This is a genomic window from Salinisphaera sp., from assembly GCF_002729955.1.
In the GTDB taxonomy this organism is placed as follows: Bacteria; Pseudomonadota; Gammaproteobacteria; order Nevskiales; family Salinisphaeraceae; genus Salinisphaera.
In genome coordinates this window covers 1-57,671 of the sequence record NZ_PBYA01000049.1, presented here as the reverse complement: position 1 = coordinate 57,671, position 57,671 = coordinate 1, and the positions used below count along the sequence as shown (strand labels likewise).

At 64.5% G+C, this 57,671-nt stretch carries 50 protein-coding genes, 1 tRNA gene and 2 pseudogenes (1 of these 53 running past the window's edge); 14 read left to right on the top strand and 39 right to left on the bottom strand.

What is annotated here, in order from left to right; genetic code table 11:
• On the bottom strand, positions 1-280 hold the 5' portion of the coding sequence (locus CMN27_RS13260) for a glutathione S-transferase family protein (protein WP_293627151.1). It extends 695 nt beyond the left edge of the window; the window shows 280 of its 975 coding nt (coding positions 1-280); it begins with the start codon at positions 278-280; its stop codon lies off the left edge, out of view.
• Between the two features lie 3 nt (positions 281-283).
• Entirely contained in the window at positions 284-2,161 is a 1,878-nt protein-coding gene (sppA, locus tag CMN27_RS13255; protein WP_293627149.1) for a signal peptide peptidase SppA, read from the bottom strand.
• A gap of 184 nt (positions 2,162-2,345) precedes the next feature.
• Here sppA and trxB point away from each other — a divergent pair, with 184 nt between their 5' ends.
• Both trxB and CMN27_RS13245 read left to right on the top strand, forming a co-directional pair.
• On the top strand, positions 2,346-3,371 hold the full coding sequence (gene trxB / locus CMN27_RS13250; protein ID WP_293627148.1) for a thioredoxin-disulfide reductase: 1,026 nt from the start codon (positions 2,346-2,348) through the stop codon (positions 3,369-3,371).
• Positions 3,372-3,435: 64 nt separating this feature from the next.
• The gene (locus CMN27_RS13245; RefSeq protein ID WP_293627146.1) at positions 3,436-3,954 is read left to right on the top strand and encodes an NlpC/P60 family protein; all 519 of its coding nucleotides are present in this window, start codon (positions 3,436-3,438) and stop codon (positions 3,952-3,954) included.
• Positions 3,955-4,690: 736 nt separating this feature from the next.
• On the opposite strand, the gene rplS is transcribed toward CMN27_RS13245, so the two are convergent.
• The 5 genes and pseudogenes from rplS to ffh form a co-directional block, all read right to left on the bottom strand.
• Entirely contained in the window at positions 4,691-5,038 is a 348-nt protein-coding gene (gene rplS / locus CMN27_RS13240) for a 50S ribosomal protein L19 (RefSeq protein WP_293627144.1), read from the bottom strand.
• A 110-nt stretch (positions 5,039-5,148) separates the two neighbouring features.
• Entirely contained in the window at positions 5,149-5,919 is a 771-nt protein-coding gene (gene trmD / locus CMN27_RS13235; protein WP_293627142.1) for a tRNA (guanosine(37)-N1)-methyltransferase TrmD, read from the bottom strand.
• 17 nt (positions 5,920-5,936) lie between these two features.
• On the bottom strand, positions 5,937-6,455 hold the full coding sequence (rimM, locus tag CMN27_RS13230) for a ribosome maturation factor RimM (protein ID WP_293627141.1): 519 nt from the start codon (positions 6,453-6,455) through the stop codon (positions 5,937-5,939).
• A gap of 174 nt (positions 6,456-6,629) precedes the next feature.
• Positions 6,630-6,866 (bottom strand): annotated as a pseudogene (rpsP, locus tag CMN27_RS13225) (30S ribosomal protein S16); the annotation flags it as partial.
• Positions 6,867-7,028: 162 nt separating this feature from the next.
• Complete coding sequence (ffh, locus tag CMN27_RS13220) at positions 7,029-8,435, bottom strand: signal recognition particle protein (protein WP_293627140.1); 1,407 nt, start codon at positions 8,433-8,435, stop codon at positions 7,029-7,031.
• Positions 8,436-8,604: 169 nt separating this feature from the next.
• Between ffh and ccsA the strand changes: the two genes are divergently transcribed.
• A complete protein-coding gene (ccsA, locus tag CMN27_RS13215) occupies positions 8,605-9,408 on the top strand; it encodes a cytochrome c biogenesis protein CcsA (protein ID WP_293627139.1) in 804 nt (267 codons plus the stop codon).
• Between the two features lie 67 nt (positions 9,409-9,475).
• Positions 9,476-10,813 carry an HlyC/CorC family transporter gene (locus CMN27_RS13210; RefSeq protein WP_293627137.1) on the top strand — a complete coding sequence of 446 codons (1,338 nt, stop codon included), beginning with the start codon at positions 9,476-9,478 and terminating at the stop codon, positions 10,811-10,813.
• 21 nt (positions 10,814-10,834) lie between these two features.
• Here CMN27_RS13210 and radA read toward each other — a convergent pair whose 3' ends face one another.
• A complete protein-coding gene (gene radA, locus CMN27_RS13205) occupies positions 10,835-12,202 on the bottom strand; it encodes a DNA repair protein RadA (protein WP_293627318.1) in 1,368 nt (455 codons plus the stop codon).
• A 212-nt stretch (positions 12,203-12,414) separates the two neighbouring features.
• On the opposite strand from radA, the gene CMN27_RS13200 reads away from it, so the two are divergent.
• Positions 12,415-13,404 carry an alpha/beta hydrolase gene (locus CMN27_RS13200; RefSeq protein WP_293627135.1) on the top strand — a complete coding sequence of 330 codons (990 nt, stop codon included), beginning with the start codon at positions 12,415-12,417 and terminating at the stop codon, positions 13,402-13,404.
• Positions 13,405-14,890: 1,486 nt separating this feature from the next.
• Here CMN27_RS13200 and alr read toward each other — a convergent pair.
• The 8 genes and pseudogenes from alr to rnr all read right to left on the bottom strand — a co-directional run bounded on the left by alr (position 14,891) and on the right by rnr (position 22,733).
• On the bottom strand, positions 14,891-15,958 hold the full coding sequence (alr, locus tag CMN27_RS13195; protein ID WP_293627133.1) for an alanine racemase: 1,068 nt from the start codon (positions 15,956-15,958) through the stop codon (positions 14,891-14,893).
• Between the two features lie 31 nt (positions 15,959-15,989).
• Entirely contained in the window at positions 15,990-17,345 is a 1,356-nt protein-coding gene (dnaB, locus tag CMN27_RS13190) for a replicative DNA helicase (RefSeq protein WP_293627131.1), read from the bottom strand.
• Between the two features lie 314 nt (positions 17,346-17,659).
• Positions 17,660-18,103: pseudogene (rplI, locus tag CMN27_RS13185) on the bottom strand (50S ribosomal protein L9); the annotation flags it as partial.
• 9 nt (positions 18,104-18,112) lie between these two features.
• Positions 18,113-18,343 carry a 30S ribosomal protein S18 gene (gene rpsR / locus CMN27_RS13180; protein WP_006914321.1) on the bottom strand — a complete coding sequence of 77 codons (231 nt, stop codon included), beginning with the start codon at positions 18,341-18,343 and terminating at the stop codon, positions 18,113-18,115.
• A gap of 12 nt (positions 18,344-18,355) precedes the next feature.
• Entirely contained in the window at positions 18,356-18,715 is a 360-nt protein-coding gene (rpsF, locus tag CMN27_RS13175) for a 30S ribosomal protein S6 (RefSeq protein ID WP_293627128.1), read from the bottom strand.
• A gap of 137 nt (positions 18,716-18,852) precedes the next feature.
• On the bottom strand, positions 18,853-19,611 hold the full coding sequence (rlmB, locus tag CMN27_RS13170; protein ID WP_293627126.1) for a 23S rRNA (guanosine(2251)-2'-O)-methyltransferase RlmB: 759 nt from the start codon (positions 19,609-19,611) through the stop codon (positions 18,853-18,855).
• Positions 19,612-19,713: 102 nt separating this feature from the next.
• Entirely contained in the window at positions 19,714-20,421 is a 708-nt protein-coding gene (locus CMN27_RS13165) for an OmpA family protein (RefSeq protein WP_293627124.1), read from the bottom strand.
• A gap of 11 nt (positions 20,422-20,432) precedes the next feature.
• Complete coding sequence (gene rnr / locus CMN27_RS13160; protein ID WP_293627122.1) at positions 20,433-22,733, bottom strand: ribonuclease R; 2,301 nt, start codon at positions 22,731-22,733, stop codon at positions 20,433-20,435.
• 111 nt (positions 22,734-22,844) lie between these two features.
• Here rnr and CMN27_RS13155 point away from each other — a divergent pair.
• Positions 22,845-22,931 (top strand) — tRNA-Leu (locus CMN27_RS13155).
• A gap of 176 nt (positions 22,932-23,107) precedes the next feature.
• On the opposite strand, the gene CMN27_RS13150 is transcribed toward CMN27_RS13155, so the two are convergent.
• From CMN27_RS13150 to mutL, 9 genes are all read right to left on the bottom strand, one after another.
• On the bottom strand, positions 23,108-24,403 hold the full coding sequence (locus CMN27_RS13150; RefSeq protein WP_293627120.1) for an adenylosuccinate synthase: 1,296 nt from the start codon (positions 24,401-24,403) through the stop codon (positions 23,108-23,110).
• A 2-nt stretch (positions 24,404-24,405) separates the two neighbouring features.
• The gene (locus tag CMN27_RS13145; protein WP_293627118.1) at positions 24,406-25,611 is read right to left on the bottom strand and encodes an ATP phosphoribosyltransferase regulatory subunit; all 1,206 of its coding nucleotides are present in this window, start codon (positions 25,609-25,611) and stop codon (positions 24,406-24,408) included.
• A 20-nt stretch (positions 25,612-25,631) separates the two neighbouring features.
• A complete protein-coding gene (locus CMN27_RS13140) occupies positions 25,632-25,817 on the bottom strand; it encodes a DUF2065 domain-containing protein (protein WP_293627116.1) in 186 nt (61 codons plus the stop codon).
• Positions 25,818-25,824: 7 nt separating this feature from the next.
• Complete coding sequence (gene hflC, locus CMN27_RS13135; RefSeq protein WP_293627114.1) at positions 25,825-26,706, bottom strand: protease modulator HflC; 882 nt, start codon at positions 26,704-26,706, stop codon at positions 25,825-25,827.
• Positions 26,703-28,064 (bottom strand): protease modulator HflK, encoded by a 1,362-nt coding sequence (locus CMN27_RS13130; RefSeq protein ID WP_293627112.1) that lies wholly within the window; start codon positions 28,062-28,064, stop codon positions 26,703-26,705. The genes hflC and CMN27_RS13130 overlap by 4 nt, the downstream gene beginning before the upstream one ends.
• A gap of 302 nt (positions 28,065-28,366) precedes the next feature.
• Positions 28,367-29,719, bottom strand: a complete 1,353-nt coding sequence (hflX, locus tag CMN27_RS13125) for a ribosome rescue GTPase HflX (protein WP_293627110.1) — start codon at positions 29,717-29,719, stop codon at positions 28,367-28,369.
• Positions 29,720-29,742: 23 nt separating this feature from the next.
• A complete protein-coding gene (gene hfq / locus CMN27_RS13120) occupies positions 29,743-30,003 on the bottom strand; it encodes an RNA chaperone Hfq (RefSeq protein WP_293627108.1) in 261 nt (86 codons plus the stop codon).
• Between the two features lie 49 nt (positions 30,004-30,052).
• Positions 30,053-31,021: a tRNA (adenosine(37)-N6)-dimethylallyltransferase MiaA gene (gene miaA, locus CMN27_RS13115; RefSeq protein WP_366515457.1), complete on the bottom strand. Its 969-nt coding sequence runs from the start codon at positions 31,019-31,021 to the stop codon at positions 30,053-30,055.
• A gap of 2 nt (positions 31,022-31,023) precedes the next feature.
• Entirely contained in the window at positions 31,024-32,871 is a 1,848-nt protein-coding gene (gene mutL, locus CMN27_RS13110) for a DNA mismatch repair endonuclease MutL (RefSeq protein ID WP_293627104.1), read from the bottom strand.
• A 193-nt stretch (positions 32,872-33,064) separates the two neighbouring features.
• On the opposite strand from mutL, the gene CMN27_RS13105 reads away from it, so the two are divergent.
• Positions 33,065-33,526, top strand: a complete 462-nt coding sequence (locus tag CMN27_RS13105; protein WP_293627102.1) for a Fur family transcriptional regulator — start codon at positions 33,065-33,067, stop codon at positions 33,524-33,526.
• 48 nt (positions 33,527-33,574) lie between these two features.
• Positions 33,575-35,041 carry a catalase gene (locus CMN27_RS13100; protein WP_293627100.1) on the top strand — a complete coding sequence of 489 codons (1,467 nt, stop codon included), beginning with the start codon at positions 33,575-33,577 and terminating at the stop codon, positions 35,039-35,041.
• 103 nt (positions 35,042-35,144) lie between these two features.
• Here the strand turns inward: CMN27_RS13100 and CMN27_RS13095 are convergent, their stop codons facing one another.
• The 12 genes from CMN27_RS13095 to pcnB all read right to left on the bottom strand — a co-directional run bounded on the left by CMN27_RS13095 (position 35,145) and on the right by pcnB (position 47,429).
• Positions 35,145-36,251, bottom strand: coding sequence for an FAD-dependent oxidoreductase (locus CMN27_RS13095; RefSeq protein ID WP_293627098.1), 1,107 nt, complete (start codon positions 36,249-36,251; stop codon positions 35,145-35,147).
• Entirely contained in the window at positions 36,248-37,072 is an 825-nt protein-coding gene (locus tag CMN27_RS13090) for a sulfite exporter TauE/SafE family protein (RefSeq protein WP_293627097.1), read from the bottom strand. The genes CMN27_RS13095 and CMN27_RS13090 overlap by 4 nt, the downstream gene beginning before the upstream one ends.
• Before the next feature lie 229 nt (positions 37,073-37,301).
• Positions 37,302-38,735, bottom strand: a complete 1,434-nt coding sequence (locus CMN27_RS13085) for an N-acetylmuramoyl-L-alanine amidase (RefSeq protein WP_293627096.1) — start codon at positions 38,733-38,735, stop codon at positions 37,302-37,304.
• Positions 38,736-38,887: 152 nt separating this feature from the next.
• Positions 38,888-39,352 carry a tRNA (adenosine(37)-N6)-threonylcarbamoyltransferase complex ATPase subunit type 1 TsaE gene (gene tsaE, locus CMN27_RS13080; protein ID WP_293627094.1) on the bottom strand — a complete coding sequence of 155 codons (465 nt, stop codon included), beginning with the start codon at positions 39,350-39,352 and terminating at the stop codon, positions 38,888-38,890.
• Positions 39,349-40,854: an NAD(P)H-hydrate dehydratase gene (locus CMN27_RS13075; protein WP_293627092.1), complete on the bottom strand. Its 1,506-nt coding sequence runs from the start codon at positions 40,852-40,854 to the stop codon at positions 39,349-39,351. Before CMN27_RS13075 ends, tsaE begins: the two co-directional genes overlap by 4 nt.
• 56 nt (positions 40,855-40,910) lie before the next feature.
• Positions 40,911-42,533: a glucose-6-phosphate isomerase gene (gene pgi, locus CMN27_RS13070; protein ID WP_293627090.1), complete on the bottom strand. Its 1,623-nt coding sequence runs from the start codon at positions 42,531-42,533 to the stop codon at positions 40,911-40,913.
• Between the two features lie 32 nt (positions 42,534-42,565).
• The gene (panD, locus tag CMN27_RS13065; RefSeq protein ID WP_293627088.1) at positions 42,566-42,946 is read right to left on the bottom strand and encodes an aspartate 1-decarboxylase; all 381 of its coding nucleotides are present in this window, start codon (positions 42,944-42,946) and stop codon (positions 42,566-42,568) included.
• 67 nt (positions 42,947-43,013) lie between these two features.
• A complete protein-coding gene (gene panC, locus CMN27_RS13060; RefSeq protein ID WP_293627086.1) occupies positions 43,014-43,862 on the bottom strand; it encodes a pantoate--beta-alanine ligase in 849 nt (282 codons plus the stop codon).
• 12 nt (positions 43,863-43,874) lie between these two features.
• Entirely contained in the window at positions 43,875-44,708 is an 834-nt protein-coding gene (gene panB, locus CMN27_RS13055) for a 3-methyl-2-oxobutanoate hydroxymethyltransferase (RefSeq protein WP_293627084.1), read from the bottom strand.
• A 51-nt stretch (positions 44,709-44,759) separates the two neighbouring features.
• Positions 44,760-45,401 carry a deoxynucleoside kinase gene (locus CMN27_RS13050; RefSeq protein ID WP_293627082.1) on the bottom strand — a complete coding sequence of 214 codons (642 nt, stop codon included), beginning with the start codon at positions 45,399-45,401 and terminating at the stop codon, positions 44,760-44,762.
• Complete coding sequence (gene folK / locus CMN27_RS13045) at positions 45,398-45,946, bottom strand: 2-amino-4-hydroxy-6-hydroxymethyldihydropteridine diphosphokinase (protein ID WP_293627079.1); 549 nt, start codon at positions 45,944-45,946, stop codon at positions 45,398-45,400. Before folK ends, CMN27_RS13050 begins: the two co-directional genes overlap by 4 nt.
• Positions 45,933-47,429 carry a polynucleotide adenylyltransferase PcnB gene (gene pcnB, locus CMN27_RS13040; RefSeq protein WP_293627077.1) on the bottom strand — a complete coding sequence of 499 codons (1,497 nt, stop codon included), beginning with the start codon at positions 47,427-47,429 and terminating at the stop codon, positions 45,933-45,935. Before pcnB ends, folK begins: the two co-directional genes overlap by 14 nt.
• Here pcnB and CMN27_RS13035 point away from each other — a divergent pair.
• Both CMN27_RS13035 and CMN27_RS13030 read left to right on the top strand, forming a co-directional pair.
• The gene (locus tag CMN27_RS13035; RefSeq protein WP_293627075.1) at positions 47,403-48,896 is read left to right on the top strand and encodes an amidase family protein; all 1,494 of its coding nucleotides are present in this window, start codon (positions 47,403-47,405) and stop codon (positions 48,894-48,896) included. The two genes, pcnB and CMN27_RS13035, sit on opposite strands and share 27 nt — an antisense overlap.
• Positions 48,896-49,321, top strand: a complete 426-nt coding sequence (locus CMN27_RS13030) for an RDD family protein (RefSeq protein ID WP_293627073.1) — start codon at positions 48,896-48,898, stop codon at positions 49,319-49,321. The genes CMN27_RS13035 and CMN27_RS13030 overlap by 1 nt, the downstream gene beginning before the upstream one ends.
• A gap of 39 nt (positions 49,322-49,360) precedes the next feature.
• Here the strand turns inward: CMN27_RS13030 and lptG are convergent, their stop codons facing one another.
• Both lptG and lptF read right to left on the bottom strand, forming a co-directional pair.
• Positions 49,361-50,425 (bottom strand): LPS export ABC transporter permease LptG, encoded by a 1,065-nt coding sequence (lptG, locus tag CMN27_RS13025; protein ID WP_293627071.1) that lies wholly within the window; start codon positions 50,423-50,425, stop codon positions 49,361-49,363.
• Positions 50,422-51,528: an LPS export ABC transporter permease LptF gene (gene lptF / locus CMN27_RS13020; protein WP_293627069.1), complete on the bottom strand. Its 1,107-nt coding sequence runs from the start codon at positions 51,526-51,528 to the stop codon at positions 50,422-50,424. Before lptF ends, lptG begins: the two co-directional genes overlap by 4 nt.
• Positions 51,529-51,732: 204 nt before the next feature.
• Here lptF and CMN27_RS13015 point away from each other — a divergent pair, with 204 nt between their 5' ends.
• The 4 genes from CMN27_RS13015 to CMN27_RS13000 all read left to right on the top strand — a co-directional run bounded on the left by CMN27_RS13015 (position 51,733) and on the right by CMN27_RS13000 (position 57,385).
• Entirely contained in the window at positions 51,733-53,244 is a 1,512-nt protein-coding gene (locus CMN27_RS13015; protein WP_293627067.1) for a leucyl aminopeptidase, read from the top strand.
• A 171-nt stretch (positions 53,245-53,415) separates the two neighbouring features.
• Positions 53,416-53,850 (top strand): DNA polymerase III subunit chi, encoded by a 435-nt coding sequence (locus tag CMN27_RS13010; protein WP_293627065.1) that lies wholly within the window; start codon positions 53,416-53,418, stop codon positions 53,848-53,850.
• A 56-nt stretch (positions 53,851-53,906) separates the two neighbouring features.
• Positions 53,907-56,858 carry a valine--tRNA ligase gene (locus tag CMN27_RS13005; RefSeq protein WP_293627063.1) on the top strand — a complete coding sequence of 984 codons (2,952 nt, stop codon included), beginning with the start codon at positions 53,907-53,909 and terminating at the stop codon, positions 56,856-56,858.
• 20 nt (positions 56,859-56,878) lie between these two features.
• The gene (locus CMN27_RS13000) at positions 56,879-57,385 is read left to right on the top strand and encodes an FxsA family protein (RefSeq protein WP_293627061.1); all 507 of its coding nucleotides are present in this window, start codon (positions 56,879-56,881) and stop codon (positions 57,383-57,385) included.
• Positions 57,386-57,671: the final 286 nt, after the last annotated feature.

Genomic DNA, 57,671 nt, shown 5'->3' with positions numbered 1-57,671 from the left:
CGGAAAAGCTCCAGCCCCACTCGCCCATATAAGGATCGACGATCGATAGGCCAATCGCCGACTCCAGCCCCTTGAGCTTGCGTAGGATCAGGGTGCGGTGGGCCCAGGGGCAGGCCAGCGACACATACAAGTGGTAACGCCCGGCTTCGGCAGTAAAGCGCGAATCGGGATCGGCGCTCACCCAGTCGCGAAAGCCGGCCGACTCGCGCACGAACTTGCCGCCCGTGGAATCGGTGTCATACCACGGGTCTTTCCATTGCCCTTCGACAAGCAGTCCCATGCTTCACTCCACGCGTGTTTGAGGTAGCGAAACGCGCGAGCCGGGGCGCGCCTCGTTATCGAGCGCACAGAAACAATGCGCATACAGATGCCGCGGATCATTGAGCCCGTTACGCAGCCAATCAAGGGCCGATGCGTCGGTGACCTTCGACAGCCAGGCCGGCACGATCGCGGATTGGACGTTCGAACTCAAAAATTCCCGAATAGCGGCGCGCCAGTCCGAAGGCGGCAGCATGGGCTGGAGCGTGTAGTCGTCGGCGCCCAGGCCCGCAAGCTTGGCGGTGGCCTGTTCGGCATCCAGATAGCCGCCCAGCTGGTCGACAAGGCCCAGACGCTCGGCATCGATGCCGCTCCAGACCCGGCCCTGGGCGATCTCGCGCACGGCGTCTTCCTGCATGTTGCGCGCACTGGCCACGCGCGAGACGAACTCGTCGTAGCCGTGTTCGACGCCGGCCTGGAGCATGGCTTTGACCGGCTCCGACAGCGGCTGATCCAGGCGCAATGCACCCGACAGCGGCGTGGTGCCCACCCCATCGGTATGGATGCCCAGATCGTTCAGCGGCTTGGCAAATGTAGGCACGATGCCGAAGATGCCGATCGAGCCGGTGACGGTCGCCGGCTCCGCCCAGATCTGGTCGGCATTCATGGAAATCCAGTAGCCGCCGGAGGCCGCGACGCCGGCCATCGATACCACCACCGGTTTGCCCGCCTCCCGGGTGAGCTGGACCTCGCGGCGAATACGCTCTGAGGCGGTCACCGAGCCGCCCGGTGAATTCACCCGCAGCAGTAGTGCTGCGACATGGTCGTCGCGACGGGCATCGGCAATCAGGCGGGCAATGGTGTCGCCGCCGGCCGAGCCCGGCACGCTTTCGCCGTCGACGATGCCGCCTTCGACCACGACCACCGCGATTTGGCTTTCGGTGGCCGGCGCCGACTGCTGAGCCTCGGTGGCATTCAGGTAGTCCACGTAATGAATCTGGCGAAAGCTGCCGTGGGTCTCGTCGCGGCCCACCAGGTTGCTCACTTCGCTGCGAATATCCGACAGCGGTGCGACCGTATCGACCAGACCGGCCTCCCGGGCCACGGCCGCGGCATCGCCGCCGGCGCGGACGAGCGTATCGGCATAGCTTTCGGTATAGCGGTCGATATCGGCCGCGGCGAACTCACGATCGGCGCTGACTTCGTCGCGATAGATCTGCCACAGCGAGTTCATCCAGGCCTGGTTGGCGGCACGCGCCTGGGGCGACATATCGTTACGGGTATAGGGCTCCACATAGGATTTGTATTCGCCCACGCGAAACACGTTGACCTCGATGCCGAGCTTGTCGATCGCGTCCTTGTAGTAGTTGCGATACACGCCGTAGCCGGGAATGAGCACATAGCCCAGCGGGTCCATGTAGATGGTGTCGGCATGCGAGGCGAGCGCGTACTGGGCCTGATCGTAGGCCGGTGCCCAGGCATAGACGGGCTTGCCGGACTGCTTGAAGCGATCGATCGCGGCGATCAGGTCCTGCAGCTGGCCGGGCTGGGCACTGCCCAGTTCATCGAGCTTGAGAAACGCGAGCTTGATACGGCCGTCGTCGGCGGCCCGGTCCAGCGAGTCGATCAGATCGCGAACGACCGACTGTGGCTGTGGCTGCGCCACCGCGGCCCCCAGAAGCGAGCCGACGCCGTGATTACGCTGCTCTACCAGATCGCCGCTGGGCGCCCAGACCAGGGCCGTATCCTGCTCCACGCTCACGCTGGGTGCACTGAAGAAGGCGAAATACACCCCGACCGGGATCAGCACCAGCGTCACGATCAGCAATAGCGCATAAAACAGCAGGATCGTGCGCCAGATGCCACGAAAAAGACGACGAATAAGCGAGGGTTTCTTGGCCACGACAACTCCAAAGGACCGAACCGATGATCCATGAACGGCTCGATCGCTGAACGACAAGGCTGGATGCAAACGCGCGCGACGCGTGGCAGTGTAGCCGCTCGCACTGCCCTTCGCGACTTGAATCGGGCGCGAATGCGCCACATCAAGTGGAATCTAGACCGCCAATTCTGCGCCAGGATCGATAATGAGCAAAGACGACAGCAAACCCGTGATTCATCACCGGCTTATCATTCTCGGCTCCGGCCCCGCCGGCTATACCGCGGCCGTTTATGCCGCCCGCGCCAACCTCAAGCCGGTCCTGCTCACCGGTATGGAACAGGGCGGCCAGCTCATGACCACGACGGACGTGGACAACTGGCCCGGCGATGTCGAAGGCTTGCAGGGCCCGGGGCTGATGCAGCGCATGGAAGAACATGCCAAGCGCTTCGATACCGAGATCGTATTCGATCATATCCATACCACCGACCTGTCGAAACCGCCCTATCGGCTTGAAGGCGATCGCGGCATCTATACCTGCGATGCGCTGATCATCGCCACGGGTGCGACCGCGCGCTATCTGGGCCTGGAATCGGAAACCGCCTTCATGGGCAAGGGCATTTCCGCCTGCGCGACCTGCGACGGCTTTTTCTATCGCAACAAGAACGTCGCGGTTGTCGGCGGCGGCAATACCGCCCTGGAAGAAGCGCTGTATCTGTCCAACATCGCCGCTCACGTCACGGTGGTGCATCGTCGCGACAAGTTCCGCGGCGAGAAGATTCTGGCCGACAAGCTCTTCGACAAGGTTGCCAACGGCAATGTGTCGATCGTCTGGGATCACGAGCTCGACGAAGTGCTCGGCGACGAGATGGGCGTGACCGGCGGCCGCATCAAGCACCGCGAAAGCGGCGAAACCCAGCAGCTCGATGTCGACGGCATCTTCATCGCGATCGGCCACAAGCCCAACACCGATATCTTCGAAGGCCAACTGGACATGGCCGGCGGCTATATCAAGGTACAGAGCGGCACCCAGGGCAACGCCACGGCCACCAGCAAGCCTGGCGTGTTCGCAGCCGGCGACGTCATGGACCATGTTTACCGTCAGGCCATCACCTCGGCTGGCACGGGCTGCATGGCCGCGCTCGATGCCGAAAAATACCTCGATGCCCTGAGCGAAGACGAAACCGCGCGCGAAGCGCACGTCGAAAGTCAGGCCGCGCATCGCGAGGTATGACCCAGGGCGTACGGCGCATACGGTGAACTAGCCGTATGCGCCGGCCTTGATGCATGATTGCGCCATGACAATCCGAACGCGCACGGCGCGCGCGCTAAGCGCCACACTTCTGATTCTGATCGGCGCGGCCGCGCTGATCATGGTCGGCTGTAGCAGCACGCCGAGCAAGAACGAAATCCCGCCCACCACCGATACGCGCGCCGCCGTCGCGGATGCCGCCATTCAGGCACTGGGGCGCCCCTACCGCGCCGGTGCGGCCGGCCCGCAGGCATACGACGACAGCGGGCTGGTCTATGCCGCCTATCAGAGCGTGGGCGCGGCCCTGCCGCGCGATATCCAGGCCCAGCTGGATACCGGCAAGCCAATCGAACTCGCCGAAGCCGAGCCGGCCGATCTGCTGTTCTTCCGCGTCGAAGACAGCCAGGGCGGCGATCGTCTTCTGGTGGGCATGTACACCCAGGCCGGTGAAATGCTGATGGCCAATCCCGGCTTCGGCGGCAGCAACAGCGGCGTGGCGCTGTTCGATACCGACGACGACTTCTGGGCCCAGCGCCTGGTCGGCGTGGTGCGTCAGCTGCCCTGACCTCAGCGTTTTTAAAAGCGCCGTTGTTCACGCGCAGGTCCGCATGCGGCGCGGATATGCGCCCATCGGGCCTTCAAGGGATCGGTCTTTTGCGCCGAGTTGCGCACGATCTGCGTGTCTGGGAACAACCAGCTGCGTCTCATACCGAGTCACGAAGCCATTGATCCACAGATTACGCTGATTACGCAGATGTATTGATTTGGCTCTGGTTGGCGATCGCGGGCATTGGCGCTTTGGCTTTTGGTGGCAGTAGCCGGTCGGAAAGATCCGCAGATTGACGCAGATCACACAGATCAACGACAGGAACTCGCGGTCTTTCGCTGTCGGCGGGCGCAGGTGCCACGCTTGCTCATCTGTGTAATCTGCGAAATCTGTGGTTGCTCTTGAAGAACGAAGGCATCACACGGTCGAGTAACGAACGCGGCACAGATCCCGCTGCGCCTGCAGATTGCCTTCAGCGCGGGCCGCGATGGGGCTTCAAGCCATCCCATTACTGGGTAATTGCGAGGTTAAGCATGGCGCTTGAACATCAACGCTAAGCTTCCAGCGATCTGTCTTTGCCTTATTCGCGTGTCTTCGCGTTCATTTGCGGACCACCTACTGGTCTAGTTGGCCCGCTAAGCTTCACGCTTGGTCAACAAACGGCTCAATCGCAGTCAGATACAAAAACGGCGCCTCGCGGGCGCCGTTTTCGTTGCGGCCATGCATGGGGCTGCATGGCGGCCGGGAAAAGCGTTTAGAGCTTTTCCTTGATACGGGCCGACTTGCCGCTGCGCTCGCGCAGATAGTAGAGCTTGGCACGACGCACGTCGCCGCGACGCAGCACCTTGATCTCAGCCACATTCGGCGAGAAGGTCTGGAACACGCGCTCCACGCCTTCGCCGTGCGATACCTTGCGCACCGTGAAAGCCGAATTCAGGCCGCGGTTGCGCTTGGCGATCACGATGCCTTCGAAGGCCTGCAGGCGCTCACGGTCGCCTTCCTTCACGCGCACCTGAACGACCACCATATCGCCGGCCGAGAAATCCGGAATGTTCTTGCCGCTCTGCTGCTCGGCTTCCAGTTCGTCGATGATGTTGCTCATGGTCAGTCTCTAGTAGCGTTCTTGGAGGCCACGGGGGCGTTGAAAGACGCGGCAGTATACCGGAACTCGTCGCGTTTTTCGCCACCCGTGGCGAGGTTTTTCGATAAATTCTATTCGCCGGCCCCGTCGGGGTCGCCGGACTCGCCTTTCTGTTCGGCGATATACGCCTCCAGCAGCGCCTTCTGTGTTGCGTCGAGTTCGCGGCGTGCCAGCAAGTCCGGGCGCCGACGCCAGGTCGCACCCAGTGCCTGCTGCGCCCGCCAGCGCTCGATGCGGGCGTGATCGCCGCTGAGCAGCACCGACGGCACGTCGCGATCGGCAAACCGGGGCGGACGAGTGTAATGCGGATGATCGAGCAGTCCGTTGACGAACGAATCCTCGCTCGCCGATCGGCTGTCGCCGAGCACGCCGGACAACAGCCGGGCGACGGCATCGACGATCATCATCGCCGGCAGCTCGCCGCCGGAGAGCACCACGTCGCCAACCGAGAGTTCCTTGTCGACATAGGCATCGACAAAGCGTTGGTCGATACCCTCGTAGCGCCCGCAGACCAGCACGAACCCCTCGCCTTCGGCCAGCCGCTGTGCCTCATCCTGATCGAATGCCTGCCCCTGCGGCGACGGCATGATGACCGGTACCCGATTTGCGCGCGCTGCCTGGATTCGTTCGAGAGTCGCGGCCAGCGGCGGGCCCTGCATGACCATACCCGGGCCACCGCCATAGGGGCGGTCGTCGATACGCCTGCTGGCGTTGTCGGCGTCGTCGCGCGGGTTCCAGCAGGCAAGCTCGAGACGCGATTCGCGCAGCCCACGCCCGACCACGCCGAACTGCTCGAGCTGGCCGACCCACTCGGGGAACAGCGTGACGACATCGATACGCATTGCCGATGTGCCCGGGTCTAGAACTCGGGATCCCAGTCGGCCACGATCCGGCCTGCTTCGAGATCCACGTCGTCGATGATTTCGCCCACCACGAACGGCACCAGTCGTTCACGATCGCCCTGGAGCACCAGCACATCGTTGGCGCCGGTTTCCATCATCGCCTTGACGCGGCCCAGCGGCGCGCCGTCGAGAGTGACCACGTCCAGCCCGACCAGGTCGAACCAGTAGTACTCACCGTCTTCGGGCTCGGGCAGCTGGTCGCGTTCGACCGCGATCTGCAGATCAATCAACTCGGCTGCGGCGTCGCGGTCGCCTAATGGCGTGTCGCCATCAGCCAGACAGGCGACGAGCGTCTTGCCCTGCTCGCGCGCATCCAGAACGCGAAAAGGCCGCCAGGTTTCATCCTGGCGGCCTATCAGCCAATCCTCGTATTCCAAAAGATTGACGGCCGGGCGCGTGTAGGAATAGACCTTGATCCATCCCTTCACGCCGAACAGCCCGCTCACATGGCCGAGAACGACAGGTCGGTCTGCCATGCGTGCAGGCCCGCGGGGTTATTCCGCGGCGCCGGCCTGGTTTTCGTCGGCCTGCGGGGCGGCTTCGGCGGACTGATCTCCCGTCGCGCCGGCCGGCACCGTCTGGTTCGGCGCTTCCTTGGCCTTGCTCACCGGCGGCGCGGCGCGGGCCGGAGCCTGGCCTTCACCATGGCGGTTAAAGCTCTTGACCAGGTTGGTCACACGCTCGGAGAGCTGTGCACCATGGCCCTTCCAGTACTCGATACGCTCGATATCGAGACGCAGCGGCACTTCGCCACCGATCGCGACCGGGTTGAAGAAACCCAGGCGTTCGATATAACGACCGTCGCGCCCGTTGCGCATGTCGGTCACTACGATGTGATAGAAGGGACGCTTCTTAGCGCCGCCGCGCTGCAGCCGAATTTTGACCATAGCCGTTTATTTATGCCGTTGATATGAATGAACGATGCTGCAAGCGGGACATAAATCGCCGCTCAAGCTCGTACAAAGATCGCGCATTGTACGCCAATAGCAGAAAAAGGAAAGCACCGATCGGGCAAATCGCGGCCGAACCGGCGCCAAGACCCCTGAGCGCTATCGGCCCATGCCCGGGGGCAGCGTGCCACCACCGCCCATGCCGGGCGGCATGCCGCCACCGCCGCCGCCCATGCCCTGCATGGCGCGCATCATCTTCTTCATGCCCCCGCCCTTGAACTTCTTCATCATCTTGCGCATTTGCAGATGTTGTTTGAGCAGGCGGTTGATGTCCTGAACCTGGGTGCCCGAACCGCTGGCGATCCGGCGCTTGCGCGAGGCCTTGATCACGTCGGGAAAGGCGCGTTCCTGGGCGGTCATGGAATCGACGATGGCCAGCATGCGCTTGACCTGGGTGTCGTCGGCCGCGGCGGCCATGCCCTTGGGCATCTGCGCGCCGCCGGGCAGCTTCTCCATGAGCGCGCCGAGCCCGCCCATTTCCTGCATCTGGCGCAGCTGGTCGGCCAGATCGTTGAGATCGAAGCCCTTGCCCTTCTGCAGTTTCTTGGCGAGCTTTTCGGCCTTCTGACGATCGACCTTCTGTTCGGCTTCCTCGACCAGCGACAGCACGTCGCCCATGCCGAGAATGCGCGAGGCCACACGGTCCGGATGGAACGGCTCGAGCGCTTCGAGCTTTTCGCCCACGCCCAGGAACTTGATCGGCTTGCCGGTGATCTGGCGCACCGACAGTGCGGCACCACCACGGGCATCGCCATCGACCTTGGTAAGCACCACGCCGGTCAACGGCAGCGCGTCGCCGAAGGCCTTGGCGGTGTTGGCCGCGTCCTGGCCGGTCATGGCATCGACCACGAACAGCGTTTCGGCCGGGGTGAGCGCCTCGTTCAGGGCGCTGATCTCGGCCATCATCTTGTCGTCGATACCCAGCCGACCGGCGGTATCCACGATCAACACGTCATAGAAGCCCTTGCGCGCGGCCTCCATCGCCGACTGTGCGATCTTGATCGGCTTGTCGGTCGACTGGCTCGGATGAAAATCCACGCCCACATCGCTTGCGACGCGGGCGAGCTGATCGATGGCCGCCGGGCGATACACGTCGGTGGAGACGACCAGTACGGATTTCTTCTCGCGCTGCTTGAGATAGCGCGCGAGCTTACCGGTGGAGGTGGTCTTGCCGGCGCCCTGAAGGCCGGCCATGAGCACCACCGCCGGCGGCTTAACGCGCAGGTCGAGGCTTTCGTTGGCCTCACCCAGCAATGAAGTGAGCTCGTCCTTGACGATCTTGATGAGCGCCTGGCCGGGCGTGAGGCTGGTCATCACCTCGTTGCCCACCGCGCGTGCACGAATATCGTCGACGAACTGCTTGACCACGGGCAGCGCCACGTCGGCTTCGAGCAGCGCCATGCGCACTTCGCGCAGGGTGGCCTTGATGTTGTCTTCGGTCAGCCGGCCGCGGCCGCGGATGGTCTGAAAACTGCGATTGAGCCGATCACTCAGACTGTCGAACATGCACGCGCTCGATCGATGGAACCATGAAGGCGCCCAGTATAACGTCGCAGGGCGTGCCTGCATTCCCAACAACGATCAAAGAACGACCCGACAGCGACAACAGCGGCTCGCCCGGCACGAGAAATACGGCACAATGGCACTCATGGCTTACGAGTCCCCTGCATCCTGAATGGCACTGGTCGTAGTTGAAGTGCTGCTTGCCGCGCTGCTTTACGCAGGCGCCGCCGCGGCGGTATGGCGACATCTCGCCCGCGGCGCGCCCTACTGGCACGTCAGCGTACTGGCCGGGCTGGGATTGGCCGCCCAGATCGGCTCGCTGGTTCACCTGAGCCTGCATTCCGGCATGCTGGTGATCGGTCTGGGCACCGCGCTTTCCCTGTTCGCCTGGCAGGCGGCGTTGCTGTTGTGGCTGTTTTCGCTGCGCGAATCGGTCGGCGCGCTGGGGCTGGTGATCTATCCGTTTGCGGGGCTGTGCGCGATTGCCGCGCTGCTCGTGCCGGACTCGCACAGCGCCACGGAAGCCCTCGCCTGGCCGCTGCAGCTGCACATTCTGTTGTCGATCCTCGCCTACGGCCTACTCACGCTGGGCGCGGTGCAGGCCATTGTGCTCGCATTGCAGCATCGCCAGCTCAGACGCCGGCCGCCGACGGGCATGTTTACCCGCCTGCCCGCGCTGCAGACCATGGAAATACTGCTGTTCCGGCTCATCGGCGCGGGGTTTTTCCTGTTGAGCCTGGCGATTGCCACCGGCGCGCTGTTCATCGACGACCTGTTCGCCCAGCATCTGGTACACAAGACCGCGCTGTCGCTGGTCGCCTGGACGGTGTTCGCGGTGCTGTTGTATGGACGCTGGCGCTACGGCTGGCGCGGACGCCTGGCGGTACGCGGTGCGCTGGCCGGCTATGCGCTACTGGTTCTGGCTTATTTCGGCAGCAAGTTGGTGCTGGAGCTCATTCTGGGCCAACATTGGTAACGCGCGCGGCACCCGTGCCGATAGCTTAAAAACGCAACGCGTACTCATTTGATTCAGGGCTGACTTCTTGGACGCCATTTCGCTGCCGATCCTGTTCGGCATACTGCTGCTGATGCTCGTGTTATCGGCCTTCTTCTCGGGCTCGGAAACCGGGCTGATGACGCTCAACCGCTACCGCATGAAGCACCTGGCCAAAACCGGCCACGGCGGCGCGGCGCGCGCGGCGCATCTGCTCGATCGCCCGGATCGGCTGATCGGGCTGATCCTGCTGGGCAACAACCTCGTCAATATCGCCGCCTCCGCCGTGGCGACGGTGATCGGCATTCGCCTGTTCGGCAACGTCGGCGTGCTGGTGGCCACGGTGACGCTCACGGTGTTCGTGCTGATCTTTTCCGAAGTCACCCCGAAAACGCTGGCCGCACTGCATCCCGAGCGCGTGGCCTACCCGGCCTCCTATGTGTATGCGCCGCTGCTACGCGTGGCCTGGCCGGTGGTCATGGTGATCAACTGGGCCGGCAACGGCCTGCTGCGCCTGTTCGGGGTATCGGCAGACGATGCGGCGGCCCATTCGCTGTCTTCCGAGGAACTGCGCACGGTGGTGACCGAAGCCGGCGCGATGATCCCGCGCCGGCACCAACAGATGCTGTTGTCGATCCTCGATATGGAAAACGCTACCGTCGAGGACATCATGGTGCCCCGGAACGAGATCGTGGGCATCGATATCAGCAAGTCCTGGGCCGAAATTCTTGAGCAGCTGGTACACAACCAGCATACGCGCCTGCCGATCTTCGACGGCTCCATCGACGAACTGGCCGGCATCGTGCATATGCGCCGCGTGCTCGCGCTGATATCCGAAGACAATCTCGACAAGGACGCCCTGCTCGGACTGGCCCGTGAACCCTATTTCGTGCCCGAAGGCACGCCGCTCAACCAGCAGCTGCTCAATTTTCAGAACCAGCAGCGCCGGATCGGCTTCGTGGTCGACGAGTACGGCGATATCCAGGGGCTGGTCACACTTGAGGACATCCTCGAAGAGATCGTGGGCGAGTTCACGACCGACCCCGCCACCCGGGTCAAGAACGTCTATATGGACGGCGACGACAGCTATCTCGTCGATGGCACGGTGACATTGCGTTCGCTCAACCGTGCCATGGGCTGGAAGCTGCCCGTGGACGGGCCGAAGACGATGAACGGTCTGATTACCGAGCATCTGGAAACCATCCCCCAGCCCGGCACCAAGCTCAAGGTGGGCAAATACGTGCTGGAGATCGCCCAGACTCGCGCAAACCTGGTGCAAACCGTCAGGGTCAAGCCGCCCAAGCGCCGGCCGCGCCGCGCCGCGGGTGAGGATACCCCCGCCGACGAGGACAGGTCCGAGCGCCGTACCGACACGACGGACCGCTAGCCCGGCGTCGCCCCGCGTTCGCTAGGCGATCGCGTCGATCGCCTCGCTCAAGCGTGAGACGCCGACCACCGTCATCTCACCGACCTGCTTGCTGCGCGGCGTATTGGCCTTGGGCACGATCGCCCGGGTAAAGCCGTGCTTGGCAGCTTCGGCCAGGCGTTCCTCGCCGCCCGGCACCGGCCGGATTTCGCCGGCCAGGCCGATTTCGCCGAAGATCACCAGTCGCTCGCCGAGCGCGCGATCGCGAAAGCTCGACAAGGCCGCGAGCACCACGGCGAGGTCGGCCGCGGTTTCGGTCACCCGCATGCCGCCCACCACGTTCACGAACACGTCCTGATCGCCCAGCGGAATACCGCCGTGGCGATGCAGCACCGCCAGCAGCATGGCCAGGCGCTGGCCGTCCGGACCAAGCGCGACCCGACGCGGGTTGTGCAGCTGGGATTCGTCCACCAGCGCCTGCACTTCGACCAGCATCGGCCGCGAGCCCTCGCGGGTGACCATTACCGCGCTGCCAGGCACGGCGGTCTCGTGGCGCGACAGAAAGATCGCACTCGGATTGGTGACCTGCTTGAGCCCGGCGCCCGACATGGCGAACACGCCCAGTTCGTTCACCGCGCCGAAACGGTTCTTCACCGCGCGAATCACCCGAAACCGGCTGGAGGCCTCGGCTTCGAAGTAGAGCACCGTATCCACCATATGCTCGAGTACGCGCGGGCCGGCAATCGTGCCCTCCTTGGTCACGTGGCCCACCAGAATCAGTGCCGTGCCTGTCGCCTTGGCAAAACGCACCAGCATGGAAGCCGATTCGCGCACCTGCGACACGCTGCCCGGCGCCGAGGTGACCGCCTGCGAAAACACGGTCTGTACCGAATCGATCACGACCAGCTTCGGCGCCTGCGGCTTGGCCAGGGCCAGCACGCGTTCCACACAGGTTTCGGCCAGCACTGCCAGCTCGGCCTGATCCACGCCCAGGCGCTGGGCACGCAGATGGACCTGTTCCAGCGATTCCTCGCCGGTGACGTAGAGCGCCGGGATGGCCGCCGAAAGCTGGGCCAGCACCTGCAACAGCAGCGTCGATTTGCCGATACCCGGATCGCCGCCGATGAGAATGACCGAACCGGGCACCAGACCGCCGCCGAGCACGCGATCCAGCTCCGACAGACCGGTGGGCGTGCGCGCGGTCTCGGCCGGGCGGATCGCATTCAGCCGTTCGACCTGCGGCGCCGCATTGCCGAAACTCGCCGGCGCGCCGGCCCCGGGCTTGGCCGGCGCGGCAGCAACGCTTTCCACCAGCGTATTCCAGGCACCGCAATCGCTGCATTGCCCGGCCCACTTGGCATGGCTGGCGCCACAGGATTCGCAGATGAAAACGGTCTTGTTGCGAGCCATCAATACCTCGAAGATCTTGGCAGGGCGCGGTGAGCCGCCCTGCCATGGCGCCAGCCGGCCCGTGCCTGCACGCACGAATTAAACGTGCTGTGGTCAGAACAGACTTCCGGCACCGGAAAACAAACCGGCATACTAGGCGCTGTATTTCAGCGATGCACGCACCGCGGGCCGCGTTTCTGCGGCGGGGCAAACGACCAGCAACGAGGGTTTCGATGCACGAACGCCTGGATATCGACTTCATCAGCCGCGGAACCACCTGTCGCGCCTGGTTCTATCCCGCGCGTACCGATGCCCTTCGAACCGATGCCGGTGTGCCCTGCGTGGTCATGGCGCACGGCCTGGGCGGTACCCGGGATGCCGGTCTCGAACCCTATGCCGAACGCTTTGCCAGCGCCGGGCTGGCTGTGTTCCTTTTCGACTATCGTTATTTCGGCGCCAGCGACGGCGAGCCGCGCCAGCTTTTGTCAGTCCGGGCCCAGCTCTACGACTGGAAGATTGCGATCGCCGTGGCCCGCCGCCAGGCCGATGTGGACGCCGAACGCATCGCCCTCTGGGGCAGTTCCTTTTCCGGCGGGCACGTCATCGCGGCCGCCGCGCGGGATGGCCATGTCGCCGCGGTTACGGCCCAGGGGCCCATGATGGATGGTCTGGCCGCCGTGACCAACCTGGCCTCCTATGCCGGCATCCTGCAGCTGCTCAAGCTCACCTGGGCCGGCATCCGCGATGCCATCAACAACCTCGCCGGCGCCGATCCGTACATGATTCCCATCGTCGGCCGGCCGGGTACTTTGGCTGCGATGACCAGCGAAGACGCCTACGACGGCTATATGGCCATCACGCCCGACGACTGGCGCAACGAAATCGCCGCGCGCTTTGCACTGACCCTGGCCTTCTATCGGCCCGGCAAACGGGCCAACCGCCTGCCCTGCCCGGCGCTGGTTCAGATCTGCGATGAAGACAGCGTCGCCCCGCCCTGGGCGGCCGAGGCGACGGTGCTGCATGCCGGGGACTACGGACGCGAACGCCACTACAAGATCGGCCATTTCGATATCTATCGCGGCGCCGGCTTTCGCCAGTCCAGCGCCGACCAGATCGCCTTCTTCCACGAACACCTCACCCCGGATGCGATGGAAACGCGCCGGCGCGAGCGCGGTCGAGCCAAGCGCGAAGAGCGAAGCCGTAGCCCGATCAGCTTGCGGTAACTCTCGCACGGCCCTCAACAAGCGCTGCAGGCGCGATCGACGCGGAAGAAAAACGGTCCGCGAATGCACGCGAATGAAAGACAGCGCTTATCACTGCGCTGCTGACAGCAGATCACAGCCGCCGAGCGATCTATCTTTGGGCTAATTCGCCTGTCTTCGCGTTCATTTGCGCACGACCTGCCTGCTTCGGAAACAGCCCGCTGCGCTTCATGCGTAATCAAGAAACTGTTTATCCACAGATTACGCCGATTACGCCGATTTATTGATTTGGCCGGTGCAGGCGATCGACCGAATTGGCGGCCCGGCTTTGTAGGCAGCGGCCAGACGGAAAGGTCCGCAGATCGACGCAGATCACGCAGATCAAGACACTAAATGGCGGTCATTCACTGCCTTCCGACGCACATGCCGCGATCGTTTCTCTGTGTAATCTGCGCAATCTGTGGTTGCTCTTGAAGAACGAGGCCACCACGCGGTCGATTACCTAAACACGCATAGACCGTGCTGCGCCTGCGAACGGTCTCTAGCGAGCGGCGTGCGCATCAGACCGGCCGGCCTTGGCGCAATACGTCCTTGCCTTATTCGCGCGTCTTCGCGTTCATTTGCGGACAACCTGCTTTCTTCGGCGTAGGGGACTGAACTTCATACGTAGTCAAGAAGCCATTTATCCACAGATTACGCAGATTTATTGATTTGGCCGTGGCGGGCAATCGGCAGTATTGCGCCGTGGCTTGGGTGGCAGTGGCCGAACGGGAAGGTCCGCAGATCACGCAGATCAAGACACTCAATGGCGGTCCTTCACTGCCTTCCGACGCACATGCCGCGCTCGTTTATCTGTGTAATCTGCGCAATCTGTGGTTGCTCTTGAAGAACGAAGCCGCCGCGCAGGCAGAAAACCGAAACTACACTCGGCGGCGCCCGTCTGCGGATGGTCTTTAGCGCGTAGCACGAACAGCAAAGCAACGGCCTTCGAGCGCCTGGCCGTGCGCCTTATTCGCGTGTCTTCGCGTTCATTTGCGGAAAATCTGCCTGCAATTGGCTTTCATACATAATCCAAGAAGCCATTGATCCGCAGATTACGCCGATTACGCCGATGTGTTGACTTGGCCGTAGTGAGCGATCGGCCGCATTGGCGCTTTGGCTTTGGTGACACTCTCGGTAAGGCACCGTCCGCAGATCGACGCAGATCACACAGATAAAGACACTAAATCGCGGTCGTTCAGTGTCTTCCGGCGCATGTGCGGCGTTTGTTCATCTGTGTAATCTGCGCAATCTGTGGTTGCTCTTGAAGAACGAAGCCATCTCGCGGTGGATGACCGAAACCGCTTATAGGAGAGCCCATCTGTAGACTGAATTGAGCGTGCGGCGTGCACACACGGCCAGCTGATCTTCGCGCGATCTATTCTTCGCCTTATTCGCGTCTCTTCGCGTTCATTAGCGGACGATCTGCTTCGAGTACTGCCCACACATCCGGCGACGGCGGCAACGCTCACACCACCTCGAAGCGCACCCGCGGGGTCAACCGACAGAACAGCTCGTAGGCGATGGTATCGGCATGCCGGGCGACCTCGTCCACGTCGAGCCCGCCGCCCCAGAGGGTGGCCCGGTCGCCGACCCGGGCATTCGGTGCGTTGCGCAGGTCGACGGTGATCATGTCCATCGACACCCGCCCCACCAGTGGCACCCGTACGCCGTCGATAAGCACGGGCGTGCCCGAAGGCGCATGCCGCGGATAGCCATCACCGTAACCGATACCGATCACGCCCACGTCCATCGCCTCGGGCGTCCGCCAGGTCGCGCCATAGCCGACCGTTTCACCCGCGGCGATCCGGTTGCGTGCGATCAGGGGTGCGCTCAGGTGCATGGCCGGCCTGAGATCGTAGCTGGCCGCATCGCGATCGCACATGGGCGAGCTGCCATAGAGCATGATGCCGGGACGCACCACGTCCGCATGGGCCTCGGGCCAGGCCAGTACCCCGGCCGAGTTCGCGATCGAGCGCAGCCCGCTGCGATTGGCGCTCGTGCGCGCAAAGACATCGAGCTGGGCCTGGGTCTCCGGCCGTGAGGGCTCGTCGGCACAGGCCAGATGGGTGAGCCAGCCGACCACCTCGACGCGCTCGAGCTTCGCCAGGCGGGCCTCGACCTCGTCGACGTCGCTCGGCGCAAAACCCAGCCGGTGCATGCCGCTATCGATTTTCACCCAGGCCTTCAACGTCGGGCCCAGATACTGCTCGAGCGCGGCGAGCTGGCTGTGGTGGAAAATCACCAGTTCGAGGCCGTATTCCCCGGCCTGGGCGCAGACGAACTCGTCGAGCTGCTGGGAGAGCATGGCGACGGGCTTGTCGATACCGGCCCAGCGCAGCTGGAGTGCTTCATCGAGGCTGGATACGGCAAAGCCGTCGGCCTCGGCCAGCGCGCCGGCCACCGTCGCCGCCCCGTGGCCATAGCCGTCTGCCTTGACCGCGGCATAGACGCGGCGGTTCGGGGCGAGCGCGCGTACCCGCGACAGGTTATGCGCCAGCGCGCCGCGATCGATGACCGCCTGGGCACGAATCATGATGTGGCTCTCGATCGGCAGCGGCTCGGCATCATTCCATGAAGTCCTCGTCGTAGTGTTCCTGGAGGTTTTCGAAGCGCGTGAAATGCGACAGGAAGGCTGTACGTGCCGTACCCGTCGGACCGTTGCGGTGCTTGCCGATGATGATCTCGGCCACGCCCTTGTCGGGGGTGTCTTCGTTGTAGACCTCGTCACGATAGACGAACAGGATCAGGTCGGCGTCCTGCTCGATACCGCCGGACTCGCGCAGATCCGACATGCGCGGGCGTCGATCCTCGCGCTGTTCGAGCTGGCGGTTGAGCTGGGAAAGCGCGATCACCGGCACATCCAGTTCCTTCGCCAACGCCTTAAGTGAGCGCGAGATCTCGGAAATTTCGTTGGTCCGGTTTTCCTTGGTGCCGGGCACCTGCATGAGCTGGAGATAGTCGACCATCACCAGCCCGATATCGTGTTCGCGCTTGAGCCTCCGGGCGCGCGCGCGCATTTCACTCGGCGACAGGGACGGCGTGTCGTCGATGAACAGCCGCGCGTTCTCGTTCATGATGCCGATCGCCGAGGTGATCTTGGGCCAGTCGTCCTCGGTCAGCCGCCCCGAGCGCAGGCGCGACTGATCGATGCGCCCCCAGGAGGAGATCATGCGGATGACCAGCTGCTCGGCCGACATTTCAAGCGAAAACACCGCCACCGGCACCTTCTCCTTGATCGCGGCGTTTTCGACCATGTTCATCGCGAGACTGGTCTTGCCCATCGACGGGCGCCCGGCAAGGATGATCAGGTCGGCCGGCTGCAGCCCGTTGGTCATCTTGTCGAAGGTATGGAGCCCGGTCGGCAGGCCGGCGAACTCGTCGCCCTTGGACACCAGTTCCTCGATGCGATTGACGGCCTGGGTCAACAGCGAATTCAGCCCCTGCGGGCCTTCCCCGCCGCGCCGGCCGCGTTCGGCAATCGCGAAGATTTCCTTTTCGGCGGTTTCGAGCAGCTCCGAGGCGCTACGGCCCTCGGTCTCGAAGCCCATCGTGGTGATCAGATCGCCTGCCCGAATGAGCTGGCGCATGACCGAGTGCTCGCGCACGATATCGGCGTAGGCCTTGATATTGGCCGCCCCCGGAATATCCGCGGCCAGATTGCCGAGATAGCTCGCCCCGCCCGCGCGCTCGAGCAGATCGCGGCTACGCAGCCATTCGGTCAGGGTGACCAGATCACGCGGCTTGCCCGTGTCGGCGAGGTCGGCGAGCCCGCGAAACAGCAGGCGATGATCCTCGCGATAGAAATCGTCCTCGGAAATACGGCCGGCGACATCGTCCCAGGCCCGCTCGGAGAGCAACAGCCCGCCGACCACGGACTGTTCGGCCTCGATGGAATGCGGAGGAAGCTTGGCTTCGGCCATGGCGAATCGCCTGTCTACGCTAACGAAAAAGAACGCGTCGCCTGCGACAGGCGACGCGGATGAAGCTGGAGTTTACGCCCAGCACCGACCAAAAAAAACGCCGCCCGAAGGCGGCGTTTTCGCTAGGCACGATTGCCTCGACTGATCCTCGATCAGTTCTCGCGCTCGCCGAGCGGCGCATCGGCTTCGGTGCCGGTTTCGTCGGCCGGCTCGCCGGCGTCCTCAACGCGCTCGCCTTCGACTTCGTCGGCGGTGGCGTCTTCTTCGGCTTCATCGGCGGCACGACGCGGCGGCATGTTGATGCCCATGTCGGTCTTCTGGGCGACGATCACCGTCACCTCGACCTCGACCTCGGCATGCAGCTGCAGGGTCGCCGTGTACTCGCCCACCTGACGGATGGTGCCTTCGGTCAGGGTGACTTCCTTCGGGCTGACCTCGACGCCTTCTTCGGTGATGGCGTCGGAGATCTCCTGCGGGCCCACCGAACCGAAGAGCTTGCCTTCGTCACTGGCGCGCATGGCGATGACGTATTCCTTGCCACGCAGCTGCTGAGCGCGCGCGTTGGCACGGTCCTCACGCTCCTGCGAAGCGGCCTGCAGCTCGGAGCGGCGCTCTTCGAACACGGCCAGGTTGGCCTTGGTGGCCGGCAGCGCGATGCCGCGCGGCATCAAGAAGTTGCGGCCGTAACCGGGACGGACCTTGACGGTATCGCCCAGGTCGCCGAGGTTGCGGACTTTCTGTAGCAGAATGACTTCCACGGGTGCCTCCTAGGACGAATGCCGGTCGGTGTACGGCAGCAGCGCGAGAAAACGCGCACGCTTGACCGCGGTGGACAGCTGACGCTGATAGCGCGCCGCGGTGCCGGTGATACGGCTGGGAACGATCTTGCCGGTCTCGGTGACGTACTGCTTGAGGGTCTCGATATCCTTGTAATCGATCTCCTCAACGCCTTCGGCGGTGAACTTGCAAAAACGACGGCGACGGAAAAAACGGGCCATGGTCGAAACTCCTTAGCTGGCGTTGGCAGCAGGCTTGCGCTCGCCGCGATCGTCGGCGTTCTTGGCAAGCGGGGACGGGTCGGTATCGGCCTTGTGACGGGCGATCACCAGATGACGCAGCACGGCGTCGTTGAAGCGGAACGCGTCTTCGAGTTCCTCGCGGGCTTCCTGCGAGCACTCGACGTTCATCAGAACGTAGTGCGCCTTGTGGATCTTGGTGATCGGATAGGCCAGCTGACGACGGCCCCAGTCTTCGTGGCGGTGGATCGTACCGCCGTCGTTCTCGATGATGCCGCGATATTTTTCCACCATCGCCGGCACCTGCTCGCTCTGATCCGGGTGGACCAGAAACACGATTTCATAGTGTCGCATTGTGTTTCCTTTCGGGTTGCAGCCCCCGGTGCGATCGGATTCGATCTGCCGTGGAGCAAGGACTGCGGCGCGAACGCCGCGAGGCGCGGTAGTCTAAGGGCTTGCCGCGCCCAACGCAACGCGCGTCGCGCCGCGATTCATGTCGTGATGCCGGCCTGGCGCTGACGGCGTGCCTCGAACAGCGCCACCCCGGTCGCTACCGACACATTCAGGCTTTCCACATCGCCCGCCATGGGAATCGATACCAGCGCATCGCACTGGCGCGCGGTGAGCTCGCGAATGCCTTTTTCCTCGCCGCCGGCAACCAGTACCAGGCGCTCCGGCAGCGCTTCGTCGTACAGGCTGCGCTCGGCACTGCCATCGAGGCCGACGGCCCAGAAACCATCCTCCTGCAGGCGTGCAATCGCGCGGGTGAGGTTGGTGACAGGCACGAAGGCCACGCGCTCGGTCGCCCCGGCCGCGACCTTGTGCACCGCCGCGGTCAGGCCGGCCGCGCGTTTACGCGGTGCGATCACCGCCGTCACCCCGGCAGCGGCCGCGCTGCGCAGGCAGGCACCGAGGTTGTGCGGGTCCTGGACCTGATCGAGCGCCAGCACCCAGGGGCGTTCGGCACGAGCAAGCAACTCGGGCAGATCGGATTCGCGCTGTTCGCGAGCGAGCGCGAGCTGCGCGATACAGCCCTGGTGGCGCACGTTCGGCAGCATGGCATCCAGCGCGCTCATGTCGGCGCTTGTAATCGCGACCCCGCGCGCGCCGGCAGCCTGGCGCAGTGCTTCAGCGCGCCCGTCGCGGCGGCCGGTGGCCAGCCAGATACATTCGAGGTCGCGCTGTTTCTCCAGCGCGCTCATTACCGCATGAAAACCGCCAATCAGGCTCTGTTGCTGCGTATCCGTCATTCAACGCCTCGTTTCATCCGTGGGCGCATGCAAAGCGCTCAATCAAGAAAGCCCGGCAGAACCGGGCTTTCTCGACGACATATACCTGCCGATGGTTCGTACTTACGAACCCAGGTACGGCGGTTCCGCGAACGCCTGCGATTCCTGACCTTCCACGATGGGCTTGATCACGATATCCACACGGCGGTTCTGGGCACGGCCGGATTCGGTGCTGTTGCTGGCGATCGGCTCGGACTTGCCCCGGCCCCAGGTCAGCACGCGCTGCGAATCCACGCCGCGGCTGGTCAGGAATTGGGCCACGGACTGGGCACGCTGCTGCGAGAGCTTCATGTTGTACTCGTCGCTGCCGGTGCTATCCGTGTGGCCCACCACATGGATGGCGGTCTTGTCGTAGTTCTTGAGCGTTTCGGCGATCTTGTTGAACGTGCTCTGGGCATTGCCAGAAAGCGTGGCGCTGTCCACCGCGAAGGAGGCATCGCTGGCCACGCCGATCTTGAGCGCATCGCCGTTCAGGCGGGTGAGATTGAGCACGTCGCGTGCCTGCTCGGCCTGAAGCTTTTCGTTGAGTTCCTTCTGCTGGTTGTCCATATAGCGCCCGGTCGCGCCACCGGCCAGCGCGCCGACGGCCGCGCCGATCGCTGCGTTGGTGCTGGACTTGTCGCCGAGCTGCGAGCCGGCGATACCGCCCAGCACGGCGCCCACGCCCGCGCCGATCTTGGTCTTGCGGTTCGGATCACCCGCACAGGCGGTCACGAACAATGCGGTGCACAGCAGTGCCACCAGCAGGATTACGGAATTCTTTCGGGTCATGGACCGGTTCATCAACGTTTACCTCGCTTGCTTTGACGGCGCGACTTGGCCGACGACTTGCCCTTGTCGGACTTGCCGGCACCGGGTTTGTTGTTCGGCTTGCCGCATTTGCTGGCCGCGCTATCCGGTTCGACCAGCTCGAAATCGATCTTGCGCTCGTCGAGATCGACGCGCGCGACCTTGACCTTCATCTTATCGGCCAATCGGTGTACCACGCCTGAACGTTCGCCGCGCAGGCAGCGCGACTGGGCATCGAAATGGTAGTAGTCGTTCGACAGGCTCGATACATGCACCAGCCCGGTGGCATAGATACCGTCGAGCTCGACGAACAGACCAAAGGCCGTGACCCCGGTCACGGTGCCTTCGAACGTCTGGCCCAGCGAATCGCTCATGTACTCGCACTTGAGCCAGTCGTCGACGTCGCGGGTGGCGTCGTCGGCGCGTTTTTCGGCTTCCGAACAGACGGTGCCGAGGCTCTCCATCGTCGCGGTGTCGTAGTCGAAGGTCTTGGGCTTGCCGCGTGCTTCCAGATGCTTGATGGCACGATGGGCCAGCAGGTCCGGATAGCGCCGGATGGGCGACGTGAAGTGGGCGTAGTTTTCCAGCGCCAGACCGAAATGGCCGTCGTTGTGCGGGGTATACACTGCCCGCGACAGGCTGCGCAGCATGACCGTCTGGATCAGATGCGCATCGCTGCGATCGGCGATCGACGCCAGCAGCGCGGCATAGTCGGCGGCCTGCGGATCGCTGCCGCCCGGCAGCGACAGGCCGCGCTCGGCCAGAAACGCACGCAGATCCTCGAGTGCATCGGCGGCCGGGCCGCTGTGCACGCGATAGAGCAAGGGCATGCGTTTTTTCGACAGATGCGTGGCCGTGGCGACGTTCGCCGCGATCATGCATTCCTCGATGATCTTGTGCGCGACGTTGCGCTCGGTGGGCACGATGCGCTGAATCTTGCGGTCTTCGTTGAAGATGATGCGCGTGGCCGTGGTCTCGAACTCGATCGCGCCGCGCTCACGCCGTTCGGCCAGCAGCGCTTCGTACAGGCCATTCAGATTGGCCAGCGGCTTGGCCAGATCGCGATAGCGTTCCGGCATGTTGTCCGGGCTTTCCAGCCAGTCGGCTACCTGTTCATAGAGCAGGCGCGCATGCGAGCGAATCACTGCCGAGTAGAAGCGGCTTGAGCGCATGCGGCCCTGCTTGTCCAGGCGCATCTCGCAGACCAGCGCCAGGCGGTCGACGTCTGGGTTGAGCGAGCACAGCCCATTGGATAACGCCTCCGGCAACATCGGCACGACATGATCGGGGAAATACACCGACGTCGCACGTCGCTGGGCTTCGTCGTCGAGGGCCGAACCCGGCTTGACGTAGGTCGAGACATCCGCGATGGCCACCCACAGGCGCCAGCCGCGCGGGGTCTTGCGGGCATAGACCGCGTCATCGAAGTCGCGTGCGTCGGCGCCGTCGATGGTGACCAGCGGCAGGTCGCGCAGGTCGGTGCGACCCTGCTTGTCCTTTTCGGCCACGGCGTCGCCGAAGGCTTCGGCTTCGGCCAGCGCTTCACTCGGCCATTCGTAGGGAATGCCGTGCGAGCGCATGGCAATATCGATTTCCATGCCCGGCGCCATGCGATCACCCAGCACCTCGACCACCGCGCCGATCGGCTGCACGCGCTTGGACGGCGGCTCGACGATGCGCACCGTCACCATCTGGTTGTGTTCGGCGCCGTTTCGATCGGCTTCGGGTACACGAATGTCGTGGGCGATACGGGCGTTGTCGGGCACCACGTGGCATACGCCGCGCTCTTCCACGAAACGACCGACCACGCTCTCGTTGACGCGCTCCAGCACTTCGGCAATGCGCCCTTCCCTGCGTCCGCGATGATCGCGGCCGACAATACGAACCACGGCCCGATCGCCATGCATGAGCAAGCGCATCTGGCGCGGATTGAGGAAGACGTCGTCCTGCTCGCCGTCGTCGGGGATGAGAAAGCCGAACCCATCGCGATGCCCCTGCACGCGTCCGCGTACCAGGTCCATCTTGTCGAGCGGGCCGAGTGCGCCGCGGCGGTTTTCCAGCAGCTGGCCGTCGCGCAACATGGCGCGCAGGCGATGCTCGAAAGCTTCGGCGGCCTTGTCGGTCAGCGCATACAGCTCGGTGAGCTCGGCCCAGGTCATCGGGCGTCCGGCCTCGGCCAGATCGTCGAGTACCAGCTGGCGGCTGGGCACCGGTTCGGCGTAGCTGCCTTTTTCGTCTTTGAACTGCGGATCGCGGTCGCGCCAGTCGGCGCCACCGCTCGTTTTCTTATTCAAGATTTTGCTCCATATGCGCGCACGATACCGCAACCACACACATGCACAAGCAACAATTGCTTACAGTGATTGACAAGCGCCCAGGCAATCGCTAAATTGCGCGCTCTTCGAGCCCAGGTGGCGGAATTGGTAGACGCGCTAGCTTCAGGTGCTAGTGACCTAACGGTCGTGGAGGTTCAAGTCCTCTCCTGGGCACCAAGCTCGAATTACAGATTCACGACAGGCTTTCGCCGATCGTGGATCCACGAAAAAGCCGCGCTGGTCAGCGCGGCTTTTTTATGTGTGTTTGTTGCGCCCACCCGCGCCGGCAGCCGGGCAGCGATGCGCCAGCGTCGATGCCACGGCCGTCATTCCAACCGTGGCATCGAGGTTTTCTAGGCCGCGAACGGATCGCGCAGCACGATGGTGTCGGCGCGGTCCGGGCCGGTGGAAACCACATCGATCGGCGTGCCCACGATCTCGGTCAGCCGATCGAGATAGTTGCGCGCGGCCTGGGGCAGCTGATCGTATTCGCGCACGCCCACGGTGGATTCCTTCCACCCCGGCATTTCCTCGTAGACCGGCTCGCAGCGCGAGAGCGCATCCGCGCCCAGCGGCGGCACGGTGATGATCTGGTCGTCGCAACGATAGCCGGTACACAGCTGGATCGCGTCCAGGCCGTCGAGCACGTCGAGCTTGGTGATGCAAAGCCCGGACAGGCTGTTGTTGAATGCCGCGCGGCGCAGACCGACGGCATCGAACCAGCCGCAGCGACGCGCACGCCCCGTGGTGGCACCGAACTCGGCGCCCTTGGAGGCCAGATGGCGGCCGTTGGCGTCGTCGAGCTCGGTGGGGAACGGGCCGGAGCCCACGCGCGTGGTGTAGGCCTTGACCACACCCATCACGTAGTCGAAATAGACCGGGCCCACGCCGGTGCCCGTGGCCGCGCCGCCGGCGGTGGTGTTGGACGAGGTCACGTACGGATAGGTGCCGTGGTCCACGTCCAGCAGCGCGCCCTGGGCGCCTTCGAACAGAATCGATTCGTCGGCGACGTAGGCCTGGCGCAGCAGCTCGGCCACGTCGGCGACCATGGGCGCCATTTCATCGGCGAAGCGCAGACAGTCGTCCAGCGTGGACTGGAAATCGATCGGCGCGACGTTGAAATAGTTCTTGAGCACGAAGTTGTGGAAATCCAGCGCCTCGCCCAGTTTGGAGGCCAGCATTTCGCGCCTGAACAGATCGCCTACGCGAATCGCGCGTCTGGCCACCTTGTCTTCGTAGGCCGGGCCGATGCCGCGGCCCGTGGTGCCGATGGCGGTCTTTCCGCGGGCGGCTTCGCGTGCCTTGTCGAGCGCAATATGGCTGGGCAGGATCAGCGGGCAGGCCGGGCTGATGCGCAGGCGGCTGCGTACCGGCACGCCGCGGGCTTCGAGCGTGGCCATTTCCTCGATCAGCGCTTCCGGCGAGAGCACCACGCCGTTACCGATATGACAGGTGACGCCGTCGTGGAGGATGCCCGACGGAATGAGATGCAGCACCGTCTTCTCGCCGCCGATGACCAGTGTATGGCCGGCGTTATGACCGCCCTGGAAGCGCACGACATGGCGGGTGCGGTCGGTCAGCAGATCGACGATCTTGCCCTTGCCTTCGTCGCCCCACTGGCTGCCGATGACGATGACGCGTTTGCCCATGACTAATCCTTGCTCGAGTGGGTCGTTGAAGCCAGCGGCCGCACATCCCAGCGGCCGTCGATATGTTCGAGTATCCGATCACAGCTGTTGTCGATCGCCTCACCCGTATCGGGCGTGGCCACGACGACGCGCTCGCCGCTGGCACGCAGGCGTCGTACACAGGCCAGCAGCTCCGGATCGCTTCCGGCCGGCGCATAGATGGCGCCGCCCTGCGCGGTTCCATCGAAACGCCCCAGCGCAGCCAGCAGATTGAGATCCGCCGAAAACCCGGTGGCCGGGCGCGGGCGGCCAAATGCCGCGCCCACGTTGTCGTAGCGCCCGCCACGCGCGAGTTCGCGGCCCAGCCCCGGTGCGAAGGCCGCATACAGCAGGCCGGTCTTGTACCGATACCCCCGAAGCTCGGCCAGGTCAAGAAACAGCGGCACCTGCGGATAATGGGTGGCCAACAGGCCGACCATTTCCTCAAGCCGGTCGAGCGCGCTGTCGATGCCGGGGTCGATACCGGCAAGCGCGGCGCGGGCATCGTCGAGCACGCTAGGGGCGCCGTTGAGCTCGATCAGATGCGTGAAGCGCGCATGGCTCTGGGCATCGAGCCGGCCCGAGGCCGCCATCGCATCCAGATCGGGGCGCGACTTGCGCTGCACCACGTCGAAAAGCTGGGGCTCGAGGTCGGCGGGCATCTGCGCATGGGCCACCAGACGTCGATAGATCGCCACATGGCCAAGGTCCAGACAGGCCTCGTCAATACCCATGACGTCCAGCGTTTCCAGCATGAGCGACACGATCTCCAGATCGCTGTCGATATGCGCATCGCCGAATTTCTCTGCGCCCACCTGCAAGGGCTGGCGCGAACCGCCCGGCTCTTCCGGGCGCGTGCGCAGTACGCTGCCGATATAGCAGTAGCGGGCCGGGCCGGTGGCCGCCAGGCGGTGGGCGTCGATACGCGTGGCCTGGGTGGTCATGTCCGAGCGCACGCCCATCATCCGACCGTTGAGCTGATCGGTGAGCTTGAAGGTCTGCAGGTCGAGCTCGTGGCCCGCACCGGTGAGCAGCGAGTCCAGATATTCGATCAAGGGCGGCCGGATGAGGTCATAGCCCCATCGCCAGTACAGATCGAGCAGTTGCCGGCGGGCGGACTCAAGACGCCACGACTCCGGCGGCACCATTTCCTGTACGCCCTCGGGCAGAAGCCAGCGGTTGGATTGCATCGCGTTCCGACGTCTTTAAATCAATGAATGAATTGCAGCAGCACGGCGCCCACACCGATGAGCACGGCCCCGAATATGCGCAGACTGCGGCTGTCGACATCCGACAGCCGCAGCATCATCTCACGCCAGCGCTCGGGCGCGAGAAACGGCATCAGGCCCTCGATCACCAGCACGAGTGCCAGCGCACGCACGATATCCGCCCACATGCGGCCGCTACGGGTTCGATCCGGCGTTTGACGCGCTCGGGTTGAAGTAGCGGAACAGCTCACCATCCGGGCGCAGCAGCATCAGATCGTCGCTGCCCAGCGACTCACGATAGAGCTGCAGGCTGCGATAGAAGCTGTAGAACGTCGGGTTGGCCTGATATGCGTTGGCATAGAGTTCGGCCGCGCGGGCGTCGCCCTCACCGCGAATCACCTGCCCCTGGCTATAGGCATCCGCCAGAATGATGGTGCGTTCACGCTCGGCGTCCGACCGGATCTCCTGCGCTGCCGCGTCGCCCTGGGCACGCAGGGTTCGGATGACTTCCTGGCGCTCGGAACGCATACGCTCGTAGACCGATTCGCTCACCTCTTCCGGCAGGTCGAGACGCATGATGCGCACGTCCTCGATCTCCACACCCAGCTGCTTGGCATCCTGATTGGCCTGCACCTGAACGGCGGCCACGATTTCGTTGCGGTCGTCGCCGACCGCCTGGCGAATCGTGCGTTTGGAGAATTCGGCCAGCAGGTCGTTCTCCACGATTTCGGTGAGCAGATCGCGAGTGCGCTGTTCCTGGCCCTGGGTGGACAGGTAATACTCGACGGTGTCGTTGATGCGCCACTTCACGTAGAAGTCGACGGCCAGGTTCTTGTTCTCCGAGGTGAGCACGCGCTCGATCTCTTCGGTGAAGGTCATCACGCGGCGATCGAAGGAATGCACGCTCTGCACGATCGGCTTTTTGAAGTGCAGGCCCGGTTCGTAGTTCTGGCCAACGATCTCGCCGAGCTGAACCACGACCACGCGCTCGCGCTCATCGACGATGAAGGCCGAATCGAGCGCGAGATAACCGATGATGACGACGACGATAATCGCGAAAATATGCTTGGGGCTCATGAGTTGCGATCCCGGCTGCGAAGACTGTCGGACGAACGGCTGTCGGACGACGATGTGTCGCTCGAACCGCTGTCGGCCGTACCGGCGCTGTTGCCGCCGTCGCTGTTCTGACCGGCGTTCATGCCATCGTTGGCCGCGGCCTCGGTCTGCTTGTTACGACGCGAGTCGTTGAGCATTTTCTCCAGCGGCAGATACATCATCGGCCCATTGCCGCCCTGCTCGGCCAGAATCAGATTGGCGTTGGCCAGCACGTCGCCCATGGTTTCCAGATACAGGCGTTCGCGGGTGACCTCCGGTGCTTTCTCGTACTGGGCAAGCAGATCGGTAAAGCGCTGGGCTTCACCCTTGGCCCGGGCCGTCTTCTGCTCGCGATAGCCGCGGGCGTCGAGCAGGATCCGAGCCTTTTCACCCTGGGCACGGGCGACGATGTCGCGCGCATAGGCCCGGGCGATGTTCTTCTTGCGCTCTTCTTCCTCACGTGCCTTGATCGCTTCCTCAAAGGCGCCCTGTACCTGTTCCGGCGGCTGTGAGTACTGCACGTTGATCGCCACGACATCGACGCCGGCATCGTAGCTCGACAGCGTGCTCTGGACGATCTTGCGCACGTTCTCGGGCAGCGCCGCGCGGGAACGGTCGGTGATCTCGGGGTAGCTTTCCTGCTGCGCCTTGATCTCGTCGACCAGCTTGTCGTCCACGCCCTGCAGGGCATCCTTTTCGGCCGGCAAACCCGAGCCTTCCTTGAGGTCGACGTTTTCCAGCGCGCGGTCCTCGAGTTCCTCGACCTGAACGCCTTCCTGAATCACCTGATTCATGCGGCTTGTGCCCACGATCTCGCGAACCGCCGAGCGCAATACCTGCTCGACCGTGGCATCGGGCTCACGCAGCTGGAACAGATAGTTCATGGCGTCCGAAATACGATACTGCACGGCCACTTCCACCTCGACGATGTTCTCGTCCTTGGTGAGCATGACCGAACGATTGTTGGCACGCCGTACCTGCTGCGTATCGACCTTATAGACGCGATCGACGGGATAGGGAATACGCCAGTGCCAGCCCGGGCCCTGGGTCTGGGTGTAGTCGCCGAAGCGCAGGACCACGCCCTTTTCGCCGGGTTGCACGACATACAGACCGGTCGCCAACCAGATAACCAGGGCCACCGGCACGATGAACAGCAGAATCGCCGGGCTCGGGCCGCCCCCGCCGCCACCGTTTTCAGGGCCGCCGCTGCCGCCCTTGTTGCCGGACATGCGCGCACGAAACTTGCGCCAGATCTGATCCAGATCGGGCGGGCCGCTACCGTTGTTCTTGTTGCCCCCACCCCAGGGATCCTGGCCCTTGCCGGGCTCATTCCACGCCATATCAGAACGCTCCGGTATCAGTGGTATGAAGCGCGCAGGCGCACGGGCACACTGCTCGCGTAGAGCCTGGCTGGACCGCCGGTCGAGGCGATCCCGTTATCGATCGTTCATTTGCCATGAGCAAATCTATGGTTTCCTCTACATTGCCGTTACGCACACAACCGCGGCGTGTCGACACGCGACTGGAACGGGGTTTGGCCGCCGACGTCGGGCGAAAGCGCGATTCTATCGACCCCCCGTACCCCTGTCGAACGCCGCTGGTCGATACACCGGCAGCCGTTATCGCAACTCACCCGAGCTGGTCACGGCAGGTACGCGGATGTGGACGCCGGGGATGCCGTGCCCGACGCCGCGATACGCGCGGCCCGACGCTCGACCAACACATCATCGAAAGCCAGCCCGGCCTGGGCGACGATACGTTCCAGATCGCTTTGCGAGGCGGTGACGTTGAGCCGGCTGGCGCCGTCGTCGTCGTAGCTTTCTTCATCCACCACGCCCAATTCGAACAGTGCCGAGCGCAGCCGCCCGTTAGCCGCCGGCACCCGCAGCACGCCCGCGATCATGTCCGGGTTGCAGAAATCCGCCAGTACCGCACGCAGTTCGTCGACGCCTTCGCCGCTTGCGGCCGACAGCCACACCCGCAACGGCCGGCCGTGGGCATCGGTTTCGATACGCGCAGATTCGCCCTCGATGAGGTCCACCTTGTTGAGCACCTCGATCTGGGCCACATCGCCCGCGCCGATTTCGGCGAGCACGTTGTTGACCTCACGCGCATGCGCACGCCGTTCGACGTCGGCCGCGTCGATCACATGCAGCAATACATCGGCCTCACGCGTCTCCTCGAGCGTCGCCTTGAAAGCGGCCACCAGCTCATGCGGCAAATCGCGAATGAAGCCCACCGTGTCGGCCACGATCAGCGGCTCGCCTACCGGCACTTCCATGCGCCGCAGGGTCGGGTCGAGGGTGGCGAACAGCTGGTCGGCCGCATAGATATCCTCGCCGGTCAGACGATTGAACAGCGTCGACTTGCCGGCGTTGGTATAGCCCACGAGCGACACAATCGGCGTGCGTGCACGCCGTCGCGCCGAACGGCCCTGCTCGCGCCGCGCGCTCACCTTTTCCAGGCGCTGCCGCAGCATCTTGATGCGTTCGTTGAGCAGCCGACGGTCGGTTTCCAGCTGGGTTTCACCCGGCCCGCGCAGCCCGATACCACCCTTCTGGCGTTCCAGATGCGACCAGCCGCGTACCAGCCGGGTGGCCAGGTGTTGCAGCTGGGCCAGCTCCACCTGGAGCTTGCCTTCGTGTGAACGCGCCCGGGCAGCAAAGATATCGAGAATCAGGCCGGCACGGTCGAGCACCCGTGCATTCAGGCGTTTTTCGAGATTGCGCTCCTGGCTCGGCGAGAGATCGTGGTTGAACACCACGAGCTCTGCGCCGTGTTCGACCACGAGCTCGGCGATCTCGTCGACCTTGCCGCCGCCCACGAAATAGCGAGGATCGGGCGTACGCCGGCTGCCGCCGACGTGGGCCAGCACTTCGCCGCCGGCCGAGGTGACCAGCTCGTGAAACTCACGATCGGCCTCTTCGTATTCGTCGAGGCCGAAGGCGAGATGCACGATCACGGCCGCCTGCCCTGTAGGCGGCCGCTCAAACATGCCGGTAACTCATGCGGTCTGAATCAGGAATTGCCGTCGACCTCGTTGTTCTGGGCCATTTCCTCGTGCATTTCCGAGCGCACATTGCGCGACGGCACGATGGTGGAAATAGCGTGCTTGTAGACCATTTGATTAACGGCGTTGCGCAACAGCACCACGAACTGATCGAACGATTCGATCTGACCCTGGAGTTTGATGCCGTTGACCAGATAGATGGACACCGGCACGCGCTCCTTGCGCAAGGCGTTGAGGAATGGTTCTTGTAGTGTTTGGCCTTTTGCCATGGGTTCAGACTCCAAAAAGTGCAGGGGTATAAAATTCTTTATTAATAGATCATAGCATGGGGCCAACCGCGGCCCCGGTGCTCTTTATATGCGTTATTGCCTGATTGGAAACGTTTTTTTCTTCGCTATCCAGCCACATCACATCGTCCAGCGAGCGCAGCCAGGTCAGTTGCCGCTTGGCCAGTTGACGCGAAGCGAATACCGCTCGTTCAACACCCTGTTCAAGCGTCATATCTCCATCCATCACCTGCCAGAGCTGGCGATAACCCACCGCCCGCATGGAGGGCAATTCGAGGCTTAGATCGGGCCGGGCGTACAGCTTTTCAACCTCGGCATACAACCCCTGTGCCAACATCGATTGAAAACGCTGGGCGATACGCGCGTGCAGGGTCTCGCGGCGGGCCGGCGATACCGCGATCTTGCAGATAGACCACGGCAGCGCGCCGGCGTTCCGACGCGCCCGATCGCGGGCATGCAGCACGCTTGGCGCCACGCCCGTGAGTTCGTGAATCTCCAGCGCACGCTGGATGCGCTGGGCATCGTTGCGGTGAATGCGCCCCGCGGTGGCCGGATCAACGGCCTGCAGGCGTTCGTGCAGCGCATGCCAACCGTCGCGATCGGCCTCGGCGGTCAGGCGCGCTCGCAGGGCCTCGTCGCGAGACGGCATATCGCTCAAGCCGTCTTCCAGCGCCCGAAAATACAGCGAGGTGCCGCCGGTAAGCAGCGGCAGGCGCCCCGCTGCCTGGATGCGCTCGATTTCGGCGATCGCATCGGCGCGAAAATCAGCAGCGGAATAAGGCTCGGCAGGATCTCGAATATCGATGAGCGCATGCGGCGCCCGCGCCAGCGTATCCGCATCCGGCTTGGCGGTACCGATATCCATGCCTCGATAGACCATCGCCGAATCCACCGAGACGATTTCGGCATCAAGCCGTTCGACCAGATCGACGGCCAGCCCCGTCTTGCCGGAGGCGGTGGGCCCAAGCAGAAAGACCACCCCGGGTTTATCGGCGATCATCGTCATTTGCCGCGCATGAACAGGCGATCCAGGCCGGCCATGTCGACCTGCACCCAGCTGGGCCGGCCGTGATTACAGTGGCCGGCCCGATCGGTATGTTCCATATCCCGCAACAGCGCGTTCATCTCGGTCAGCGTCAGGCGACGCCCCGCCTTGACCGCGGCCTTGCACCCCATGTCCGCCAGCACGTCGTCAATACGATCGCGCACGCCGGCCGGCCCGCGCAGACCCTCACCGAGTTCGCCGACCATATCGTAGGCCAGCGCCACATAGTCCTCGTTGGCCAGCAGCGCCGGCACCGCGCGCAGCAGCCCGCTGGTGGGCCCGGCGCGGGTGATTTCCAGGCCCACCGCGGCCAGCGCTTCGGCATGGGTTTCGATCGCGGCGGCCTCCTGTTCGGATACCGACAGCGTTTCCGGTACGAGCAGCGCCTTGGACTGGATCCGGCCGGCCGAGTACTCCTGCTTGAGCTGCTCGTAGAGCACGCGTTCGTGGGCGGCATGCATATCGACGAGCACCAGCCCTTCCCGATTCTCGGCCAGAATATAAATATCGTGCAGTTGGGCGAGCGCATAGCCGAGCGGCGGTATGGTCTCGTCCTGCGCTTTCGAATGCGCCGGCACCGTCGCCTCGGCCGCGGCCGAAGCGGACGTCGACGGCGGCATGGGCGGCATCGGCTGCGTCGGCATCTGGAACGCATAGGCCGCACGGCTCTGGGCCACGCCCGGCGAACCGCTCGTGTGCGGGCGCGTATCGAAGCTGTGCTGCACGGGCACCGGTCCGGATGCGGGCTGACGTTCGTCGGCCTCGGCGGCGGCGCTGACCGGCAGCTCCACCTCGCGTGCGGCATGCGGCTTCGCCTCGACCGCAGCCAGGGCCCGGCCCACGCTGCGGAATACGAAATCGTGCACCAGCCGCGATTCGCGAAAACGCACCTCGGCCTTGGCCGGGTGCGCATTCACATCCACCTGGCGCGGGTCCAGCGTGAGGTAGAGCACATAGGCCGGATGGCGCTGGTTGTGCAGCAGGTCCCGATAGGCCAGACGCACCCCGTGGTTGAACACCTTGTCGCGAATCGGGCGATGGTTCACGTAGCTGTACTGGCGATCCGCCTGCCCGCGCGAAAAGCCCGGCGTGGCGATCCAGCCGGACAGACGCATGCCTGCGGCCTGCTCGTCGACGGCCACGGCGTGATCTCCGAAGGCCCCGCCGATCAGCGTTTCGACACGCTTTTGCATGGCATCGGCATCGTGGGCCGGGGCGATGCGCGCGACTTCCGTGCCATCGTGGTGGAGCACGAAGCCGATATCGAAGCGCGACAGGGCCAGCTGATTGAAGGCCTTGCGGATATGGGCGAACTCCGTCGCCGGCGCGCGCAGGAACTTGCGCCGCGCGGGAATACGCGCGAACAGTTCACGTACTTCCACGCGGGTGCCGCGATCGAGCGCCGCCGGGCGCGGGGTTTCGCTCGTGCTCGGGCTTATGGCATAGGCACGCTCGGCATCGGCGGTCCGCGAGGTCAGGGTCAGCTGCGATACCGAGGCGATACTTGCCAGCGCCTCGCCGCGAAAACCCAGGCTGGCGACCGACTCCAGCGCATCGAGACTGTCGATCTTGCTGGTGGCATGCCGCGCCACCGCCAACGCCAGATCGTCGCCTTCGATACCCATGCCATCGTCAGCGACCACGATCCGGCGTAGCCCGCCGTGTTCGATGGTCACATGAATCCAGCCCGCGCCCGCGTCGAGGCTGTTTTCCATGAGCTCCTTGACGATGGACGCCGGGCGCTCGACCACCTCGCCGGCGGCGATCTGGCTGATCAACTGGTCATCGAGTCGGTGGATCGGCATGGCGCTGCATGAAAGGCTGAGGCAGCAACATAGTGTCGGCCAAGTTCACCCCGATCGCAAAGCCCCGACAGGCCCGCCGGCGCGCGTGGCGCCCCCGCTGAAACCATCGGCGGCCGGCCCACCCTCGCCAACCTTCCTTTTAAGGAATCGTAAACTTGACTGATTCAAGTTTATCGGTGAGCATGCCCTCGCCATGAGTCGAGAAGTGACACCCATCGCCGACCAGCTGCGTGCCCGTGGAATGCGGGTGACGGCAGCGCGTCATGCCGTGCTCGAATGGCTGGCGGACAATCCGCACGCCACGGTGGAGCACGTGCATGACGGCATCAGCCAACGGCTTGGTTCGATTTCGAAACAGGCCGTCTACGACGTCCTCAAGGCCTGTCTGGAAGCCGACCTGGTCCAGCAGATCAAACCGGCCGGGCATCCGGCCCGGTTCGAGCGGCGCACCGGCGACAACCATCATCACCTGGTCTGTCGAAGTTGCGGCCGTATCGAGGACGTGGACTGTGCGGTGGGCGCCCGGTCCTGCCTGAACCCCGATCACGATCACGGTTTCGAAGTCGATGAAGCCGAGGTCATGTACTGGGGTATTTGCGGTGCCTGCCGTACGGCGGCCACCAACGCCCCCGGCGATGATCACTCGAGACAATAAAACCTGCGGCCCGCGAGTCGCTTGAACCACCACCTGGAGGGTAGAACCTTGACGGACGAAATCCATAAAACAGAGACCACCACCGGCGGCGAACCGTATCCGAGCGATGAGCATTCGCTGACCGTTGGCGCCGACGGCCCGATCGTGATGCACGATCACTTCCTCATGGAGCAGATGGCGGCCTTCAACCGGGAGATGATTCCGGACCGCCAGCCCCATGCGAAAGGCGGCGGTGCCTTCGGCCAGTTCGAAGTCACCGAAGACGTCAGCAAGTACACGAAGGCCTCCTTTCTGCAGAAAGGCGCCACCACCCCGATGGTCGCGCGTTTCTCCACGGTCGCCGGCGAATCCGGCAGCCCCGACACCTGGCGCGATCCGCGCGGCTTCGCGCTGAAGTTCTATACCGAGGAAGGCAACTTCGACATGGTGGGTAACAACACCCCCGTGTTCTTCGTACGCGACCCGATGAAGTTCCAGCACTTCATCCACTCGCAGAAGCGTCGTGCCGACAACGGCCTGCGCGACCACGACATGCAGTGGGACTTCTGGACCCAATCGCCGGAATCGGCGCATCAGGTCACCTGGCTGATGGGCGATCGCGGCGTGCCCGCCACCTGGCGCCACATGAACGGCTACTCCAGCCATACCTATATGTGGGTCAACGCTGAAGGCGAGCGTTTCTGGGTGAAGTACCACTTCAAGACCGATCAGGGCATTAAGTGCCTGACCCAGGAACAGGCCGATCAGATGGCCGGCTCCGACGCCGACTATCACCGTCGCGATCTGTTCGAAGCGATCGAACGCGGTGAGTATCCGACCTGGACCCTGCAGGTTCAGATCATGCCCTACGAGGATGCCAAGACCTATCGCATCAACCCGTTCGACCTGACCAAGGTCTGGCCGCACGAGGACTACCCGCTGCATACGGTGGGTCGCATGAAGCTCGACCGCAATCCGACCGATTTCCATACCGAAATCGAGCAGGCGGCCTTCGAGCCGAACAACATGGTGCCCGGCACCGGCGTGAGCCCGGACAAGATGCTGCTGGCCCGCACCATTTCCTATGCCGACGCACACCGTGCCCGTCTGGGCGTGAACTACAAGCAGATCCCGGTCAACGTGCCGAGATCGCCGGTTCACAGCTACACCAAGGGTGGTGCCATGCGCATCCAGAACGTGAGCGATCCGGTCTACGTGCCCAATACCAAGGGCGGCGCTCATGCCAACCCGAACGCTTACCCGGCGAACAACGTCTGGGAAGCCGATGGTGCCATGGTTCGTGCGGCCTATACGCTGCGCAAGGATGACGGCGACTTCAACCAGGCCAACGATCTCGTCAACAAGGTGATGAACGACGAGGAACGTGACCGTCTGGTGCACAACATCGCCGGCCATCTCTCCGACGGCGTGGGCGAAGACGTGCTGCAGCGCGCCTTCCAGTACTGGCGCAACGTCGATGCCACCATCGGCGATCGCGTCGAGAAGGCTGTTCGGGAAAACCTGCAGTCGGCCTGATCGAGTCGTCGTAGCAACGACGGTCCAGGCAGAGGCGGCGTATCGTTCGATGCGCCGCCTTTTTTATGCGCGCTAGCGCGAGGCTGTGCCTACGCGACCTGCGTCAGCGCCGGGGTGCATAGCGTTCGACCAGCGCCAGCCACCGCGCCTGCGTCTGTGCTCTACGCCGCGCCGGCATCCGGCCCTGCCACCACAGCCGCCCGTACCAGGCCGCCGCCGACCCATCGCCGAAATCGACCGTGGTCGCCCCGCCCCTGGCACTTACACTCTTGAACGGACGCCGGCGTGCCCCGGCCTCGATGTTATGTGCGAGCACCCGGGCCTGACGGTCGCTATCCAGATACCGTCCCTCGGCGCCAAGCACGCTGGCACAGCCGCCCGCTGCATACACCCGCGAGTCGGCGGGCGACTGAAGGCGGCGCGTGACATAAAGCCCTTCAGCCTGTGCCGGCAGGCGCCCGGCATGCACGAAACGGGCAGCCGGCGTGGGGCTGGTGATCACGCCATGGTCAGCGGTAAAACGACGCCCGTCGGCGCTACAGATCGCACCGTCGACTTTCTCCACGATCGCGGTCTGCACCACGATCTCGACCCCGCTTTCCACCAGCCAGCGCCGAATGCGGCGCTCCAGCGTGATCGGGGCATCGGCCAGCAGCCGCGTTTGTGGCACATACCAGCTGATCTGCAAAGACGAGGCCGATGGATGACGGCGCAGGCCGGCGATCACTTCGAGCGCGCGCGGGCCGTCGCCGACCACGGCCACGCGCCGAATCGCCCCGCCCCGAGCTTCGTGCGAAAGCGTCTCCGCCAGCTGAACCAAGGCGCTCACATCGACCGCGGACCAGAGCATCGGCGGCGCATGGCTACCAGCGGCCACCGCCAGAGCGCATTCCACGCCAACGTCCAGCGACAGCGTATCGAATGCGAGCATTTCGCCGCTTGCCAGCCAGAGCCGCCGGTGGCGCGTGTCGACGCCAATGGCACGATCGGCGCGATAACGCACCGCATGTTCGCGACACACCCCGCGCAGCGGCAGCTTGAGCGCCGTCTGTGACAACTGGCCCGCGACCACCCGGGTCGTGGCGCCGCCGTACCAGAAGCTGCCCGGGTCGATCAGCACGATCTCGAAACCCGCGTTCTGCAGGCGTTTGGCCTGCAACAACACCCCCATATGGGCATGGCCGGCGCCCACCAGCACCAGCGACTTCATGACGAAGCGGTCGCGCCGCGAACCACCACGACCCAGAGCGCCAGCGCCGCGAGCACGATCAATCCACCCAGTACGCGATGGGTCAGCTTCGGCGGCAGCCATTGATGCACGCGCCGGGCAATCCCCATGCCGGCGGTGGTGCCAAGCACGTAAAGACCGGCGGTATAGCCGGGCACATCGGAAACGAACAGAAACTGCCATCCCGCGGCGAGCGTGGCGAGCACGGCGCTGGCCAGCGCCAGGGTGCCCACCGACAGATGCGGCTGGCCCACCAGACGCCGTTCCAGAATACGCCACCCGAGCAGCGCGCCGGGTGCGGCCGCCAGGGCGGCCAGCGCGCCACAACCCGCACCCGCGAATAGCACGCCGAGTTTGTCGACGGTACGTCGGTCGACTGTTGCCGTGGCATCGGCAAAGCTGCGCCGCGGCGCATGCAGCATTGCAGCTGGCGGCGGCGCAGCGCGGTTCGCATAGGCGCGCAGGGTCACCAGTAGCAGCGGACCGAAGACGAGCGTGGTAATGAGAAACACGGTCGCCAGTACGGGTTCCGACAAACGCTGTGCCAAGGCGCCCAGCACCAGCATGGTCGGTAACGAACCCGCCATGAGCCAGACGCTGAGCTGGACGTCGCACTGGCGCGCCCGCACGGCATCGCCCGCGGCAATGGCCGCACAGATACCCAGCGCAAAAAGCGCGATCGGCAGCGCTCGATGAAAATCGACGTCCGCGAACAGAACCAGCAACGGCACCGCCAGAAACGCGCCCGCAAAAGCGGTCAGGCCATAGGCCATTCCTGCCACGATGCCCAGTAGAAGTACCACCTGCCGCCTCTCTTTGCGGCGCTGCATGCCGCATGAATCGAGCGCGGCCCACGCCACGCCGTCTGAGTGTAGTCCAGGGTATCGCCCACGTCGCCACGCAATGGCGTCCCGGCGAGCTCGGGCTGCATTCGCAGGGCGTTTGGCCCGCGGTATTCGAGCGGCCTAAAGAATATGAGCCAGCCGGGCCCGAAGACAGGCTGCAGGCAGCTCGCCGGCAGCCTGGAAAGGCTTAGCGCAGGTCCGCGACCTGCTGGCTGCCGGGCGCCGGAATCTGCAACTCCGTGCCCACGCGAATCGTGTTGCCGTTCAGGTCATTCGCACTGCGCAGGCTGGATAGGCTGACGCCGTAATCCTGGGCGATTTCGGAAAGCGTTTCACCGGATCGCACGGTATGCACCTGCCCCTTGGCGATGAAGGTCGCGGGGCGATAGCTGGCGAAGTAGCCCTTGATACCGCGCAGCATGGCGCCTGCAAGCTGACGCTGATAGGCCGCCGTCTTGAGCTTGCGCTCTTCTTCCGGCGTCGAGATGAAGGCGGTCTCGACCAGGAATGACGGGATATCCGGGGACTTCAGCACCATGAAGCCCGCCTGCTGGACCTTGGCCTTGTGCAGCGGCCCGAGCCCGTTGAGTTCGCTGAGCACGCGCCCGCCCGCATCCATGCTGGCTTCGATACTCGCACTCTGCGACAGGTCGAGCATGAAGGAGGCAAGGCTGTCGTCCTTGTCCTTGAGGCTGACGCCCCCGACCAGGTCGGAGGCGTTCTCGCGACGGGCGAGCCAGCGTGCATGCTCACTGGTGGCGCCGTGGTGCGACAACGCATAGACCGATGCACCCGTGGCCCGCGCACCGCGCGGCGCCGCGTCGGCATGAATGGAAATGAACAGATCCGCCTTGGCCTTGCGTGCGCGCACCATGCGTTCGCGCAGGCCGATGTAGTAGTCACCGTCGCGGGTGAGCACGCCGCGCATGTTGGGCTGCTCGTCCACCATGGCCTTGAGCCGGCGCGCGATCTGAAGCACGACATCTTTTTCGTTGGTACCGCCGCGCCCGTGCGCGCCCGGATCCTTGCCGCCATGGCCGGCGTCGATCACGATCACGATATCCCGGGACGGGCGTTCCGGGGTTCGAGCGACGCGTTTCGGGGCCGGCTGCTGGCTGGGCGGCTCGGATACCTGGGCCAGCGCATTGGCCGTGGCGGTAGCCGAGCTGCTGCCATCTTCGTGCGCGGCATCGGCCGGCTGCCGGTCGGCGACCAGCATGGACGACGCCTTGGCGCCCTTGGGCTTGAGATCCACGACCAGCCGATAGCCGTGATCGCCGTCCGGGTCGAGCATGAAGCTCTTCGGCGAAACCTGGCCATCGAGATCGAGCACCACGCGCAGATCGGTGCCGTGTCGTACGCCGGTGCGCACGCGCTTGACCAGCCCGCTGCCGCCGATGTTGCCGCTCACGCCGTTAAGCACGCGCGCATCCGGCAGGTCGACCACCAACCGCAGCGGGTTGTCGATCATGAACAGATCAGGATTGGTCGGACCGCCCAGGTCGAAGACCACCCGCGTCTTGTCGGAAGATGTCCATAACCGGACATCCTGCAGCGTGGCCGGTTTCGCCACGGCCAATGTACTCAGACCCACCAGGAGCCCGAAAACAAGCCATTGCATGCTCGCGCGCATAGAATTCGCTGCCTAGACCATCGTGAATATTATTCCCCGATTGAGAGACTAGCCGCGGCACGCCCGGTGCGCAACTACTTTTTATCAATCAAAACAGCCAATAGGCGCCTGTACCTTCATATCCACTTGAAAGCACGAGTCTATCTCTCGATGCCAAGCTGCGGGATAAGCCGGGCACCGGTTTCGGTGAGCGCCTCGAAGTGCGCACGACGCGCGTTGCCTTCGTATTCCAGGCGGATATCGATATCCACGGCCGGCAGAAAGCCGGCGCCTCGCTCTGCCCACTCGACAAATACCCAGTCGCGCGCGGTGTCGACCTCGCGAATGCCGAGGAATTCCAGTTCTTCGGGATCGCCCAGACGATAGAGATCCAGATGAAACAACGTATGCGTGCCCAGCGAATAAGGCTCGACCAGCGTATAGCTCGGCGATACCACCCGCCCGGTATGGCCCAGGCCGCGTAACGTCGCCCGGGTCAACGCCGTCTTGCCGGCGCCCAGCTCACCGTTCAAGGACACGACCAGGCCGTGATCGAGCCCGCGCAGCGCGCGGGCCAGCTGCAGCCCGAGAGCATCGGTGGCTTGTGGATCGGCCAGTCGAATCATGCACGCCCGGGATTGACGAAGCCGCGGATTGCAGCGAACAGGTCGCAGGGCAACAGGCCGCGCTGGCCCGCCCTGGCGGCGGCCGCGTCGCCGGCCCGGGCATGCACATACACGCCCAGGCTCGCAGCGGCGCCAAGATCCAGCCCCTGGCCTGCGAGCGCGGCGATCACGCCGGTCAACAAATCCCCCATGCCGCCCACGGCCATGCCGGGGTTGCCATCGGTACACAGCCAGAGCTCTTCGGGGGTCGCGATCAGGCTGCCCGCGCCCTTGAGGACGGCGACACCGCCGTAACGTGCACGCAGCCCCTGGACCGCGTCCACGCGATGGTCGAGCACGTCCGGCGTAGGCCAGTCGAGCAGCCGGCCGGCCTCACCCGGATGCGGCGTAAGAATCCAGTTGTCGTTCTCTGCCGGTTCGCGCGCCAGGCGATTCAACGCATCGGCATCGACCACCCGGGGCTTGTCGGCCGCCATCACCTGCTGCCACAGGTTGGCCGCCCAGGCATCGCTGCCCAGGCCCGGGCCGATGGCGATGACATCGCAGGCCTCGATCAGGGCAGCGATCGACTCCTGTGCATCAACACCAAGGCACATCAGCTCGGGGCGAGCCTGGCTCATCGCGCCGGCGTGGTCCGGATGACAGACCACACTCACCAGCCCCGCGCCAGCGCGCAGGGCGGCTTCGGCGGTCATGCGAATGGAGCCTCCCATGCCGCGGTTGCCGCCCACGCACAGCACGTGGCCATTGTCGCCCTTGTGCTGATTGCGCGAACGCGGGCGCAGCGCCTTGCGCAGCCGGCGGTGGGTCAGGCGGCGGGCCGTATAGGGCTGATCGGCATAGAGTTCATCGGGGGCGTCGAGACCGCTGAAGGCGATATCGCCGCAGTGCGCCGGGCCTTCGCCGGTGAGCATGCCCAGCTTGAGCCCGATGAAGGTGGCGGTGGCATCCGCACGTACCGCATGCGCCCAGACGTGCCCGGTGCTTGCATCGATGCCCGAGGCGATATCCACGGCGAACACGCCGATACCGGCCTCGCCCGCCTCGTTGATACGCTCGATCGCAGCGGCAAAATCGCCTTCGACATCGCGATTGAGACCGGTGCCCAGCAGCGCATCCACCACCACGTCGGCGTTGATCGGCCGGTTTTCGAACGCTTCGACCGTGCCGCCGTTTTCGATGTAGCGCGACAGCGCCTTGGCCGCATCACCGGTGTATTTTTCGGTACCCGCGAGGCTCACCACATGTACGCCCCAGCCGCCACGGCGGGCCAGATCGGCGACGAGCAGGCCGTCGGCCCCATTGTTGCCGGGCCCGCAGTAAACAACCAATGTGCCCGGCATGGCCCAGATATGGGCCAGTTCCTCGTACGCCGCGCGCGCCGCGCGCTGCATGAGCTCGAAGCCATCAAAATCGAATGTCTCGATGAAGCGGCGATCGAGGGCACTTACCTGTTCGGCGTTATAGACAACTTCGGGAAGATATTCGCTGGATTCGGTCATGGGCCCATTCTAGCGCCCCGCCGGGCTCCAGACGAAGGCCGGCCGGGCGTCGTCGCTCAGCCCCGGTCCCAGGCCTGGCGCACCCGCGCAAGCAGCGCCCGGGTCGAGGCATCGTGCGGGCCCGGCTCACCGCCCTCTTCGAGTTCTTCGACGATCCGCTCGGCCATGGTCTTGCCCAGCTCCACGCCCCACTGGTCGAAGCTGTTGATACCCCAGATGACCCCCTGCACGAACACCTTGTGCTCGTAGGCGGCCAACAGCGCGCCCAGATGATAGGCATCGAGCCGGTCCATGACGATCATGGAGCTGGGACGGTTGCCTTCGAAGCGGCGCGCGGCCAGCCGCTGCTCGAGCGCCGCGCCCTGCAAACCCTCGGCTTTGAGTTCGTCGATCAGGGCTTCCGGATCGCGCCCGCACATCAAGGCCTCGGCCTGAGCAACGCAGTTGGCCACGCGCTGGCGTTCGCGCGAATCGCTCGCCTCGGCCGGCGGCGATAGCGGCAATACGAAATCGACGTCCGCCGCCACGACGCCCTGGTGCAGCATCTGGAAGAAGGCATGCTGGGCGTTGGTCCCCACGCTGCCCCAGACCGCCGGCACGGTATCAACGACGGCGGGCTCGCCCTCGCGGGTGACCGACTTGCCGTTGCTTTCCATCTCCAGCTGCTGCAAATAGGCCGGCAGCGCGGCCAGCCGCTGGGCATAGGGGACCACGATATGGCTTGGCAGGCCCAGGAAGTTGTTGTTCCAGACCCCGATCAGGCCAAGCGCGGCGGGCAGGTTCTCCTCAAGCGGCGCTTCGCGAAAATGGGTATCCATGGCATGAGCGCCAGCCAGCAGCGCATCGAATGCCGACATGCCCAGCCCGGCCGCAATCGATAGCCCCACCGCCGACCACAGGGAAAACCGCCCGCCGACCCAGTCCCAGAAGCCGAACATGCGATCGATGCCGAACGCCTGCACGGCCTCGGCATTGGTGGATACGGCCACGAAGTGCCGGGCGATATCGGCTTCGCCGGCACCGTTGTCGAGCAGCCACTGGCGGGCCACACGCGCGTTGGCCAGCGTCTCTGCCGTGGTGAAGGACTTGGAGGTGACGATGAACAGCGTGCGTTCGGCGTCCAGCGCAGCAAGCGTGTCGTCCAGATCGGCCGGGTCGACGTTGGCCACGAAGTGACAGCGGATACGCTGCCCCGGCACCGCCAAAGCCTCGTAAACCATGCGTGGACCGAGATCAGAGCCGCCGATGCCGATATTGACGATATCGCGGATCGGCTCGCCGGTATGCCCGGCCCAGCGGCCGCTGCGCAGCGCATCGGCGAACGCTGCCATATCCTCGCGTACCGCATGCACCTCGTCGTGCACGGGCGCCTCTGGAGGGCAGCGCAATGCGATATGCCACGCCGCCCGATCCTCGCTGGTGTTGATCGGCTCGCCGCTGAAAAGCGCATCGCGAAGCGCATGGAAGTCGCGGCTCTCGGCGAGCTGCGCCAGTGCGGCCATCACCGACGTATCCACGCGCTGCTTGGAAAAATCGAGCGCGATGCCGGCCGCAGAGCGTGTAAAACGCTCGGCCCGGCGCGGGTCGTGGTCGAACATCGCGTCCACGCGCGTAGCTCGCAACTGTGCGGCGAGCCGGCCCAGCTCACGCCAGGCCGGTAGATCACGAATATCGCCCACGAGCGAAGTCGCCCCCGGTGGGGTCGTACGGCTTATGCCGCCTGCACCGGAATGGCGTTGCGCGTATGCGTGACCTGATTGCTCTCGTCGAGATAGATCAGGCGCGGCTTGTGCGCACGCGCTTCGCCTTCCGGCATGCGCGCGTAGGCACAGATGATCAGCCGATCACCCGGGGATGCCTTGTGGGCAGCCGCACCGTTGACCGAAATCACCCGCGAGCCGGATTCCGCGCTGATGGCATAGGTCGAGAAACGCTCACCGTTGGTGACGTTGTAGATCTCGATCTGTTCATACGGAAAAATCCCGGCCGCATCGAGCAGGTCGGAATCGATCGCGCAGGAGCCTTCATAATCAAGCTCGGCGTGCGTGGTGCAGGCACGATGAAGTTTTGCTTTGAGAAGCGTCACTTGCATGACTGTCTCCTGAGATCCGAAAACGGGATGAATATGACTAAAGCGTAACGAAAAATAGCGTGCGCGACTACTGCCCCGGCGCGGCTTCGACCGCCACGTTGTCAATCAGCCGGGCGCGACCGAGAAAGGCCGCAGCGAGCACGCGGAATGCATTCATATCGGCACGCGGTGCGAAGAGTTCAGGCGAACGTATCTCGAAATAGTCGGTTTCGAGCCCGGCTGCATCGATCGCCGCCCGGCCCCGCGCTTCCAGTGCGGCAAAGTCGCGCTCGCCTTCCGCCAGGCGCGCCTTGCAGTCCTCGAGCGCGGCGGCGAGCGCCGGCGCGCGCTTGCGCTCCTCGGCCTGCAGGTACTGGTTGCGCGACGACAGCGCCAACCCATCGGCTTCGCGCACCGTCGGCACGCCCACGATATCGACACGCATGCACAAGTCATCCACCAGCCGGCGTATGACCGCCAGCTGCTGAAAGTCCTTTTCGCCGAAAAACGCGCGATCCGGGCCGACCAGGTTCAACAGCTTGGTCACGACCGTCGCCACCCCTTCGAAATGCCCCGGGCGGCGGCTGCCGCAGAGCATGTCGGTGATGCCTTCCACCCGAACCGTGGTGACCGTGGTACCGCCATGGGGGTATATCTGCGCCACATCCGGGGCGAAGACTGCGTCCGCGCCGGCCTGTTCGAGCGCACGCATGTCGGCATCGAGCGTACGCGGATAGCTGTCGAGATCCTCGTTCGGGCCGAACTGGAGCGGGTTCACGAAGATGCTCACCACCACCCGGTCGCAGCTGGCCCGCGCCGCGGCCACCAGGGCCAGGTGGCCCGCATGCAGATTGCCCATGGTGGGCACAAGCCCGACGCTGCCGCCGGCTTCGCCGCGCCATGCGCGCAGATCCTTCGCCGTATCCAGTTGTTGCATGGCAGGCGCGTATCAGGAGAAAGCGTGTTCGGCGCCGGGATAGCGGCCGTTCTTCACTTCGGCCACATAGTCGGTCACCGCCGCGTCCAGCGTATCCGCGCTGTCCATGTAGTTCTTCACGAAGCGGGGCTTGCGGCCCGGCGACAGGCCCAGAATGTCGTAGATGACCAGAATCTGGCCATCGGTATCCGGGCCGGCGCCGATCCCGATCACCGGAACCTTGGCATTGGCGGTGATTTCTGCGCCCAGCGAAGACGGCACGCATTCCAGCAGAATCACATCCGCGCCCGATTCCTCGAGCAGTTTAGCGTCGCGAATCATGGTTTCGGCGGCATCGCCGCGGCCCTGCACCTTGAAGCCACCCATCTTGTGCACCAGCTGCGGCTGCAGGCCGATATGGGCGCATACCGGCACGCCGCGCATCGACAGATGCTCGATGGTATCGGCCTGTATCTCGCCGCCTTCGAACTTGACCATCTGGGCCATGCCCTCGCCCATCAGCCGGCGCGAGGTTTCCAGCGCATCGTGCTTGGTGCCGTAGGACAGAAACGGCAGGTCGGTCATCAGAAAAGCACGCGACAGTCCGGCGGCCGTGATCCGGCTGTGATAGACCATGTCGTCGACGGTCACCGGTACGGTGGTGGAATTGCCCTGTACCACCATGCCCAACGAGTCGCCCACCAGCACCACGTCCACGCCGGCGCGGTCTTCCAGCGCGGCGAAGCTGGCGTCGTAGGCGGTCAGGCAGGCGATCTTTTCGCCTTCGGCCTTCATGCGCGACAAATCAGAGACCGTGACGGGCTGGGCGTCACGCTTTTGCAGATGCGGATAGGGGCTCGTCTTCATGGCGCGGGACTATACCAAAGACGTGTTGACATGGGTCGACCGCGGGCGCTTTCAGGCCCGGTCGGCCGGTCGATCGAGCACCGCATGGGGCTCACCACCGGCCAGCGCGTCGACCACCGCGCGATAGTCGGCGTCGTTGCCCACCAGGTCGAGTGCGCAGGCGTCGACCCGGATGAGCCGGGTGGCGTCATAGTTCTGGAAGAAATCGCGATAGGCGGCGACCACCCGGCCCAGATAGTCGGCGCCGAGCGGACGCTCGGCCAGCCGATCGCGCTGGGCGATACGGCTCATGAGCACGTCCACCGGCGCATCGAGATAGATTACGCAGTCCGGCCTGGGCGCGGCCCAGGACAGGCGCGCATAGATTTCTTCGTAGAGCGCGAGTTCCGGCCCCGACAGCGTCAGACGCGCGAACAACGGATCCTTGTCGAACATGAAGTCGGCAATACAGCCGCCGTCGAACAGGTCGACCTGGCGCAGGGCATCGATCTGGCGTGCGCGCTGAAGCAGAAACGACAGCTGGGCGGCCAGCGCATTGGCCGTGGGGTTATCGTAGAACGCCGCCAGAAACGGGTTGTCTTCCGGCGCCTCGCGCAGTTCGCGCGCGCCGAGGCTGGCGGCCAGGCGCGTGGTGAGCGTGCTTTTGCCCACGCCGATCGGGCCTTCGATGGCGATATACGCGCCGGCTTTCATGCGCTACCCCAAGGTTCGATGCCCTGGCGGTCGATCGCGGCGGCCAGATCGGCGACTCGACCGTAGCCATCGAGCATGAGCGCGGGCGCGATTTCGGCGAGCGGCACGAGCACGAACGCCCGCTCGAAAGCACGCGGATGCGGCAACTGCAGGGCCGGGTCGTCACAGCGCAGCGTATCGAAGGCCAGCAGATCGAGATCGAGCGTACGCGGGCCCCAGCGTACGTCCCGCACGCGCCCGTGGGCGTGCTCGATGCAGTGCATCGCATCGAGCAGAGCCCGCGCTGCCAGCGATGTGGCCACGGCTGCACAGGCATTGCAGAACATGGGTTGTCCGGCCGGGCCGCCGACCGGCGCGGTGCGATAAAAGGAGGAAGCCGCGAGAACCCGCGTGTCATTGAGGCGCGCGAGCGCGTCGAGCGCGCGGGCGACCTGCGCGGCGGGCGATTCCAGATTGCTGCCGAGGCCGACCCAGGCTACGTGGGTCGACGCCGAGGGCCTTGCGACCTGTAGCGCCCCCGGGGTGCCTGCCTCAGACCGTTTCACTACGACGGCGGCGACCACCGCGACGCCGCTTGCGGGATTTGGCCGGGGCCGGAGCGCCGGAACCCGGTGCCGGCGTGGACGGATCGTTCTGGGCCTGTGTCCACCAGTCGGCCAGCTCCTGTTCGACCTCACCCACGGCGGCCCGCAGCAGTAGAAAATCGTAGGCGGCACGAAAACGCGGATGCGCGATCAGCCGCGACGGCTGTTTGCCGCGGCGTCGATGAAAACGCGGCTGCAGGTGCCAGATCTCGCGCATGGGAATCGAAAACCGTTTCGGGATCGATACCCGCTGGATCTGCTCGCCCACGACCGCGCTTTGCGCACTGGCAAGCGCCGGCGCCGGGGCCATGCCATCGCGTTCGAGCATGGCCGCATGCTCGCGTACTGCCGGCCAGAGCAGCGCCGCGAACAGAAATGCCGGCGTGACCGGCTTGCCGGCTTCGATGCGGGCGGCGGTATTGGTAATCGCCTGCTCGATCAGCGCTTCGCTGGCCGCCCCGGAGGGCGAATCCAGCACAGCAGCCGTTTGCGCGAACATCGGCGCGAACAGGCCGTATTCGCGCAGCATGCGAAACACGCGGCCGCCGGCCGGGTTCATGAGCAGCTTGAGCACTTCATCGAACATGCGCGCGGCCGGCACATCGGCCAACAGCCCCACCAGCTCGCGCGGCGGCCGGGCCGGCTCGTCGATGGTCAGGCCCAGTTTGGCGGCGATACGTACCGCACGAATCATGCGTACCGGATCTTCGCGATAGCGTACGGCCGGATCGCCGATCAGCCGCAGCCGACAGGCCGCCACGTCGTCCATGCCGCCGACATAGTCGTGTACGCAGTCGTCGGCGATATCGTAGTAAAGACCGTTGATCGCGAAGTCGCGTCGGCGCGCATCCTCGGCGATCGAGCCGAACACGTTGTCGCGCAGCACTCGGCCGGCATCGTCGAGCTCGCGGGTATCGGCATCCGGCTCGGAGGTGCCGGGGTCCGCACGAAAGGTCGACACCTCGACGATCTCGCGGCCGAAACGCACGTGGGCGATACGAAAACGCCGCCCGATCAAACGTGCCTTGCGGCCGAAGACCTCGACCACCTGCTCCGGCTCGGCGTCGGTGGCAACGTCGAAATCCTTGGGCGGCACGCCCAGGAGCAGATCGCGCACCGCGCCACCCACCAGACAGGCGCGAAAACCCGCCGCCTGCAAACCTTCGAGCGTGTCGAGCGCGGCCCGACTGATCTGTTCTCGCGCGATGCCGTGCTCGTGCGCTTCGATAACGCGTAACTCGTTGATGGTGTCGCCCCGATTGAAAGACTGAAATCGTTTTTTTGCCCCGAGGGCCGGTCGATTTTTCGCGCGGACGAAACATCGACCGGCATAGTTTACAACGGTTGAGCGTCCAGCTGGTCTGCGGCTGCTAAGCTCGCCTGCTGTCGGCGTCTGTAAATCAACAGTGGGGTTGTCATGAAATACAGCGAATACGTCCAGCACGACGGCCTGGGCCTGGCCCGACTGGTCGCCGAGCGCCAGGTTCAGCCGTCGGAGCTGCTTGCGCTCGCTCGCGAACGCCTCGATCAGGTCAACCCGACCCTCAACGCCGTGATCCGCCGAATGGATACGATCGCAGACGCCCGCGCCACCGAGCAGGTCGACGGCGCTTTCGCGGGTGTGCCCTTCCTGATCAAGGACCTGTTCCAGGATTATGCGGGCGTACCCAGCAGCAACGGCAATGCTGCGCTCAAACGCGCCGGCGACACGCCAAAGGCCCATGCCGAGATCACGCGTCGCTTCATCGCCAGCGGCGTGAATATCTTCGGCAAGACAAACACGCCCGAGTTCGGCAGCAAGGGCGTGACCGAGCCGCAGGCTTTCGGTGCGACCCGCAATCCCTGGAATACCGACCACACGCCGGGCGGATCGTCGGGCGGCTCGGCCGCAGCGGTCGCCGCCGGCGTGGTGCCCATGGCCGGCGCCAACGATGGCGGCGGCTCGATTCGTATCCCGGCCGCCTGCTGCGGGCTGTTCGGCCTCAAGCCGGGGCGCGCACGCGTACCGGGCGGGCCTGCGCGCAGCGACCTCATGCACGGCGCGGCCGTCGATCATGTCGTGAGCCGCTCGGTACGCGACAGCGCAGCAATGCTCGATGCCATCGCCGGCTACGAGAAAGGCGCGATCGTGCGCCTGAGCGAGCCCGAGGCCGGTTATCTCGCCGCTCTCGACACACCGCCGCCCAAGCTGCGAATTGGCGTACTCGATACTTCGCCGCTGGATATCCCGCTGCATGAACAGGCGCATGCCGCTCTGAATACGACCACGACCCTGCTCGAATCCCTTGGCCATCGCATCGAGCGCGCCGCGCCGGCCATCGACGGCCTGCAGCTCGGCCGCGATTTCCTGTCGATGTGGTTCGTACAAATGGCCATGCAGGTCGATGACGTGCGCAAGCGCACGGGTGCGTCAGTCGACGAGTTCGAACTCGATACCCGGGCCATGGCGCACGTGGGACGCGCGTTTTCGGCCACCGAATACGTCACCGCCTTCGAGCGCTGGCGCGGCTATCGCCATGCCCTGGCCGAATTTCATGCCGAATACGACCTGCTGCTCACGCCGACGCTGGCCAACCCGCCCTCGCGTATCGGCGAATCGGCCACGCCGCGTTGGCAGCAGATCGCTTTGCGCCCGCTGCTGCGCCTGCCCAGCGGCCGGGCGCTGATTCGTTCCGGCATCGTGGAACAGATCGCGCGCGATAACCTCAAGCATGTGCCGTTCACCCAGCTCGCAAACCTCACCGGCGTACCGGCGATGTCAGTGCCCCTGCACATGACGCCCAACGGCCTGCCGATGGGCAGTCAGTTCGTGGGCGCGCCATCGAGCGAGCCACTGTTGCTGCAGCTGGCCGCACAGCTCGAAGACGCCGCGCCCTGGTTCGACCGTCTGCCCACGATCGAGAGTCGCTGATGGCGTTATCGGCCTATCCTGCCGGCCTGGTTCGCCGTATCGCGGCCGGGGTTTACGACCTGTTCCTGCTGGTCGGGCTGCTCCTGCTCGCCGGCCTTGCGCTGCTGCCGTTCAATCACGGCCATGCCGTGGACGGCCACAACCCGTGGGTGCGCCTGTATTTTCTATTCGTGCCCTATCTATTCTTTTCCTGGTTCTGGATGCACGGGGGGCAGACGCTGGGCATGAAGGCCTGGCGCATGCAGCTGCGCAACCACGACGGCGGCCCGGTGCAGTGGCACCAGGCCATACTTCGCTACCTGAGCGCCTGGGTTTCCTGGCTATCCATCGTCGGCATGCTGTGGTGCCTCGTGGATTCGCAGCGGCGCAGCCTGCAGGACATCGTCAGCCGCACCGAACTCGTCGTCCAGCCCAAGGAACGCTAGACCCAGACCGGGCACGGCCGGGCACCCGGCCGCCCCTGCCTAATCCAGTCTTCGCATCCATATGAACGTGCCCACGGCCAACAGGGCCGTCGGCAGACTGGCAGCAAGCCAAGGCGCGACGCCGTAGACGGGGCCGGTGGCCGCCACGATTTCGTTGACCAGAAAGAAGATCAGGCCAACCAGCCCGCCGACGAACAGGCGCTGGCCGGCACCGGCACTGCGCAGCGAACCGAAAGCGAAGGGCAGCGCAAACACCACCAGCACCCACACCGTGATCGGATTGACGATGTTGCGCCACAGGGCCAGCCGATAATCCTCGGCGTTGATCTGGTTGCGATCGAGATAATTGATGTAGCGCCAGAGTCCCGCGCTGGACAGTTCGCTGGGTTCGATCACCGCCAGCTCGAGCACGTCCGCATCGATATCGATATCGATATCCAGCGTTTCCGGCGTGCCGGTTTCCGCGGAGTCTTCATGAAGCGTGGTGAACTTCGGCTCGTCGAGCACGAGATGGCCGTCGCGCAGGGTGGCGCTGGGCGCCGTCAGGGCCTGCTCGAGACGCCCGTCGCCGCTCATGCGGAACACGTCGATGCCATCGATGCCGCCGCCGGGCAGCGTGGCATCGATCCGCACCACGATATTGCCCTGGCGAAGCCACAGCCCATCGCTGATCGTATCGGCCGTGCGCCCGTGGCGGGCCTGTTCGCGCAGCGCATCGGCCGCCCGGGTGCCGCCGGGCCCGGCATACTCCCCGATGGCCACTGACAGCAGCGCGAGCACGATCCCTGCAATCGATACCGATACCGCCAGCCGACGCATGGACACGCCCGAGGCCCGCACCACGATCAACTCACTGCCGGCGGCCAGCGCGCCCAGCGCCAGCAGCGACCCCAGCAGGGCCACCACGGGCATCACCAGGTAGAGATGGCTCGGCATCTTGAGCAACGTATAGACGATTACCTGGAGCAGGCCGAAACTGCCTTCGCCGATATTGTCGGCTTCGCCGATAAACGTCGACAGCACAACCAGCGCGCCGACTACGGTGGCAACGACGCCGGTCGCAACCAAAATGGTGCGGCTTATATAACGATCGATGAGCTTCATGCGCCTGCTCCCGCCACGGCGCGACGCCGTGCGAACACGCCCTGCTCTCTTGCGATCAGTGCCAGCCCCGCAGCCAATGCGATCAGATGGATCCACCAGACCCCGATCACGGCCGGAATGGTGCCATCCTCGATGGCGACCGCGGCCAGATGCACCGCGTTGATATAGATGACATAAACCAGCACGCCAGCGATCACTCGGCCGTAGCGGCCCGCGCGGGGCGGCACCCGCCCGAGCGGCATCGCGATCAGCGTGAGAATAAGCACCGATAGCGGTACCGACAGCCGCTTCTGCCACTCAGCGGTTGCCTTGGGGTCATCGCTGTTCATCAACGCCAGCGTCGACCGGGTCGCGACCTTGTCGCTCGCGCTGCCCGTGGGCGGGGAAAGCTGCACGCCGTGTTCGGCGAACTGAATCACCCGATAATTCGCCTCGCCCGGATTGCCCTCGTAGCGCCAGCCGTTATCGAGAATGAGCGTGACTGCGCCGCTGTCGTCGTCCACCTGCTGGCGGGCGCGCTCGGCGGTAACGATGGTCTGCGTAGGCTTGCCCTGGCTCGACTCGCGCACCACACGGATGAACACATCGCGCAGGTTGTCATCGCCGTCGCGACTTTCGGCGTAGAACACCGCATCACCATCCAGAAAGGTACGAAAGCGCCCCGGTTCGAGGGTCTGGAGCACTGTGGTGGCGCCCTCGGCACCGACGCGGGCCATGGCGCGCTCGGCATGCGGTGCGGCAATGACCGACATCACGCCCGCGAAGGTGGCGACTGCCAGCGCCAGCACCACGAACGGCTTGTAAACCGTGCGCAGGCCGGCACCCCCGGCAAACAATGCCGAGAGTTCGTTATCCCGACACAGGCGCCCGAAGGTCAGCAATACGCCAAGCAACATCGACACCGGCAACACGATTTCGAGATTTTCGACGAGTTTGAAAAACGCCAGCTCGAGAACCGTGTTCACAGGCAATTCGCCCGCCGCAGCGTCCGCGATATAGCGGGCAAAGCCCAGTCCGAGGGTCAGAAAGACCAATACGCCGGCCACGACCAGCCACGTACGGCCGACCTCGGCGAACAGATAACGAAAGATAATACCGATCATGACAAACTGGAACAGTTCGACACGCCGAATAGTTTAGTATTAGAGGTCGTCACTCGCGTGGGGATGATATTTTCGCCGCTTTCTGTAAACTGCGCGGCCATCCGATTATCGAGCGTCAACGCGTGCGCGGCATACTCGCCTGTAACAGGCAAAGATCGCCAACGCTTTGCGCAGTCCGAATTAACAGCCTTGCAGGAGTAGTGCATGGAATATCTCGTCAAAAGTGGCAGTCCGGAAAAGCAACGTGTCGGCTGCGTGGTGGTCGGTATCTTCGATCGCCGCAAGCCTTCAACGCAAGCCGAGGCCCTCGACGAGGCCAGCGGCGGATTGATCGCATCCGTCATGCGTCGTGGCGACATGGACGGCAAGCTCGGCCAGACCACGTTGCTGCACGGTCTGGAGAACCTGTTCTGCGATCGTATCCTGTTGGTCGGCTGCGGCAAGGAACGCGATTTCAACACCCGTGCCTACCGCCAGGCCTGCCAGGCCGCGGCCAAGGAACTGGATGCGATGGGCGGCGTCGACGCCGCGATCTATCTGACCGAACTCAACGTCAAGGGTCGCGATGATTTCGGCTGGCAGGTCAAGCAGGCCCTGCTCACCTTCGAGGACGTGTTCTATCGCTTCGAAGCCTGCCGCGGCCCGGACTACGAGAAGCACAGCCGCAAGCTTTCGCGCATCGTCTTCCAGGTACCGCGACGCTCGGACCTGCCGGCCGCCGAACGCGGCGTGGACGAAGGCGTGGCCACCGCCAACGGCGTGAAGTTCGCCAAGGACCTTGGCAACCTGCCGGGCAATATCTGCACGCCGACCTATCTGGCCGAACAGGCGACCGCTCTGGCCGATGCCCAGAAAACGATCAAGACCAACGTGCTTGAAGAGTCCGACATGGAATCGCTGGGCATGGGCGCGCTGCTGGGCGTGTCCCGCGGTTCGCGCCAGCCGGCCAAGCTCATCGTCATGGAGTACATGGCCGGGCCGAAGAACGCCAAGCCGATCGTGCTGGTGGGCAAGGGCGTGACGTTTGATGCCGGCGGCATCAGCATCAAGCCGGGTGCCGGCATGGACGAAATGAAATACGACATGGGCGGCGCGGCGAGCGTATTCGGCGCGGTTCAGGCCGCCGCCGAGCTGGGCCTGCCGATCAACGTGGTGGGCGTGGTCCCGGCCACCGAGAACCTGCCCGACGGCAACGCCTACAAGCCCGGTGACATCCTCACCAGCATGTCCGGCCAGACCATCGAAGTGCTCAACACCGACGCCGAAGGCCGTCTGGCGCTGGCCGATGCGCTGACCTATGTCGAACGCAACTACCAGCCCGATGCCGTGGTCGATATGGCCACCCTGACCGGCGCCTGCGTGGTGGCCCTGGGTTCACATGCCGCCGGCCTGTGGTCGAACAACAGCCCGTTGCGGCGCAGCCTGCGCGATGCCGGCGAGCTGGTCGGCGATCGCGCCTGGCCGATGCCGCTATGGGAGGAGTACCAGTCGCAGCTGGATTCCAACTTCGCCGACATGGCCAACGTGGGCGGCAAGGAAGGCGGCTCCATTACCGCCGCAAGTTTCCTGCACCGCTTCGCGCGCAAGCTGCGCTGGGCGCATCTGGATATTGCGGGCGTGGCCTGGAAATCCGGCAAGGAGAAAGGCGCGACCGGCCGTCCGGTGGGCCTGCTCGTGCAATATCTCATCGAGCGCGCGAATACGGGCAACGCCTGATCACGAGAGCGCACGCCGGGCAAAGCGCATCGGCACACGGCCAGCTCGCAGGCCGTTGTCGATGCGCATATCGCTCGCACCCGTGCCAAAATCGCTGTCGGCCGACTTTTTTCGTATCGTGAACCCACGCCTTAGGGCAAGGGTAGGCACGACGCCAGCAGAGGTTTTCGAGTGACCGAGGTCTTCTTCTATATCCTGGAAGACACAGCGGACGACGCCAGCGCGCGTTTTGCCTGCCGCCTGACCGAGAAGGCGCATGAGAACGGCCACCGGGTGTATCTGCATGTGGCCGACGACGCGGCTGCCGAAGCGCTCGATGCCCTGCTCTGGGTGTTTCGCCAGGGCAGTTTCGTACCGCATGCAACCACGGCGGCACTGGAAGCCGACGACGAACTCACCCCGGTGGTCATCGGCACCGGCGAGCCGCCGCCCGGCTTCGACGATATGCTGGTCAACCTTGGCGGCGATGTGGGCCGCTTCTTCTCGCGCTTCGCGCGCCACAACGAGATCGTCGCGCCGACCGATGTCGATAGCGCACGCACACGCTATCGTTTCTACAAGGATCGCGGCTACGCCCTGACCACGCACAAGATCGCCGCGGGCTAGCGCTTTTTATCAACCAACGAACGACAGGCCCGGATAGCGGGCTAAAGGCTTTTGGGATGGCAGAGCTGGACAAGACCTTCGACCCCCATACCATCGAAGCGCGCTGGTACCCCGTCTGGGAAGAGCGCGGCTATTTCGCGCCGGACTATGACGCACCGGGCGAGCCCTATTGCATCATGCTGCCGCCGCCGAACGTCACCGGCAGCCTGCATATGGGCCATGCCTTCCAGCACACGCTCATGGATGCGCTCACCCGCTATCACCGCATGCTCGGCGACCCCACGCTCTGGCAGCCGGGTACCGACCATGCCGGCATCGCCACGCAGATGCTTGTCGAACGCAAGGTGGAAGCCCAGGGCGAATCCCGCCATGGGCTGGGCCGCGAAGCCTTTACCGATCGCATCTGGGACTGGAAAGCCGAATCCGGCGGTCATATCACCCGCCAGATGCGCCGCCTGGGCACCTCCGTTGACTGGTCGCGCGAACGCTTCACCATGGACGAGGGCCTGTCCGAGGCGGTACGCGATACCTTCGTCGCCCTCTACGACAAGGGCCTGATCTATCGCGGCCAGCGGCTGGTCAACTGGGACCCGGTGCTGGATACCGCCGTCTCCGATCTGGAAGTGGAGAACGCCGAAGTCGCCGGCCATATGTGGCACTTCAAGTATCCGCTGGAAAACGGTGCCACCTACGAATATGTAGAAACCGACGAAGACGGTAACGAAACCTTTCGCGAAACCCGCGACTACATTTCGATTGCCACCACCCGCCCGGAAACCATGCTCGGCGACGGCGCAATCGCCGTACACCCGGACGATTCACGCTATGCGCCTATCGTGGGCCTGCGCTGTGAAATCCCGGTCGGACCGAAGGCCCAGCGGCGCCTGATTCCGATCATCACCGATGAATATCCGGACCCGGATTTCGGCTCCGGCGCGGTCAAGATCACCGGTGCGCACGACTTCAACGACTATGAAGTCGCCAAGCGCAATCACATCCCCATGTATCGGCTCATGGACAGCAAGGCCGCGCTGCGCGTCGACGGCGAAGCCTACGAACAGGCCGCCGCGCGCGCGGCCGAGATCGTGGCCAGCGGCACTACACCGAACGCGGTCGAGGTGGATGCGATCAACCTCGTGCCCGACGACTATCGCGGGCTGGATCGCTACGAAGCCCGCCGCCGGATCGTCGAGGCCATCGACAGCGAAGGCCTGATGATCGCGGTCGAAGACAAGCCGATCATGCAGCCCTACGGCGATCGCTCCGGCGACGTGATCGAGCCCATGCTCACCAACCAGTGGTTCGTGGACGCCAAGACGCTGGCCAAGCCGGCGATCGAGGCCGTCGAAACCGGGCGTATCAAGTTCGTGCCCGGCAACTGGGACAAGACTTACTACGAATGGATGCGCAACATTCAGGACTGGTGCATCTCGCGCCAGCTCTGGTGGGGCCATCGTATTCCCGCCTGGTACAACGCCGACGGCACGATCTATGTCGGCAAGTCCGAGGCCGACGTTCGGGAAAAATACGGGCTGGGCGCCGAGGTCACGCTCACCCAGGACGAAGACGTGCTCGATACCTGGTTCTCCGCGGGGCTGTGGCCGTTCTCCACGCTCGGCTGGCCGGAAAAGACCCGGGCACTGGAGACGTTCTACCCGACCTCCGTGCTGGTCACCGGCTTCGACATCATCTTCTTCTGGGTCGCCCGCATGATCATGATGGGCCTGGAATTCATGGACGACGTGCCGTTTCGCGAGGTCTATGTGCACGGGCTGGTACGCGACTCGGACGGCGCCAAGATGTCCAAGTCCAAGGGCAACGTGCTCGACCCGATCGATCTGATCGACGGCATCGACCTGGAATCGCTGGTGACCAAGCGCACCGCGAACATGATGCAGCCGCAAAAAGCCAAGGCCATCGAAAAAGCCACCCGCAAGGCCTTCCCGGACGGCATCGCCGCCCACGGTACCGACGCGCTGCGCTTTACCTTTGCCGCCCTGGCCTCTCCCGGTCGCGATATCCGTTTCGATCTCGGTCGCGTGGAGGGCTATCGCAACTTCTGCAACAAGCTCTGGAACGCCGCGCGTTTCACCCTCATGCAGATTCCCGAAGGCTATACGCCCGCGGACGACGACGCGGTGGAACTCTCCCAGGCGGATCGCTGGATCGTATCGCGCCTGCAGCGCGTGGAGCGGGAGGTCACTACGCAGTTCGATAACTATCGTTTCGATCTCGCCGCCAAGGCGATCCACGATTTCATCTGGCACTACTTCTGCGACTGGTATCTGGAGCTGATCAAGCCGGTGCTGTCGGGCGAATCCAGCGAAGCCGCCAAGGCCGGCACCCGTCGCACCCTGTTGCGTACGCTGGAAGCCACCCTGCGGCTGGCGCATCCGCTCATGCCCTTCATCACCGAAGAGATCTGGCAGCGCGTGGCCCCGCTGGCACGCGGCGAAGCGCTCGCCAGCGACGGCGAGAGCATTTCCGTACAGCCTTTCCCGCGCGCCGACACCACGCGTATCAACGACGACGCCGAGGCCGAAATCGACTGGCTGCGCGATGTGATCGCCGGCCTGCGTACGATTCGCGGCGAAATGGATATCGCACCCAGCCAGCCCATGCCGGTTCTGGTCGCCAACGCCAGCGACAGTGACCGCCAGCGTCTGTCCGACCATCGCGCGGCGATCGATTTTCTCGCCCGCGTCGAATCCATCGACGAAATCACGGTCGAAGACGCGCCCGATTCCGCCACCGCCCTGGTTGGCGAAATGCAACTTCGGGTACCGCTGGCCGGTCTGATCGACAAGGAAGCCGAACTCGCCCGCCTGGACAAACGCCTTGCCAAGCTGGAGAAGGACCTCGCCGGCATTCGCGGTCGACTGGCCAGCGAATCGTTCGTGGCCAAGGCGCCGGCCGATGTCGTGGCCAAGGCCCGGGAACAGCAGGCCAACGTCGAACGCGAGGCCAGCGAGCTCGCCGAACAACGCGCGCGCATCGCCGCACTCTAGCCGCCTAACGGAGATATTCCATGGCTTTGCGACTTCTGATCCTGTTCATCGCCCTGCCCATCATCGAGCTGTTTCTGCTCATCAAGATCGGCGGTGTGATCGGGTTCTTCCCGACCATCGCGCTGGTGATTCTCACCGCAGTGATCGGCAGCCAGCTGGTACGTCGCCAGGGGCTGACCGTGCTCGCGCGTATTCGCGAATCCCAGGCCCGTGGCGAGATGCCGGCCCTGCCCATGCTCGACGGGGCCGCCCTGCTGCTGGCCGGCTTCATGCTGCTCACCCCGGGCTTCATTTCGGATGCGTTGGGCTTCGTGCTGCTCGTGCCCGGCCTGCGTCAGCAGATCGCGCGGCGTCTGGTGTCAAAAGTGGTGATCATGACGCCGGCCGGCGCGAGCGCGAACGAGCGCTATGCCGGACGCGGCAGCGGCACATCGTCGAGCGGGCGTGCGCCGCAGTCGGTGATTGAAGGCGACTACGAACGCAAGAACACCGATACGCCCGGCGACGAAAACGACCGCCGCGACTGAGCCTGCGCTGCGAAACCCGCATGCCGGCGAGTCGTGGCAGTCGCTCTAGCTCCGGCCTCGGGTGCCGCGGGCTTGGTTCTAGCGCGGCAAGACGATCCGCAGATTCGCGCAGATGCGGTGTACTTCCCCAGCGTAGCGTCCTCTAGGGAAGCTCTGCACGACCTGTCGTGGTCGCGCCGGCGTGCTTTGCGCGCGATTGACAAGCAAGTGAGAGCGTAGCGTGCCCAAGCCAATAACAAGTGGCACGGTAGCGAACACTGACGCCGATCAAGCGCGCGCAAAGCCG

Excerpts from the sequence above, each read along its gene's own strand:
- rlmB (WP_293627126.1), bottom strand. The coding sequence starts at position 19,611 with ATGACGGATACGCAGCAACAGAGCCTGATTGGCGGTTTTCATGCGGTA.
- CMN27_RS13005 (WP_293627063.1), top strand. The coding sequence starts at position 53,907 with ATGGCAGAGCTGGACAAGACCTTCGACCCCCATACCATCGAAGCGCGC.
- mutL (WP_293627104.1), bottom strand. The coding sequence starts at position 32,871 with ATGCCGATCCACCGACTCGATGACCAGTTGATCAGCCAGATCGCCGCC.
- alr (WP_293627133.1), bottom strand. The coding sequence starts at position 15,958 with ATGATTCGTGCCCAGGCGGTCATCGATCGCGGCGCGCTGGCGCATAAC.
- CMN27_RS13075 (WP_293627092.1), bottom strand. The coding sequence starts at position 40,854 with ATGACCGAATCCAGCGAATATCTTCCCGAAGTTGTCTATAACGCCGAA.
- hfq (WP_293627108.1), bottom strand. The coding sequence starts at position 30,003 with ATGGCAAAAGGCCAAACACTACAAGAACCATTCCTCAACGCCTTGCGC.
- rpsR (WP_006914321.1), bottom strand. The coding sequence starts at position 18,343 with ATGGCCCGTTTTTTCCGTCGCCGTCGTTTTTGCAAGTTCACCGCCGAA.
- panB (WP_293627084.1), bottom strand. The coding sequence starts at position 44,708 with ATGAAGACGAGCCCCTATCCGCATCTGCAAAAGCGTGACGCCCAGCCC.
- dnaB (WP_293627131.1), bottom strand. The coding sequence starts at position 17,345 with ATGGCCGAAGCCAAGCTTCCTCCGCATTCCATCGAGGCCGAACAGTCC.
- trmD (WP_293627142.1), bottom strand. The coding sequence starts at position 5,919 with ATGCGTATCGATGTCGTCACGCTGTTCCCCGAGTGGGTCGGCCAGCTC.
- panD (WP_293627088.1), bottom strand. The coding sequence starts at position 42,946 with ATGCAAGTGACGCTTCTCAAAGCAAAACTTCATCGTGCCTGCACCACG.
- CMN27_RS13130 (WP_293627112.1), bottom strand. The coding sequence starts at position 28,064 with ATGGCGTGGAATGAGCCCGGCAAGGGCCAGGATCCCTGGGGTGGGGGC.
- radA (WP_293627318.1), bottom strand. The coding sequence starts at position 12,202 with ATGGCTCGCAACAAGACCGTTTTCATCTGCGAATCCTGTGGCGCCAGC.
- CMN27_RS13095 (WP_293627098.1), bottom strand. The coding sequence starts at position 36,251 with ATGAAGTCGCTGGTGCTGGTGGGCGCCGGCCATGCCCATATGGGGGTG.
- rimM (WP_293627141.1), bottom strand. The coding sequence starts at position 6,455 with ATGGCAGACCGACCTGTCGTTCTCGGCCATGTGAGCGGGCTGTTCGGC.
- rplS (WP_293627144.1), bottom strand. The coding sequence starts at position 5,038 with ATGAGCAACATCATCGACGAACTGGAAGCCGAGCAGCAGAGCGGCAAG.
- trxB (WP_293627148.1), top strand. The coding sequence starts at position 2,346 with ATGAGCAAAGACGACAGCAAACCCGTGATTCATCACCGGCTTATCATT.
- ccsA (WP_293627139.1), top strand. The coding sequence starts at position 8,605 with ATGGCACTGGTCGTAGTTGAAGTGCTGCTTGCCGCGCTGCTTTACGCA.
- hflC (WP_293627114.1), bottom strand. The coding sequence starts at position 26,706 with ATGAGCCCCAAGCATATTTTCGCGATTATCGTCGTCGTCATCATCGGT.
- CMN27_RS13000 (WP_293627061.1), top strand. The coding sequence starts at position 56,879 with ATGGCTTTGCGACTTCTGATCCTGTTCATCGCCCTGCCCATCATCGAG.
- CMN27_RS13050 (WP_293627082.1), bottom strand. The coding sequence starts at position 45,401 with ATGAAAGCCGGCGCGTATATCGCCATCGAAGGCCCGATCGGCGTGGGC.
- lptG (WP_293627071.1), bottom strand. The coding sequence starts at position 50,425 with ATGAAGCTCATCGATCGTTATATAAGCCGCACCATTTTGGTTGCGACC.
- CMN27_RS13105 (WP_293627102.1), top strand. The coding sequence starts at position 33,065 with ATGAGTCGAGAAGTGACACCCATCGCCGACCAGCTGCGTGCCCGTGGA.
- CMN27_RS13200 (WP_293627135.1), top strand. The coding sequence starts at position 12,415 with ATGCACGAACGCCTGGATATCGACTTCATCAGCCGCGGAACCACCTGT.
- hflX (WP_293627110.1), bottom strand. The coding sequence starts at position 29,719 with ATGTTTGAGCGGCCGCCTACAGGGCAGGCGGCCGTGATCGTGCATCTC.
- panC (WP_293627086.1), bottom strand. The coding sequence starts at position 43,862 with ATGCAACAACTGGATACGGCGAAGGATCTGCGCGCATGGCGCGGCGAA.
- miaA (WP_366515457.1), bottom strand. The coding sequence starts at position 31,021 with ATGATCGCCGATAAACCCGGGGTGGTCTTTCTGCTTGGGCCCACCGCC.
- CMN27_RS13140 (WP_293627116.1), bottom strand. The coding sequence starts at position 25,817 with ATGTGGGCGGATATCGTGCGTGCGCTGGCACTCGTGCTGGTGATCGAG.
- CMN27_RS13145 (WP_293627118.1), bottom strand. The coding sequence starts at position 25,611 with ATGCAATCCAACCGCTGGCTTCTGCCCGAGGGCGTACAGGAAATGGTG.
- CMN27_RS13245 (WP_293627146.1), top strand. The coding sequence starts at position 3,436 with ATGACAATCCGAACGCGCACGGCGCGCGCGCTAAGCGCCACACTTCTG.
- CMN27_RS13030 (WP_293627073.1), top strand. The coding sequence starts at position 48,896 with ATGGCGTTATCGGCCTATCCTGCCGGCCTGGTTCGCCGTATCGCGGCC.
- CMN27_RS13165 (WP_293627124.1), bottom strand. The coding sequence starts at position 20,421 with ATGACCCGAAAGAATTCCGTAATCCTGCTGGTGGCACTGCTGTGCACC.
- rpsF (WP_293627128.1), bottom strand. The coding sequence starts at position 18,715 with ATGCGACACTATGAAATCGTGTTTCTGGTCCACCCGGATCAGAGCGAG.
- CMN27_RS13035 (WP_293627075.1), top strand. The coding sequence starts at position 47,403 with ATGAAATACAGCGAATACGTCCAGCACGACGGCCTGGGCCTGGCCCGA.
- tsaE (WP_293627094.1), bottom strand. The coding sequence starts at position 39,352 with ATGATTCGACTGGCCGATCCACAAGCCACCGATGCTCTCGGGCTGCAG.
- CMN27_RS13085 (WP_293627096.1), bottom strand. The coding sequence starts at position 38,735 with ATGCAATGGCTTGTTTTCGGGCTCCTGGTGGGTCTGAGTACATTGGCC.
- ffh (WP_293627140.1), bottom strand. The coding sequence starts at position 8,435 with ATGTTCGACAGTCTGAGTGATCGGCTCAATCGCAGTTTTCAGACCATC.
- lptF (WP_293627069.1), bottom strand. The coding sequence starts at position 51,528 with ATGATCGGTATTATCTTTCGTTATCTGTTCGCCGAGGTCGGCCGTACG.
- CMN27_RS13015 (WP_293627067.1), top strand. The coding sequence starts at position 51,733 with ATGGAATATCTCGTCAAAAGTGGCAGTCCGGAAAAGCAACGTGTCGGC.
- CMN27_RS13150 (WP_293627120.1), bottom strand. The coding sequence starts at position 24,403 with ATGGGCAAACGCGTCATCGTCATCGGCAGCCAGTGGGGCGACGAAGGC.